Below are 57671 nucleotides of genomic sequence, written 5' to 3'. Positions count from 1 at the left end.
CCCCGTATGCTCCCCCACTGCGAGCTGACCGAGGACCTGACCCGGCGGGCCGGTGCCACCGTGCGCGTCTCGCGGTCGGCGTCCGGGCACGACCGTGCCGGCTGGCGGCACGCCCTGCTGAGGGACGTCGCCTGGACGCTCAGCTGAGGGAAGTCACCGCGCCACCGCCGAGCAGTACTCCTCGTCCGACGCGAGAAGATTGCGATGAGTGTCCTCGGCGGTGATGGCACCGTCATCGAGTACGAGGACACGGTCGGCCGCGTCCAGCAGCGCCGGGCTGCTGGTGAGCACCACGGTCGTCCGTCCCCTCCGCAGCTTCGCGACATTGCGCGCGATGAGCTGCTCGGTGACGGCGTCGACGGCCGTGGTCGGGTCGTGCAGAACGAGGACGTCGGTGTCGGCGGCGAGGGCGCGGGCCAGGGAGAGGCGTTGGCGCTGCCCGCCGGAGAGGTTCGAGCCACGGTCGCGGACACCGTGGTCGAGGCCTTCGCGGTGGAGGGCGACGACGTCCGTCAGCATGGAGGCCTCGACGGCTTCGGGAACCATGCCGCTGGTGCCGGACGGGTCGATGTTCGTGCGGAGCGTGCCGGCGAAGATCTCCCCGTCGTAGGGGTTCACGAGCAGGTGTTCGCGGACCGCCTCGACCGAGAGGTCCGTGAGCTCCTTGCCGCTGACCCGCACGACACCCTCGTACGATTCCGGCGGTACGCGCAGGGCGAGGACCGACGCGAGGTCGGCCGCCGCCCGCGGCTGGTAGACGGCGATGGCCACGAACTCGCCCGCGGCCACCTTGAACCGCAGCTTGCGCAGGGTCCCGTACTCGACGCCGTCGATGTCGAGGTCCCCGCCCGCGGCCGGGCTCTCCTCCCCCGGTGTCGCCACCGGCGGTGCGGACAGGACCAGCGCCATCCGCTCGGCCGAGGCGCGCGCGATCATCACGTACTTGGGCATCTCGGAGAACAGCTTGAGCGGCTCGATGATGAACTGCGCGAGGCCCACGGCCATGACGAGCTCGCCGATGGTGATCTGCCCCTCGAAGGCGAGCCAGCCCGCCGTCAGGGTCACCGCGGCGGCGAGCACCGCGTTGAGAGCGAGGGCGGTGCCCGCGTAGACGCCGTTCACCTTGGCGACGGTGATCGACTGGTGCTTCGCCTCCGCGCTGACCTTGCGGTAGGAGCGGAAGGCCGCGTGGTTGCCGCCGAAGCCGTGCAGCGGGCGCAGGCCGGTGATCAGGTCGGCGACCTTGGCGCCCGCCCGTGCCACGCGGGCCTGCTGTTCCTTCGTGCTCGCGCCGATCCGCCGGGACATCACGCTGAGGATCGACAGGATCGCGACGGTTCCGGCGATCACGAGCGCGCCGAGCCGGAGGTCGGCGAGGCCGAGCGCGACCGCCGCGACCACCACCGCGACGAGCGAGCTGATCAGCAGCGGCACGACTTCGATGATGTCGGCCGTCTGGTCGGCGTCCTCGGTGGCGATGGTGAGGATCTCGCCGGACTTGAGGTCGACGTCCCTGGCCACGGGCTGGAGCCCGCAGGCCGCCACCCGTACGCGCCAGCGGTGCGCCTCGGTCGTGTTGGCCTTCTGGAGGATGCGCATGCCGAACCGCCACGACAGCGAGACCGTCGTGATGATCACGGCGAGCGCGCCGATCGACAGGGCGAGCGCGCCGAGGCTCCGCTCGCCCTGCATCGTGTGCTCCACGATCATGCCGAGCGCGATGGGGAAGGCGGTCTCGCCGGCCTGGTAGAGGCCCATGAGGACGGTGCCCCAGAGCATGGCGGCGCGGTTGCGGCGCAGCGCGGTCCGCAGGATGTGGGGGGACCCCGCGCCGGGCCGCCCCGTGTCAGTTGTCGTTGTCATCGGGGCCGGGGTGACGGGTGTGGGTGTCTGCGTTGTCATCGAGGTGGCGCGCTATCGCTTCCGGGGTTCGCAGGGTGAACAGGTCTCGGATGGTGACCACAGGACCGTACTCCCGTCGGAGCAGGCCGATCAGCCGTACGGCGAGCATCGAGTGGCCACCGAGGGAGACGAAGTCGCTCACCGCGCTGACCTCGTCGTCGTCCAGGTCCAGGGCTTCGGCGAAGAACTCGCAGACCAGTTCTTCCGTCTCGGTCTCCGGGCCGCGCTCCGCCGCCGTGGTCAGCGCGCCGAGCGGCTTGGCCTCCGGCAGTGCCTTCGTGTCGGCCTTTCCGTTCACGGTCAGCGGGATGCCGTCGACCTGGGCGTAGTGCGTCGGGCGCAGGAAGTCCGGGAGCCCCGCGCCCACCTCGGCGGCGACCGCCGCGAGGTCGAGGCCGTCGAGCACGAGATAGGCGGCGAGCCGGTACGCGCCGTCGACCTGCGGATCGGGCTGCGCGACGGCCGCGACGAACCGGACGGCCGGGTGCGCCGCGAACGCGGCCTCGACCTCGCCCAGTTCGACCCGGTGGCCCCGGATCTTGACCTGCTGGTCGGTGCGGCCCAGGTACATCAGGTTGCCGTCGGGCCGCCGGACCACGAGGTCGCCGGTGCGGTACATGCGCTCGCCCGGTGCGCCGAACGGGCAGGCGACGAAGCGGTGCGCGGTCTGGGCGGGCTGCCCGAGGTAGCCGCGCGCGATGCCGATGCCCGCCACGTACAGCTCGCCCGGCACGCCGTCCGGCAGGGGCCGCAGCCAGGGGTCGAGTACGTACGCGTCGGTGTTGTCGATCGCCACGCCCACCACCGGGTCCTGGCACTCGAAGGTGCCGACGCCGAGGGTGTTGATGGTGTATTCGGTGGGCCCGTAGAGGTTGTAGCCGACGGTTCCCTCGGTCTCGGCGAGGCGCCGCCACAGCGTCGGGGTGACGGCCTCGCCGCCGAGCAGGACCAGCGCGGGCCGCCGCGCGGGGTTGTCGAGCAGGCCCTCGGCGACCAGTTGCTGGGCGTAGGTCGGGGTCACGTTGATGACGTCGATGCCGTGTTCGAGGCAGTACTCGACCAGGCGGGGCGCGTCGCGGCGCAGTTCCTCGTCGCAGATGTGCACCTCGTGGCCGTCGGCGAGCCAGAGCAGTTCCTCCCACGACATGTCGAAGGCGAACGACACGGTGTGCGCGATCCGGAAGACCCGGCCCGGGTGTTCCGCGAGGACCGGCTCGAAGATCCGCCGCTGGTGGTTGACCAGCATGTTGGTGAGGCCCGCGTACTCGGTGACGACGCCCTTGGGCTTCCCGGTCGATCCCGAGGTGTAGATCGTGTACGCGGGGTGCCGCAGCCGGTCCGGATCATCCGGGGCAAACGTCACACAGGGCTCGGCGTCCGGCAGCGGCCGGTCGAGCTCGATCAGGTCGCACACGCCGAAAGCCTCCCCCGTGAGCCGAGGTGCGACGCCGCTCACCGTGAGGATCACGTCCGGCCGGGCGTCCGCGACGATCGCCGCGATCCGCTCGTCCGGGTGGTCGAGCTCCAGCGGTACGTACGCGGCGCCGGCGCGCAGCACGGCGAAGAGCGCCACGATCGAGTCGAGCGAGCGCGGGACCGCGAGGCCCACCGTCGTCTCCGGCCCGACGCCGCGCCCGGCAAGGACGCCCGCCACCGCCCGGCTGCGGTCGCGCAGCTCGGCGAAGGTCATGGTGCCGCCCCGCGCGACGAGCGCGGTCCGCTCGGGGTCGCGGTCCGCCGCCAGGTCGAACCGGTCGACCACGGTGTCCGTCCCGACGTCGGTGCGCTCGCCGGGTTCCGGCCGGGGGGCGAGCCCCGGCAGCGCGCCGAGGGGACCGGCCGCCGAGGCGAGGTCCTGGAGTACGCGCAGGTAGTCGTCGAGGAGCCGCCGGGCGCTCGCGGTGTCGCCGTCGCGGTGCTCCAGCTTGACCGTGAGCCGCTCGCCGGGGGTGACGACCCAGGTGTACGGGTAGTGCGTGGAATCGTCGGCCTTGACGGACGTGATGCCGTGCCGGGCGTTCATCGCGGCGAACGCGTCCATGTCCAGGAAATTCTGGAGGACGAACAGGTTGTCGAAGAGCGTGTCGTGCCCGCTGGCCCGCTGGATCTCGCCGAGGCCGAGGTGCTCGTGCTCCATCGCCTCGACCCTGGCGCTCTGCACGGCCGACAGATACGCGCCGACCGTGTCGCCGGGCCGGGCCCGGGTCCACATGGGCACGGTGTTGAGGAGTACGCCGACGACCTCGGAGAGGCCCTCGCCCTCGCGGCCGGAGACCGTCACGCCGAACACGGCGTCACCGCGTCCGGTACGGGCGCCGAGCAGCAGCCCGAAGGCGCCGGTCAGCACCGAGTTGAGCGTGACGCCGTGCGTCCTGGCCGCTTCCCGCAGCAGTCGCGACTGCTCGGCGGAGAGCGTGTGGACGAGCGCGTCGGGCAGGTCGTCCGAGAGGGACGGCGTGGGCCCGGCGAGCAGCGTCGGGCCCGGGAGCCCCGCCAGGTGCTCCGCCCAGAAGCGCTCCGACGCGGCGGAGTCCTTGGCGTCCAGCGTGCGGGCGTACTCCTCGAAGCCCGGCGTGGCCGGGGAGGCGTCGAGCGGCTCGCCCGCGACGACGGCCTCGTACGCGTCGAAGAGGTCCCGCAGCACGATCTCGCGGGACCAGCCGTCCCAGAGCAGCAGGTGGTAGCTGAGCAGCAGGCCGTCGTGTCCTTCGGGCAGACGGACGACGGTCAGCCGGATCAGCGGCGGCTCGGCCGGGTCGAAGCCCGTGTCGCGGTCCCGGGCGCGCAGCGTGTCGACCTCGGCTTCGGTGGACAGCGACACCGTACGGACGTCGACGCGTCGGCCCGCCTTGAGGAGCTGTACGGGATTGCCGTCGTCGTCCGTCGCGAAGCCCGCGCCCACGACGGGGTGACGGGCGATGACGTGCGCCATGGCTTCGGCCAGGGCGTCGGTGTCGAGGCGCCGGTCGAAGGTGAACCAGCTCTGCGCGACGTAGTGGCCCGCCGTGCCCGCCATCTGGGCCTGGAAGAACAGGCCGCGCTGGAGCGGGGTGACCGGCGCCGTGCGCTCGGCCGTTTCCGCGGTGTCCGCGAGGTGTTCGAGCGCGCTCAGCCAGTGCTGGACGATCTCGTCGGGCACGCCGTCGGCGAGGGTGAACTCGGCGTGCAGGCTGCCGGTCGCCTCGTCGGTCCAGGCGTTGACCTCGACGGCGTACGGGCTGTTCCGGTCGCCGCCGGTGATGCGCGGCACGTCGGATTCGCCGCCCCTGCCGAGGTAGTTGAACAGCACCTGCGGCTGGGCGGTGAGCAGCGGGGCCGTCTGCGGGTTGAGGTACCTGAGCCGGCCGTACGTCGCGTGGCCGCGCTCGTCCGGCTGGCGTTCGGCGACCTCGCGGGCCGCCGCGACGGGGTCGGTGTGCGGGGTCAGCCGCACGGGTGCGATGGCGGTGAACCAGCCGATGGTGCGCGTGTAGTCGTGGTGGTCGAGTGCCGGGACCCGGCCGTGCCGTTCGAGATCGACCGCGAGGTCGGTGGGGGACTCCTGTACGTGGGTCAGCGCGGTCCGCAGCGCGCCGCACAGCAGTTCGGTGAGGCCGAGGCCGAGCGCGGCGGGCGCGGTGCGCGTCACGCGGTCGCTCACCTCGGGCGCGAGCACGGCCGTGGTCTCGCGGAGCGAGCCCGGCGCGGGCAGCGGTGCCGGCGCCTCGAGCGTGCTGATCCACTCCCCGAGGTCCTCGGTGGCCTGCGTGGACGCTACCGCCAGTGCCTCGGCGTACTCGGCGTAGGACGTGGTCGGCGGTGCCAGGTCCTCGCCGCGCAGGGCGGCGGCGAGGTCGTCGAGCAGGATCAGCCAGGAGACCGCGTCGACGGCGAGGTGGTGCGCGGTCACCACCAGGGTCCCGCTCGCCTCCAGCCACGAGAACGCGACGACGCCCCCGGCCACGGGGTCGAGCCGCCCGGCCGCCTCGTCGGCGGCGGACGTCACGTCGGCGGCCGCCGTTCGTACGACCGTGACGTCGCCGGCGGGTTCCGTACGCAGGGACCACACGCCGTGTTCGACGCGCAGCCGCAGCCGGAGCGCGGGATGGGCGGCCACGACGGCGTTCGCGGCGCGCACGGCGTCGGCGTACCCGGTGCCCTCGGGGGCGCGCACCGCTCTGGCCTGGGCGAACCGGTCCAGCGTGCCGCCCAGTTCGCGCTGGCGCAGCATGATGGGCGTGGGCGTCACGGGGCCGTCCTCGCGGCAGCGTACGGGGGCGGGCGTCGTGGGCCGGGGCGCGCTCGACGCCAGCCGCTCGGCGAGCGCGCGCGGCGTCCGGCACAGGAACACGTCCCGCGGCGCGATCGGCAGGCCGAGTGCCCTGGCCCGGTTGATCACGGTGATGGCGACGATGCTGTCGCCCCCCGCCGCGAAGAAGTCGGTGTCGTCGTCGACGGAGGCGCCGGGCAGGGCTTCGGCGAAGACACCGACGAGCGCGGCGAGCGCGGAGCCGCCGACGGCACCCGAAGCTCCGTCCGGCGAGGCAGCGCCCTGCGGAACGTCGTCCTCCGCCGCCCGCGCGGCCAGCGCCTTGCGGTCCAGCTTGCCGTTGACCGTCAACGGCAGTACGTCGATGGGCAGTACGCGCCCCGGCACCATGTGCACCGGCAGCTTCGCGGCCAGCAGGGCCGTGAGGTCGCAGGGCGCCCGGCCCACGACGTGCGCGACCAGGTGATCGCCGCTGTCCGCCACGGTGACGGCCACGTCGACCACGCCGTCGAGTTCCCGTATCGCGGACTCGACCTCGCCGAGCTCGATGCGGAAGCCCTTGAGCTGCACCTGGTCGTCGGCGCGCCCCACGAACTCCAGCTCGCCGTCGAGCGTGCGGCGGGCCAGGTCGCCCGTGTGGTACATCCGCGATCCGTCGCCCGTGAAGGGGTTCGCCACGAACCGGCCGGCCGTGAGCCCCGGCCTGCCCAGGTAGCCGAGCGCCACCTGGTCGCCCGCGACGTAGATGGCACCGACCTGTCCCGGTGCCACCGGCCTGAGCCGGTCGTCGAGCAGATGGGTGACCAGGCCCGGGATCGGCCCGCCGATCGGGCTGACGTCGTCGCCGGGCGCGAAGTCTGCGTCCGTGAGGACCCGGTGGGTGACGTGGACGGTGGTCTCGGTGATGCCGTACATGTTGACCAGCTCGGGCGACGCGGTGCCGTGCCGCTCGACCCAGCCGCGCAGCCGTCCGAGGTCGAGGGCCTCGCCGCCGAAGATGATCCGGCGCAGGGAGGTGACCGGCTCGTCCGCGTGCCGGTCGGCCTCGATGAACCGGTGGAACGCCGACGGGGTCTGGTTGAGCACCGTCACCCCGCGCTCACGGACGAGGCGGTGGAAGTCGACGGGCGAGCGGGTGAGCCCGTACTCCGGCACGAGCAGCTCACCGCCGTGCGTCAGCGCGCCCCACAGCTCCCAGACCGCGAAGTCGAAGGAGAAGGAGTGGAACTGGACCCACACGTCGGACGGCCCGAAGCCCATGTCGGGCCGCGTGTTCGCGAGCAGCGTCACCACGCTGGAGTGCGGCACGGCGACGCCCTTGGGGCGCCCGGTCGACCCGGAGGTGTAGATCACGTAGGCGGGGTCGTGCCATCCGGCGTCGGGCCCGGCCTGCACCGACTGCCCTGCCTCGCCGCCGGGTTCCGGCAGCAGCTCGTCCCCCTGCACGAGCACGCGCGCCGGTACGCCGGCCTTGGCCAGGAGTCCGGTGAAACGGTCCTGCTGCTCGCGTTCGACGAGCACGACCTGCGGGGCCGCGTCGGCCAGGACGTACTCCAGGCGTTCGTCCGGGTAGGCCAGGTCGAGCGGTACGTACGCGCCGCCCGCGGCGACGATCGCGACCAGGGCGACGACCTGTTCGACCGAGCGCGGCACGGCGACGGCGACCCGCTTGCCGGGGCCGACCCCGGCCGCCCGCAGCCGCGCGGCCAAGGCGTCCTTCGCGTGCGCCAGTTCGCCGTACGAGAGGGACCTCGTGCCCCCGTCGAGGGCGCACTGGGTGACGGCCGTGGCGGCCGGATCGCGGCGGGCGGCGGCGTCGAACAGTGCGCCGAGGGTGGTGCGGGTGACGGGCTCGGGGTGCCGGGCGTCCTCGGGCACCACCTCGGTGACCAGGGCGTCCTGCCGGGTGAGCAGGCCGGTGAGGGTCGCGGTGAACGTCCGCAGGATCTCCTGGGCGGACGTCTCCCGCAGGAGTTCACCGTCGTAGATGAGGTTGAAGCGCGGCCCGCCGTCGGCCGTGCGCTCCACGACCAGGGTCAGCGGGTAGTGCGGGGCGCCCTCGTTGACGATGTCGGTGACGGCCAGTCCGGCGTCGGGCGTGCGCAGGTCGGCGACGTCGGTCGCCACGTCGAACACCACCAGGGTGTCGAAGAGGTTGCCCGCGCCGGCCCGGCGGCCGATGCGTGCCAGCGAGACGTGCTGGTGCGGCAGGACCGCGCTCTGGTGCGCGCGCACCGAGGCGAGCAGGTCGCGTGCGGTGGTGCCGGCCGTCCAGCGGGCGCGCACGGGGACCGTGTTGATGAACAGGCCCACCATGTCGCCGATGCCGGGCACGTCCGCGTCGCGGCCGGACACCGTGGAGCCGAAGACGACGTCCGTGCCGCGCAGGATGCCGCCGAGCGTCACCGCCCAGGCGCTGTGCACGGCGACGCTGAGCGGGACACCGGCCGCGCGTACGGCCGCGTCGATGTCGTCGGCGGGCTCCACGGCGGTGTCGGCGAACCGGTCGGAGGGGGTGTGGCCCTCGGCGACCAGGGAGGGTCCCGGCAGTTCGGCGAGTTCCTCGCCCCAGACCCGGTCGCTCTCGTCGTCGTCGCGTCCGGCGAGCCACTTCACGTAGTCGGGGAAGCCGCGCAGCGCGTACACGCTGCCCGGCGCGTGGTATTCGGCGAGGAGCGCGCGGAGCATCGGTGGCACCGACCAGCCGTCGGCGATGATGTGGTGCACAGTCTGCACCAGGACGTTCCTGCCGGCTCCTGCGCGGATCAGCGTGTACCGCATCAGCGGTCCCGTGGCCAGGTCGAATCCGGCGCGGCGGTCGCTCTCGGCGTACGCGCGTATCTCGTCGTCGGTGATGCCGGGGCGCTCCAGCGTGGTGAAGGGCGCCTGGACCCCGCCGTCGAGTACGGAGACGACGCGGCCGTCGGCCAGGGCCACGAAGCGGGCGGCCAGGTTCGGGTAGAGCGTGAGCAGCCGGGTGGCCGCGGCGGCGAGCCGGTCGGCGTCCACCTCGCCGCCGGGCGCGTCCAGCGTGAGGAGCTGCTGCTCGACGTAGGCGCCCGCCGAGTCGTCGTCGAAGACGGAGTGGAAGTACAGGCCTTCCTGGAGCGGCGTCAGCGGCAGGATGTCCCGCAGGGCGGGTCCGTCCAGGTCGTCGACGTCGGCCTGGGTGAGGGGGACGAGGGGGAAGTCGCTGGGGGTGTGACCGCCCTGGTCGAGCGCGGCGAGGGCGGCGAGGGTCTCGCGGAAGTAGCCGCCGAGGACCGTGATGTCGTCGTCGGTGAACATGCCGTCGGGCCAGGAGACGGTGGTGACCAGCTCGTAATCGCCGCCGTCCGCGCCGGGTTCGGCGATCGCGTTGAACTCCAGGGCGCGCGGCAGCCGCATCCTCGGGTCGCGCTTCTCGCCCAACTGCCCGGTGGGGCCGGTGAGCTGCCACTCCCCCGAGGCGCCCGCGTCGAAGCGGCCCAGGTAGTTGAAGAGCACCTGCGGTGCGGGCGTGTCGAAGCCGGTCCCGTGGAGGTAGCGCAGGGCGCCGTGGGAGAGGCCGTTGGCGGGCACGCGGGCGAGGTCTTCCTTGACCGCCTTGAGCGCGGCCGCCAGGTACGCGGGCGCCCGGAAGTCGTCCGTCGCGCCGGGGTCCACGGTCACCGGGAACAGTGTGGTGAACCAGCCCACGGTCCGTGAGAGCTCCGGCTCGAAGCCCGCGGCGTCGGCCACGAACCGCCCTTCGCGGCCGTGCCCCTCCAGCTCGATGTGCGCGAACGTCTGGTCCTGGCCGAGGTCGCGGCGCCACCGGGCGAGGGTGACGGCCAGCGCGGTCAGCAGGACGTCGTTGACGCCCGCGTGGAACTTCGCGGGGACCTCGCCGAGGAGTGCCGCGGTGACCTCGGGGCCCACGGAGACGGTACGCAGCCGCTCGTTCGCCACGGTGTCGGCCCCGGTCAGCGGACGCCTGCCAAGCGGCTCGTCCGCGCCGGGCAGGGGGCGGAGCCAGTGGTCGCGGTCGGCGTCGAACGGGGCGCGTTCGAGGAGCTGCGTCCAGCGCCGGAACGACGTGGTGACCGGGGGCAGCTCGATCGTCTCCCCCACGGTGACCTGCCGCCACGCCGTGGCCAGGTCCTCCATCAGGACCCGCCAGGAGACACCGTCGACGACCACGTGGTGCACGACCACGACCAGTTCGCGGGCCGCGCGGCGCCAGACGGCGCGCAGCATCACGCCGCCCTCCGGGTCGAGCCCCTCGGTGGCGAGCTCGACGCACTCCTCCAGCGGCAGGCCGCTCTCCTGCCAGCTCGCCGTGGCCCGTTCCGCGGACGGGATGACGAAGCTCCAGCGGTCGCCGCACACCAGCTCGGCGCGGAGCATGTCGTGGCGGCGGACCACCGCGGCGAGGATGTCGTCGAGGGCGTCCGCCGTGAGGTCCGCCGGGGTGTTCAGGACCACCGACTGCACGAAGCCGTCGATCGCGTCCGTGGTCTCGCCGAGCCACTGCACGACGGGCGATCCGATGACGGGGCCTGTCGCGACGTCGCCGTGGTCGACCGTGGCGACGTCCTCGCGGCTCGCCACGGCCGCGAGGGCGCCGACGACTCCGTGGGTGAAGATCTGCCGGGCGGTGACGTAGAGACCTGCCTCGCGCAACGCGCTGAGCAGTGAGATCGCCAGGATGCTGTCGCCGCCGAGGGCGAAGAAGTCCTGGTCGACGCCGACTTCGTCGAGTTGGAGCAGTTCCGCGACCGCCGTGCAGACCACGCGTTCGTTCTCGGTGGACGGGGGCGCGAGCGCGGCCGCCTCGGTGACCGGCTCGGGCAGGGCGCGCCGGTCGACCTTGCCGTTGGCGGTGAGCGGGAACTCCGGCACCACGACGACGTGGGCGGGCACCATGTACTCGACCATGTGCTCGGCGGCCCATGCCTTGACGGCGTCCGCCCGCAGGTCCTCGCTCCCGGCGGCCGGGATCACGTACCCCACGAGGTAGGTGCCGCCCGCCGCGTTCTTCTTGGCGACGACGCAGGTGTGCCGTACCGCGGGGTGTTCGGCGAGGCCGACCTCGACGTCCTCGATCTCCAGGCGCATGCCGCGGATCTTGATCTGGTTGTCGGCCCGGCCGAGGAAGTCGAGGGAACCGTCGGGGGCGAACCGGGCGAGGTCACCGGTGCGGTAGAGCCGGGAGCCGTCGTCGGCGAAGGGGTTGGCCACGAACCGGGAGGCCGTCAGGCCGGGCGCGTTGACGTATCCGCGCCCCAGGAGGAGGCCGCCCACGTACAGTTCGCCGCCGACCCCGACCGGTACCGGGCGCAGCTCGTCGTCGAGTACGTACAGCTGCGTGTTGGGGTTGGCCCTGCCGATCGAGGTCGACAGGCGTTCCGCCGCGCCCCGGTAGATGACGTGGGAGACGCCGATGGTCGTCTCGGCGGGGCCGTAGCCGTGGTACATCGGTATGTCGAGGCGGGTGCGGAACCGGTCGTACAGCTCCGAGGTGAGGACCTCGCCGCCGCACCACACGTGCCGCAGGCTGTCGAGCGCGTCGGAGTCGCCGGCGATCTCCAGGAGTACGTCGAGCATCGACGAGACGAGGTACGTGAACGTGACGCGCTGCTCGGCGATGACGGCGAGGAGGTGGTGCGGGTCGCGCTCGCCGCCGGGCCGCAGGACCACGAGCCTGCCGCCGCTGACCAGGGGCAGGAAGATCTCGTTGATGGAGATGTCGAAGGAGAGCGGCGCCTTGAACAGCGAGGCGTCGTCGGGGCCGAAGCCGAGGATCTCGTCGACCTGCCAGAGCAGGCGCTCGCTGATCGCCGCGTGACGGATCATGGCGCCCTTGGGGCGTCCGGTCGAACCCGACGTGAAGATGACGTAGGCGAGGGAGTCGCCGGGGGCGGCGATCCCCGTCTCCTCGGTGGGGTGGTCGCAAAACCGCCAGTCGCCGAGGTCGACGGCCACGGCTTCCGGTTCGTCAGGGGCGTGCTCGCCCGAGGCGTTGAGCTGGAGGACGACGCGGGCGTCCTCGATGACGACGGCGCGGCGCGCGGCGGGCCACTGCGGGTCGAGCGGGACGAACGCGCAGCCCGCCTGGAGGACGCCGAGGAGCCCGATCACCATGTCGGCCGAGCGGCCGAGGGAGATGCCGACGACCTGCTCGGCGGTGAGCCCGCGCGCGATCAGGTGGTGGGCGAGCTGGGCGGAGCGCTCCGCCGCCTGGCGGTACGTCAGGGACCGGTGCTCGTCGACGACGGCGATGGCGTCGGGCCTGGTCCGCGCCTGCTCGCGGAACATCTCGACGATGGTCGGGCGGACCCGCTCGGCGTCGGTGTCGTTCCACTCGGCGAGGGCCGCGAGCCTGGCCGCGGGGCCGGACGGGCCGATGGTGCCGAGAGTCCTGTCGGGGAAGTCGGCCAGGTCGTCGAGGGCGAGCTGCGCGTCGGCGAGGTCGACGCCTTCGGGGACGGCGATGCTCCGGCCGTCGTCACCGACCGGCCAACCGCCGGTTCCGGTGCCGCCGTTGTCCGCCCAGGCCAGGACGTCGGCGAAGAGCGTGCCGGGCGCGAGGTCGATGCCGTCGGGAGAGCGGCCCGTCGCCCAGTACGACAGGCCTATCGCGCACGCTTCGGCGATGGCCCGGTCGGAGTGGTCACCGGTCCGCCGGCGCACCGCCGCCAGACGCTCGGGGGCAAGCAGTACGAGGCGAGCGCTCGGTTCGGTCATCGAAGACTCAGCGTCCTTCCACAGCATAGAAGTTAGGTTAACCTAACTTAGGATCACCTAACACCCCTGGTGAGGGCGCGTTCGACCACACTTCCCGGCGTGGCTAACTGCCCTCGCGCCAGGCCCGCCACAGCCGGGCGTACCGGCCGCCCAGGGCCACGAGGTCGTCGTGCGTGCCCTGCTCGACCACACGGCCCGCGTCAAGGACGGCGATCCGGTCCGCGGCCATCGCCTGCGTCAGCCGGTGGGCCACGAACAGCGTGGTGCGCCCCGCGCACGCGGCGAGCACCGCCCGCTCCAGCTCCGCGGCGCCCTCACTGCCCGCCTCCGCGGTCGACTCGTCGAGCACCACCACCGGCGCCCGGCCGAGCACCAGTCTGGCCAGGGCGATCTGGGCGACCTTGGTGACGTCCAGGCGTTCGCCGCCCTCGCCGACCATGGTGTTCAGCCCCTCGGGCAGCGCCTCGACCCAGTCCCCGGCACCGACGGTGCGCAAGGCGTCCATCAGTTCGGCGTCGGTCGCGTCCGGCGCGGCCAGGCGCAGGTCGTCCGCGAGCGGCCCGGAGAACACGTGCGTCTCCTGCGTCAGGATGCTCACCAGGGCCCGCGCCGCGGCCTCGTCCAGCTCCGCCAGATCCTGCGACCCGATGCGCACGGAACCGGCCTGCGGGGTGCCGATGCCCGCGATCAGCGCGGCAAGGGTCGACTTCCCGGCCCCCGTCGCGCCCACCAGGGCGAGCGAACCGCCCGCCGGGATCGTCAGGCCGACGTCCTTGAGGACCGGCTCCTCGGTGTCCGGATAGCTGAACGTCAGCCCTTCGACCGTCACCGGGTACGCCAGGGCCTTCGCCGGCTCCACGGACGCGTCGCCGACGAGCCGGTCCTCCGCGGACTCCCCCAGCACGCCGACGAGCCGGGTCAGGCTGGCGCCCGACTTCTGCGCCTCGTCGAAGGTGAACATGATGGCGCCCAGCGGCGTGAAGAGCCGGTGGAACATCAGCGGGGCCGCCGACACCTCGCCCAGGGTGGCCGCGTCGGCCTCCAACAGGGCGTATCCGACCACGAGGATGAGGACGAGGCCGATGAACTCGGCCCGGTTCTCCCTGCCGACGAACCGTCCGAAGAACCGGAACACGTCGACACCGAGGTCCCGCACCCGCCACGACTCCTGGGTGACCTTCTCGCGGAAGGCGCCCTCCAGGCGGTACGCCCGCACCGTGTCGATCCCGTCCAGACCGCTGATCAGCGCCTGCGCCCGGTCGGCCTGGGCCACCCGCTGCTTGCGGTAGAGCGGGGCGGAGCGGGGCAGGTACCAGCGCAGGGCAAGACCGTACGCGGGCAGCGCGGCGGCGCCCGCCAGACCGAGCCGCCAGTCCAGGCCGAACATGCCGACCGTGGCGATGGCGACGAGCACCCCCGCGGAGAACACCGTGGGGATGGCCGTACGGATGCCCTTGGACAGGACGGCTACGTCGTCGCCGACCCGGGAGAGCACATCCCCGCGGCCGACCTGCTCTATCCGCGCGCTCGGCATCCCGAGCACCGCGCGGACGGCGCCTTCCCGCAGCCGCGCGAGCAGGTCCGCGCCGAGCCGTCCGATCAGGTACGTCGACACGGCGGTGGCCGCCGCGCCGAGCAGCGCGGCGGAGCCGAGCAGGACCGCGATCGTGACCAGGACCGAGCGCGACTCGCCCTCGACCACCGCGTCGACCACCCGGCCGAGCAGCAGCACGGGGAGCACTTGGAGCGCCGCCCCGGCCACCGTGGTGAGCACGGTGGCCGCGGTCAGCCACGGCATCCGGCGGCAGTGTGTCCCGACCCAGCGGCTCGCCTCGCGTCCGCCCGCCGTGCGCAGGGTGGCCGGGGGTACGCGCGTGTCCGTGCTGCTCACACTCAGTCGACCGACTTCACGAGCTCGTCGATGGCGTACGGCAGGGAGAGCGCCGTGCCCTGGGACATGGCCGCGCCGACCGCCGGGCCCTCACTGTCGAGCAGGTAGGAGACCTTGCCCTTCTTGGCGGCGTCGAGGTTGGCGAAGAGCTTGTCCTTCTTGATCGTCTTCGTGTCCGCGGCGTCGTTGATGACGATGACGCGGTCGACGTCGACCAGATCGATGCGCTCGGGCGAGAGTTCGGTGGAGAACTTGCCGCCGGCGACCTTGTCGATCTTCGTCTGGTACTTGAAGCCCATGCCCGTCAGGAGCCGTCCGCGCACGTCGGTGGAGGTGAAGGGGTTCACGGCATCCTTGTACCAGGACAGCGCCACGGCGGTCTGGTCCGCGAACTTCGGGTGCGCCTTCTTGGCCGCGGCGAGCTTGTCCTCGACGCCCTGGACGAGGTCCTTGCCCTTGTCCTCCTTGCCGAGCGCCTTGGCGATGTGCACCACGTTGTCCTGCCAGGGGGCGCTGAACAGCTCCTTCTCGCCCTTGGTCCGGCCGACCGTCGGAGCGATCTTGGAGAGCTTGTCGTAGCCGGCCTTGTCGATCTCGGAGTAGACCGCGACGATCAGATCGGGCCGCAGGGCCGCGATCTTCTCGTAGTTGGGGCCGGAGTCACCGTTCTCCATGACGACCTCGGGCTTGGTGTCGCCCCACTTGTCCTTCACCCAGGGCCACTGGGTGTTGATGTCGGGGGACTTGCCCGCGGGGTTCGGGTACTGGTCGACCATGCCGACCGGCTTGGTGCCGAGCGCGAGGACGGCCTGGTCGTCCGTGTAGCCCACGGTGACGATCCGCTTCGGCGCCTCGGTGACCTTCGTGGTTCCGAACGCGTGCTCCACGCTGACGGGGAACGAGCCGCCCGAGGCGGCGGCCGGCGCCTCGTCGCCCCCCTTGTCCCCCGAGTCGGAGCCGCACCCGGCGAGGAGGCCGACGCCGAGGGTCGCGGCGGTCACGGTCGCCGCCAGCCGCTGCCACGGCTTCGTGAGCGTCGTTCGATGGAGGAGCATCCGGAATCCCTTGCTTTCGCGCTGTCCGCTACGCCCCGAGTAAGGGCAGCCAACCTTAACCCGAGGTGATGAGGTTAGCCTAGCCTTACTCTCTCATTCCGGGCGCGGGTCAGTCGAGTTGTACGTGCGTACGGCCGATCGGCACGATGAGCGGGCGGTCGCCCACCGGGTCGTCGACCACCCTGGCGCGCAGTCCGAAGGCCTCTTCCAGCAGCTCCGCGGTGATCACGTCGCGCGGATGACCCTGCGCCAGGATCGCCCCCTCGCGCATCACGACGAGGTTGTCGCTGTAGCGCGTGGCCAGGTTGAGGTCGTGCAGCACCATGACCACCGTGCGGCCCGACTCGTGGAGGTCGTCCACCAGGTCGAGCACGTCGATGGCGTGCGCCAGGTCCAGATAGGTCGTCGGCTCGTCGAGGAGCAGCAGATCGGTGCCCTGGGCCAGGGTCATCGAGATCCAGACGCGCTGGCGCTGACCGCCGGAGAGCGAGTCGACGGGGCGGTCCGCGAGGTCGGCGACCCCGGTCATGGCCAGGGCCTTCGCCACGACGTCCGCGTCGTCCGAGGACCATTGCCGCAGCCAGCTCTGGTGCGGATGGCGGCCCCTGGCGACCAGGTCGGCCACCGTGAGCCCCTCCGGCGCGACCGGGGCCTGCGGCAGCAGCCCGAGCTTCTTCGCGACGGTCCTGGTCTTGAGCCGGGCGATGTCCTCGCCGTCCAGGACGACGGTGCCCGCGGTCGGTTTGAGCAGCCGCGTCAGGGTGCGCAACAGGGTCGATTTGCCGCAGCCGTTGGGGCCGATGATCGTGGTGATCACTCCGGGCGGGATCGTCACGTCGAGGCCGTCGATGACGACCCGGCCGCCGTATCCGACCGTGACGCCTCTGGCGGCGAGCCGTGGGACGTCGGCGGCCACGGCGTCGACTGCGGGCCGGGCGTCGACGGTGGTCCCGACGTCGACGGCGGTCCCTGATTCGGCCTGGGTGATGTACTGAGCGGCCACGAGCCCCCCTGTATTAGGTATGGCTGTATTAGGTATGGCTAACCTTGGCATTATCTATCTGAGGTTCGCCCGCACCAACAAGTAGACGAGGAACGGCCCGCCGATCGCGGCGGTCACCACGCCGACCGGCAACGCGATCGGCAGCGCCGTACGGGCGGTCAGGTCGGCGCCGATCAGGAGCAGCGCCCCGACCAGGCCGGAAGCCGCCAACGGCGGGGTGGGGCAGCGCGCCAGACGCATCGCCACCTGCGGCGCGACCAGCGCGACGAAGGGCACGGGGCCGGCCGCGCTCACCGCGACGGCGGCGAGCAGAACGGCGCAGAGCAGCAGGACCGCCCGCACCGTCGAGTGCCGTACGCCGAGGCCGGCGGCGACGTCGTCGCCCAGGAGCAGGGGCTTGAACTGGAACGCGACGGCCGTCACGATCACCAGCAGGGCGAGCGAGCACCACAGCGCCACCCACACCTCGTCCCAGGAGCGGTTGTCCAGCGAGCCGACCAGCCAGGCCTGCGCGCGGGCCACGTCGCGGATGTCGGCCATGACGAGGAGCCAGGTCGTGATCGCCTCCATCACGGCGCTCACCGAGATGCCGATGAGGATGAGCCGGAAGCCGTCGATCCCGCGCCGCCAGGCCATGAAGTAGACCAGCAGGCCCGTGCCGAGGCCGCCCGCGAGCGCCGCCGCGGAGAGCCCCACGGAGCTGACGACCGCCGCGGTGGCCCCGCCCGACACCGTCACGAGGCAGACGGCGACCGCGCTCGCGCCGCCGGTGACGCCCAGAATGTCCGGGCTGGCCAGGGGGTTGCGGGCGATGGACTGCGTGAGCGCCCCGGACACGCCGAGCGCGACGCCCACGACGAGCCCGGCCATGGCCCGCGGCATCCGTAGGTCCATGACCACGAACTCGTCGACCTGCTCGCCCCTGCCGACGATCGTGGCCATCACCCGGGAGAGCCCGATGGGGAAGTCGCCGATGCTGATGGAGAGGCAGAACACCACGAAGGTCGCCGCCGCGAGGAGCAGCGTGACCAGGAGGACGTAGGGCCGCCAGACGAACGACACCTGGCCGAGCCGCACGCCCGGCGTCACCGATGACTTCACGTCCGTACCGCTCACGCCCGTACTCACGTCCGTCCCGTTCACGCGTCCCCGTGTCTCGCTCATGCGCTCTTGAACTTTCCGCGCCAGACCAGGGCCGCGAAGAACGGGGCGCCCAGGAGGGCGACGACGACTCCGGCGTCGAGCTCGCCGGGGCGCACCACCAGCCGCCCCACGATGTCGCAGACCAGCAGGACGAGGGCGCCGAGCAGACCCGCGTACGGCACGAGCCAGCGGTAGTCGGGGCCTGTCAGGTACCGGGCCACGTGGGCGACCATGAGCCCGACGAAGGCGATGGGGCCGCACGCCGCGGTGGCCGCTCCCGCGAGCAGGGTGATGGCGACGATGCCGACGGTCCGGCTCAGCGCGATGTTCACGCCGAGTCCGCGCGCCACGTCCTCGCCCAGGTTGAGCAGGTTGAGGGCGGGCAGCGTGGTGAGGGCGAGGACGAGTCCCACGGCGATGAACCCGGTCACCGGCCAGATGACGTCGAACTTGACGCCGGCCACGGAGCCCGCGTTCCAGAACCGCAGCGCGTTGAGCGACTTCTGGTCCGAGAGCGCGACCGCGGTGGTCATCGCCGCGAGGAAGACGGTGATGCCCTGCCCGGCCAGCGCGAGCGTCAGCGGGTTCCCCGCCCCGCGGCCGATGCTCGCGAGGCCGAACACGACGACCCCGGCGACCGCCGCGCCCAGGAAGGCGAACCAGACGTACTGGAAGGGGCTGGAGAAGCCGAAGACCGCGGTCACGAACACGACGGCGAAGGACGCCCCCGCGTTCACGCCGAGCAGTCCCGTGTCCGCGATGGGGTTGCGCGTGTAGCCCTGGATCAGCGCGCCGCCGACCCCGAGGGCGATGCCAGCCACGACCGCGAGCACGGTCCGGGGCACGCGCACCGTCTCCACGATGAGCCTGATCTCGGTGAGCCGCCGGTCGGCGTCGGGCTCGGCGAAGAGCCCGTGCCACACCTCACCGGGGGTCAGCGCTCGCGCGCCGACGGCCAGCGACACCGCCGCCGCGACGACGAGGAGCACGGCGAGCGCGCCGAGTCCCGCAAGCCGCCGCCGTCGGCCTCCCGTTGTACCCCCGGCCGTGGCCGCGGGGCGCTTCACCGCAGTCGTGCTCATGACGACGTACGTTATCGGGTGGTGCTGCCGGTACCGTCGGCGACCGCCGTCGCCCCGTCGGTGGCGGGCGCGGCACGCCGGTCGAGCACCGAGTCCAGTATCTCGCCGACCCGGATCGCGATGTTGGACAGCAGGGACGAGGTGATGCCGTGCGTGTGCTCGGTGCCGCCCTGGAGGTAGATGCCGCAGGTCAGTTCGGGGTCGGTCGCCACGCGGTAGTCGCGCTCGACGCGGACGCGGCCCGCCTCGTCGCGCAGGCAGCGGCCGGCGACGTCGCCGAGCAGGCCGAGCGGGTCGGCGGGGCTGTAGCCGGTGGCGCACACCACGACGTCGGCGTCGAGGTGGGTCTCCTCGCCCGTGACGAGGGACGTCACGGTGGCGCGGACCGTGTCCTGCGCCTCCTTGACCTCGGAGAGCCGGGAGACGTTGAGGAAGCGCAGCCGCTCGGTGCCGAGGACCTTCTCCTGGTACATCTGCCGGTACAGGTCGTCGATCAGATCGATGTCCACCACGGAGTAGTTGGTGTTCCCGTGGTAGTCCATCAGCCGGCTCTTCACGCCCTCCGGAGCGGCGTAGTACTCGTCGACCGCCCCCGGGTCGAAGATCCGGTTGGCGAAGCTGCTGTCGTCGGCGGGGCTGTAGCCGTAGCGCGAGAAGACGGCGCAGATCTCGGCCTCGGGGAAGCGGCGGTGCAGGTAGGCCACGTTCTCCGCGGCGCTCTGCCCGGCGCCCACGACGACGAACCGCGTGGGGTTCGTGCCCTCGATCTCGCCGACCTTCATGAGCAGTTCGGAGTTGTGCCAGACGCGGTCGCCGCGCTCGACGCCTTCCGGCACGAGGGGACGCAGGCCGGTGCCGATGACCAGGTTGCGGGCGCGGTGGACCGCGAGGCCCTCCGCCGACCGGACCGTCACGTCGAGGAACTCCACGACTCCGTCACGGACGTGCGGCGTGACGCCGACGACCTCGTGGCCGTAGGAGACCATGTCGTCGACCTTGGCCGCGGCCCACTCCAGGTAGTCGTGGAACTCCACGCGCAGCGGGAAGAGGTTCTTGTGGTTGATGAAGTCGGTCAGCCGCCCCTTGGCCTTCAGGTAGCACAGGAAGCTGAACTCGCTCGTGGGGTTCCGCTGCGTCACCAGGTCCTTCAGGAAGGACACCTGCATGGTCGCGTCGTCGATGAGCATGCCGCGGTGCCAGCCGAAACGCGGCTGCTGCTCGAAGAAGTGAGCGGTGACCGCCTCCTGCCTGCCGACGCCTGCGTTGTGCTCGTTGAGCGCGATCGCCATGGCCACATTGGACGGTCCGAAACCGATTCCGATGAGGTCGTGGACCAGTGGTGCGTCGTCAGGAAGAACCTGTGACATGTCTCTCCCAATCGTGCGGGGAAGCCGCCTGTCAGGCGTGGGGACGGTACGTGGAGCGGGCACGCCGACGGAGTGGCGCCACCAAACTTAGGTGAGCCTAAGCTAATCGCATCACCCTGTCGATAGGCAAGGTGACCGACGGCGAACAGGCCCTGGTCAACTGGGGCTCCGTACGAGCCTGTTGCAAACTAAGGTAAGCCTTGCTTAACTCAGTACTGGCCAAATCCCTGCCCAGAGGAGGAACCCCCATGCGGGTCGTCATGTTCGGTTACCAGACCTGGGGCCACCGCACCCTGCAAGCCCTGCTGGAGTCCGAGCACGACGTGGTCCTTGTCGTGACGCATCCCAAGAGCGAGCACGCGTACGAGAAGATCTGGAGCGACTCCGTCGCCGACCTCGCCGAGGAGCACGGCGTCCCGGTGCTCATCCGCAACCGGCCCGACGACGAGGAGCTGTTCGCGCGCCTCAAGGAGGCCGACCCGGACATCATCGTGGCCAACAACTGGCGTACGTGGATTCCCCCGCGGATCTTCGGCCTGCCCCGCCACGGCACCCTGAACGTCCACGACTCGCTGCTGCCGAAGTACGCGGGCTTCTCCCCGATCATCTGGGCGATGATCAACGGTGAGCCCGAAGTGGGCGTGACCGCGCACATGATGGACGACGAGCTGGACGCCGGCGACATCGTCCGGCAGGAAGCCGTCCCGGTCGGTCCGACGGACACCGCGACCGACCTCTTCCACAAGACGGTCGACCTGATCGCCCCCGTCACCATCGGCGCGCTCGACCTCATCGCGTCCGGGCGCACCGAGTTCACCAAGCAGGACCGCTCCCAGGCCAGCTTCTTCCACAAGCGCTCCGCCGAGGACATCCGCGTCGACTGGACCTGGCCGGCCGAGGATCTGGAGCGCCTGATCCGCGCCCAGTCCGCGCCGTACCCCAGCGCCTACGCCTTCCACAAGGGCAAGCGGCTCGAAATCGTCACCGCGGTGGTCTCCGAGGGCCGCTACGGCGGTACGCCCGGCCGCATCTTCTACCGCGAGGGCGACGGCGTGGTGGTCGTCGCCGGAGCCGATGCCCGCACCGGCCGCAACCACGGCCTGGCCATCACGCGCGTACGGACCGAGGACGGCCGGGAGCTGCCCGCCACGGAGTACTTCACCACCATGGGCGGCTACCTCACCAGCCGCCCCTGACCCTCCCCCGCCGCGCCCGCGGCCCGGCTCACCCCGCCGCCGCGAGCACCAGCGGAAGGACCTGGTCGGCGCCCGCTCTGCGCAGCAGGCGGGCGGCGACCGCCAGGGTCCAGCCGGAGTCCGTGCTGTCGTCCACGAGCAGCACGGGCCCCGGAGCGGCGGCCAGGGCGCCCGCGAGCTCATCGGAGACGGCGAAGGCACCGGACAGGGCTCTGAGACGCTGGGCGGAGTTGCTGCGGCGGGCCGCGTGCGCGCCCTGTGCCCCGGTGTACGTCAGCGTGCCCAGGAAGGGCAGGCGGCCGATGGACGCGATGCCCTGGGCGAGCGAACCGACCAGTTGCGGCCGGGACAGCGACGGCACGGCGACGACGCCCACCGGCCGCGCCGGGGCGTCATCGGCCCCCGAGGCCCAGCCCGCGCCGGAGCGCGCCCAGTCCGCGAGGACGTCCACGGCGGCGCGCAGGACGTCGTCGGGGACGGGGCCGTCGGGCGCGTTCTCCGCGAGCAGCGGCCGCAGGCGGTTGCCCCAGCCGATGTCCGAGAGCCGTCCGATGGCGCGTCCGGTGGAGCACTGCTCCTTCGCCGGGATGCGCCCCTTGAGGTCGACGCCGAGGGCGGGCATGCCCGTCGGCCACATGCGGCGCGGCTCGACCTCCACGCCCGGGCGGTCCAGCTCCTTGGCCGCCCCGGTCAGCGTCTCGGCCGATACGGCCGAATCCGCCCAGGGACCCGCGCAGCTGTCGCAGCGGCCGCAGGGAACCGCCCCCTCGTCGTCGAGCTGCCGGCGCAGGAACTCCATGCGGCACTCGGTCGTGCTCACGTAGTCCCGCATGGCCTGCTGCTCGGCCGCCCGCTGCTTCGCCACCCAGGCATAGCGCTCGGCGTCGTACATCCAGTCGGCGCCCGTGGCCGTCCAGCCGCCCTTGACCCGCTTGACCGCGCCGTCGACGTCGAGAACCTTCAGCATGGTCTCCAGACGGGTGCGCCTGAGGTCCACCGACGCCTCGAGGGCCGGTACGGACAGCGGTCGGCCCGCGTCCGCGAGAGCCGCGAGGGTCTGCCGCACCTGCGTCTCGGGCGGGAAGGCCGTGTCGGCGAAGTAGCGCCAGATGGCCTCGTCCTCCTTGCCGGGGAGAAGGAGGACGTCGGCGTGCTCGACGCCGCGGCCCGCGCGCCCGACCTGCTGGTAGTACGCGATCGGCGAGGACGGCGAACCGAGGTGGATCACGAAGCCCAGGTCCGGCTTGTCGAAGCCCATGCCGAGCGCCGACGTGGCGACCAGTGCCTTGACGCGGTTCTCCTGGAGGTCGGTCTCGGCCTGGAGCCGGTCGGCGTTCTCCGTGCGCCCCGTGTAGGAAGCCACGTCGAAGCCGCGCTGGCGCAGGAAGGCGGTGGCCTCCTCGGCCGCGGCCACCGTGAGCGCGTAGATGATCCCGGAGCCTTGCAGCGCCGACAGGTGCTCGGCCAGCCAGCCCAGGCGGTGCGCGGCGTCCGGCAGCCGGACCACGCCGAGCCGCAGGCTCTCCCTCTCCAGCGTGCCGCGCAGCACCAGGGCCTCGCCCGCGCCCGTGCCGAGCTGCTCGGCCACGTCCGCGGTCACCCGTGCGTTCGCCGTCGCGGTGGTGGCGAGCACCGGGACGCCCTCGGACAGCTCGGCGAGCATCGCGCGCAGCCTGCGGTAGTCGGGCCGGAAGTCATGGCCCCAGTCGGAGATGCAGTGCGCCTCGTCGACCACGAGCAGGCCGGTCGTGGCCGCGAGCTCGGGGAGCACCTGCTCGCGGAAGTCCACCGAGTTGAGCCGCTCGGGGCTGACCAGGAGGACGTCGGTCTCGCCGCGCTCGACCTCTCCGTAGATGGTCCCCCACTCCTCGGGGTTGGCGGAGTTGATGGTCCTGGCCCGGATTCCGGCCCGCGCCGCCGATTCGACCTGGTTGCGCATGAGCGCGAGCAGCGGCGAGATGATCACCGTGGGGCCCGCGCCGCGACGGCGCAGCAGGGCGGTCGCGACGAAGTACACCGCCGACTTGCCCCAGCCGGTGCGCTGCACCACCAGGGCGCGTCTGCGCTCCTTCACCAGCGCGGCCACGGCCTGCCACTGGTCCTCGCGCAGCCGCGCCGCACCGCTCGGATCGCCGACGAGATCGGCGAGGATTGCATCGGCTTCGGCGCGGAGCTCCAGATCGTCCATGCCCCCATGCAACCCGATGCCACTGACAATCGGCCACTTCACCGCCGCCGCCCGCCCGCGCCCCGGTGGTCACGGACCGTCCGTGCGGGCGTGGCGGGCCTCTGAACACGGCTCTGTACACAACCGCGATGAGCGTCGAGGGCCGTGAAGTGGGGAAGGATATTCACGACGCATCGTCCGATACCGGCGTGCGGCCCCAATTGTTCATTGCCGCGAGCCGGTGCGGCGGGAAGAATTGGAACCGATCCCCCGCGCGGTCCGCGACCCGCCGAAGCCATGTCGTGGCGCGCTCCCGCAGTCCCATCCCGCCCTCCGTGCGGGCGCAGCCGAAGGGAGGACCGTGACCTTCGGATTCGCCTCGTTCGAGGAGACGCACAGGGCCGATGAGACGCCCGGGGCCGAGGAGGCGCGTGAGGCGTCCGAGCGCCCGGGCGCCTGGCCGGCCTCCACCGCGGCCGAGATGCCCGTCGACTCCGCGCACCGGCTGGCCCGGATGCTCGAACCGGAGGAGTGGGCAGCCGCGGGCATCCCGCTGCTGCGCAATCCGCGCGAGGTCGTGAGCGGCCTGCACTTCCGGCACCGGCCCGGCCCCGCGACGGCGGTCGTGGCCGTGCTCGACGCCGACGAACGGCTCTGTGCGAGCGCCTCGTTCAGCCGGCGCGCGGCGGTGACCGACGGCTGGGTCTTCCGCAACGCCCTGCTGTCGCAGTTGCGCCGGGTCATCCCGCACGATCTGCGGCGCCGCACCCCGGTGCGCACGGCCGTGCTGCTCTACTGCCGTGAGGGCGACGCGCGTTGGACCCCGGAGGACGGTGCCTGGATGTGGGGCCTGCGCGACGCCTGCACACTGCACGGACTGCGCTGCGGGGCCTACATCACACTGACCCGCGACGGCTGGCAGGTGTGCGGCGAGGGACGCGGCGGTCGCCGCCCCAGCGCCGGTTCGCGCCCCGAGCCCCTGACCGGAGCCGATCCCCCGGCGAACCGCACCGGAGGCGCGGCGTCGGAGATGCTCCACCGGACGGCGGCACGCTGAGACCGCGTGACCTATGACCGCGCCACGCTGAGACCGCGTGACCTATGACCGCGCCACGCGGACACGGCAAGGCCGCGCCGAACGGCACGTGTTCACGTACCGGTCAGCGCGGACTCCGCAGCGGCGTGGCGGCCGGGCGTGAGCGTCAGGCGCTCGCGCCCAGCGTCGAGTTGATCCGCTGCGGGTCCCCGCACACGATCAGCAGGACGCCTGCCCGGGTGGCGGCCTTGGGGAGCGCGGCGAGCGCGCTCTCCTCGCCGCCGTTGACGGCGACGACGACCACGGGCCGGGCCGCGGCACGGTCGAGGGCGGCGGCGTCCGCGTAGAAGACGTCGTCGCCCGCGTCGTGCTGGGCCCAGTAGGCGGCCTCGCCGAAGGACAGCTCGTGCGTGGCCCACGGGTGCGGGTCGCCGATGGTGATCACCAGGACGTCCCCGGGCGCCCGGCCGGCGTCCAGGAGCAGGTCGACCGCCTCTTCGGCCGCGTCCAGCGCGCCCTCGGCCGAGGCCGGGATGAGCTGGATCTGCGGGGCCGAAGCGGTGGCACCGTCGGCGGGAGCCGCGGCGGCCACCGGGGCCGCGCTGCTCGGGGCGGGGGCGGCCGGGGCCGCGGGTCCTGGCTTGGCGGCCGCGGCGTGCGGCGCGCGCTGCGCCGGCGGCATCGGCCTGGCAGGGCCCGGACGGCCGGGGCGCGGCGGTGCCGCGGGACGCGGACCGGGTACGGGGCGGGGGGTCGGCGCTGTGCGGCCGCTGGCCGGCGTGGCGCTGGGACCCTGGGCACTCTCGGGAATCTGAGGCTCCTCGGGCAGGAGAGGCATGAAGTGTTGTCTATCAAACGCCGACGCGAATCGCGTCGGCGGGTGGCACAAAAGTGCGGCCGGAAGCGCCGGTAAAGGGTCAGAACTCAAAGCCGAGCTGGCCCTCGATTTCCGGAACATTTCCGTCCGCCCAGCTGCGGGCCTTCTTGAGGTGCCGCCACTGGGGCAGCGCATCAAGATACGCCCACGAAAGCCGGTGGTACGGGGTGGGGCCCCGCTCCGCCAGCGCGGCCTTGTGTACCGGCGACGGATAGCCGGCATTGGCCGCGAAACCGAAGTCTGCATGGTCGATGCCCAGTTCGGCCATCATTTTGTCGCGCCGGACCTTGGCGATCACCGAAGCCGCGGCGACGGCCACACAGGACTGGTCCCCCTTGATCACCGTACGGACCCGCCAGGGAGTTCCGAGGTAGTCGTGCTTGCCGTCGAGGATGATCGCGTCCGGACGGACCGGCAGCCCCTCGAGAGCGCGCACCGCGGCGAGCCGAAGCGCCGCCGTCATGCCCATCTCGTCGATCTCCTCGTGCGAGGCGTGACCGAGGGCGTGCGAGGTGACCCAGCCCTCCAGCTCCTGGGCGAGCGCGGTGCGCCGCTTGGGGCTGATCAGCTTGGAGTCGGTGAGGCCCTCGGGGGGCCTGCGCAGTCCCGTGACCGCCGCGCAGACGGTGACCGGTCCTGCCCACGCACCGCGCCCGACTTCGTCGACACCGGCGACGATCTTCGCTCCGGTGGTGGCGCGCAGGGAGCGCTCGACGGTGTGGGTGGGTGCTTCGTACGGCATGGCGCTAGCAAGCCTACGCCGCCCGGGGCCGCCGGTGACACCCGGCTCCCCGTAAGCCCGCGGAGGATCTACGAGACCCCGTCCCGGCACGGCTCAGCGGCGCAGCAGCGGCACCATCACCTGGTCGATGAACGCCTCGAACTCCTCGTCCGTCCATTCGCTCCCGCACACCTTGGAGCGGTACATCAGCATGGCGGGAATGACGTCGCAGACATAGGCGCCCGTAGCGCCGGGGCGGACCTCTCCGCGCTCGATTCCACGCCGTATGACTTCCTTGATCAGTTGCACGCCCGGATTCACGACGCCTTCGAAGATCACGTCATGGAAGCGTTCGGCCGTTGTCGTGTCGCATTCGTGAAGCACCGCGCGCAGCGCGTATCCGGGGCGTGAATACATCGCCTCCCGCATCCGGCCGCACAGCTCCAGAAGATCGTCCCGGACGCTTCCGAGCTCGGGCACGCTGTCGAGGCGCGGAAGCCCCGCCCGGAGCGCGTGCACCACCAGGTCCTCCTTGGACGGCCAGCGGCGGTAGACGGCCGCCTTGCCCGTCTGCGCGGCCGCGGCCACGCCCTCCATCGTCAGACCGCCCCAGCCGACCGTACTGAGCTGCTCCAGGGCAGCCTCCAGGATCGCCTGCTCCAGGACAGGTCCCCGGCGCCGTGGGGAAGCCGTCCGAGCGGGGACGGCGGTCCAGCGCGAAGTAACCATGTGTCTTCTTTCCATCGGGCAACGAGCCTGCGGGCGACCGCGATTGGGGTCAGTGAACGCTTGCGTTCACTGTAGGAGAGTCACTACCTTCGTCCGAGACAGTGAACGGGACCGTTCACTAAAGCACTTGCGGGGGATCATGGTGTCAACCTCTCAACTGACGCGAGACCACAACCCAGACAAAGCGCGCCGGGAGGGGCATCCCGGCCTCGCGCTCACCATCATCGCGGCCTGCCAGCTCATGGTGGTCCTGGACGCGACGATTGTGAACATCGCATTGCCCCACATCCAGGGGGCCCTCAACTTCTCGACGACCGACCTGACGTGGGTCGTCAGCGCGTACACCCTCACGTTCGGCGGTCTCCTCCTGCTCGGCGGTCGCGCCGGGGACATCCTGGGACGTCGCCGCGTCTTCATGGCCGGCATCCTCCTGTTCACGGCCGCCTCGCTGCTCGGCGGCTTCGCGCAGGAGCCCTGGCAACTGCTCGCCGCGCGCGCCCTGCAAGGCGTCGGCGGCGCGATAGCCTCGCCGACCTCGCTGGCCCTCATCACGACGACCTTCCCCGAGGGACCGGAGCGGAACCGCGCGTTCGGCGTCTTCGCCGCCGTATCCGCCGGTGGTGGCGCGATCGGGCTCCTCGCGGGCGGCATGCTCACTGAGTGGCTCGACTGGCGCTGGGTGCTGTTCGTGAACGTGCCCATCGGCATCCTGATCGCCGTCCTCACTCCGCTCTACATCAACGAGTCCGAGCGTCACCCCGGCCGCTTCGACCTGCCGGGCGCGCTCACCTCGACGCTCGGCATGGCCTCGCTCGTCTACGGCTTCATCAGGTCCGCCGAGGAGGGCTGGCGCGACGGGCTCACCGTGGCCTCGTTCGTGGCGGCGGTCGTCCTCCTCGCGGCCTTCGCGTTCATCGAGAGCCGCGCCAAGGAGCCGATCACCCCGCTCCGCATGTTCGCCGACCGCAACCGCTCCGGCACGTACGTGATCATGCTCAGCCTCGCCGCGGCGATGTTCGGGATGTTCTTCTTCATCGTGCTCTTCGTGCAGAACGTCCTGAATTACACCCCGATCGAGGCGGGCCTGGCCTTCCTGCCCGTCACGGCCGTGATCGCCCTCGGCGCCGGTCTGTCGCAGAAGTTCCTCCCGGTGCTCGGCCCCAAGCCGTTCATGGTGACGGGTTCGGCCATCGTCGCCGTCGGACTGGGCTGGCAGACACTGATCAGCCCCGACAGTTCGTACGCGGGCGGAGTGCTCGGCCCGATGCTGCTCTTCGGGTTCGGCATGGGCCTGAACTTCGTGACCCTGACACTGACCGCGGTCTCCGGAGTGGCCCCCCACGAGGCGGGCGCCGCGTCCGGGCTGCTCAACGTCACCCAGCAGGTCGGCGGCTCACTCGGCCTCTCCATCCTCACCACGGTGTTCGGCACGGCCAACCGGAACGAGGCCGAGGACCAGGTGGCGGACTTCATGGCCCACGCGTCCCCGGAGCAGAAGGCCGAGTTCGCGAAGACGCACGAACTGCCCGCCCCCTGGAGCCACGAGGTGCTCTCCGAGGGCATTTCGACGGCGTTCATACCGGCGGCCGCGATGGCCCTGCTCGCCCTGGTCATCGCGGTACTGGTGATCCGTGTACGCAAGAGCGACCTGGACGCGCTCTCCGGCACCGCGAGCGCGGCGGGACCCGTGGGCGGCTGACCGCACCGCGGCGCCTCTCGCCGCCGGGCCGCTCCCGAAGGTGCCGGGCCGGGACCTTCGGGAGCGGCCCGGCACCGTCCGCGTCAGGGGACCGAGCTGTACGGAGTGGACGGCGGGTCGGTCCGCGTCCGGCCGCAGACGACGGGGTCCGGCGAGGGCGGCCGGTCCTCGATGATCCGCCGGGCCCTGGCCTCTCCCAGGCTCAAGGCGTACCAGGGCGGGCGCTCGCCCCCGAGGTCGTCGGCGATGTCCGCGATGGCGCAGGAGCGCTGCGGCTCGGGCAGCCCGTCCAGCGCGGGCACCGCGTCCGCCGAGAGCTGCCGCGCGTAGTCGAGGTCGAACTTGCCCGTCTTCTCGTACCGCTGCACGTTGCGCTCCGCGATCAGCGCGTCCGGCGAGAGCAGCCCGAAGGCCAGCACCCCGGCGGCCGCGCTCGCGGCCACGGCGCGCGGCAGCCATCGGGCGCCCCAGACCCCCGCGGCCATGATGAACAGGATGATCACGCCGAGCCACAGCTCCACGGCGACGACCGATATCCGCAGCCTGGTCAGGCCGTACGCCTCCACGTACAGGTCCATCCTGCGCACCGCCGACGCCACCACGGCGAGCGTCAGCGCGCAGAGGGCGCCGAGCACCGAGCGCACCAGCACGCGGTCCTTGGCGCCACCGCGCGGGGCCCAGCGCAGCGCGAACACGATGACGACCAGTGTGAGGACCGTGGCGAGCAGGAGCTGCCAGAAGCCCTGCCGCGCGTAGTCGGAGTGCGAGAGTCCGGTCTTGTCGAGGACGGCGTCGTGACCGCCGAAGAGGACCGCGAGCTGGACGGCGTTGAACGCCGCGAACAGGACGTTGAGCACGATGAGCGGCAGTGCCCACTCGACCCGGCTCCTGGGCCGCCCGGGGTGCACCACGAGCCGGTCCCAGCGGATGGGCGAGGCCGCCGTGTGCGCCGCGGCGAGCGCGCCGACCACCCCGACGACCAGCAGCAGGACGCGCCACGGCCCCTCGGCCACGGAGACGTCGGGCGTCAGGTCGCCCAGCAGTCCGGCGAAGGCGGCGTCCGCCCCGGCGAACAGCGCGCCGAAGACGGCGAGCAGCACGGCGGTCACCGCGACCGCCCGCAGCGCGGGCCCGGCGCCCCGTGCGCCGCTCAACTGCTCGCGCGCCCCGCGCCAGCCCCAGCCGAGGCCCTTCACGATGCCGTCGAACAGGCCCAGAGGGCTCAAGAGCATGCCGAGCCAGGTCCGGCAGCCGTGCAGCGCGAGCGAGCCGAGCGCGAGCGAGGAGACCACCGCGAGGAACGACGGCCATCCCGCGTCGCGCAGGGCGGGCACGATCAGCAGGGCGAGCCCGCCGACCGCCCATATCAGCGACCACGCGCGTGGCCTGCGCCCGGTCGGCCCAGCGGCGTAGTAGGCGGCCAGTGCGGCCGGAACGGCGACGATCAGCAGATTCAGCGCCAGGCCGTCCCCCAGGAGCAGCATGGCCAGTACGCCGGTGGCGAGCACGGAGCAGAGCGTGGCCGTCCGCACGGGGCGGGGCGGCTCGGACCGCAGATCGGCGAGGAGGGGGTCGTCATCGGCCCCGGCCTGCTCCCGGGCGGCCCTGTCCCCCCGCGCGGCAGCACCCCCTCGCGCCGCCACCTCGGCCCCCTCGGGGTCCCGCTTCCGGGGCTCGCCACCGCCGACCACGGGGACACCTGCGGCAGACGGCTCGGCACCATCGCACGTACCGGACGCGTCGCCTCCGGCGGGCACGTCGCCTCCGGCCGGTGCGTCGCCTCCGGCGGGCACGTCCGCCCCGGCAGGCGCGTCGCCTCCGGCCGCCGTATCGCCGCCCGTTCGCTCGCCGCCGACCGGTGCCCTCCCGCCACTCGGCGGCGTATCACCACCCGGCGGTCTGTCGCCCTCGGCTGCTGTGCCGGAGCCCGCGGCTGCTGTGCCGGAGCCCGCGGCTGCTGTGCCGGAGCCCTCGGCCGGTGCGCCGCCGGAATCGGCTGCTGGTGTGCCGGAGTCTTCGGCTGGTGTGTCGGACACGGGACCCCCTCCCGGCCGGCGCGCCCGGCGCGGCACGCGGCGGTGAAGAGGGCCACGGGGCTGCCGGGGACCGGCATCTCGTTCAGTGCGCGCCGGCAAGATCAACGGGCGGCGCGGACCACAGTAGCCGCGCGACCGACGCGCGCCCCCGGCCCGCACCCCCCTGTGTCATGACCGTGACAGCCGGGCCGCCCGCGGCCGGGACGGGCTCCGAGCGAGCTAAGACCGGCCTTGCGCGCCCACGGGAACCCAGCCGGGCAGTTCCTCCGTGCGCTCCAGCCACTCCCTGGGCGGCGCCCCGCCCTCGCCGGAGGCCACCACTCCGCCAACGATGGCGCAGGTCGTGTCCATGTCGCCGCCCACCTGAGCGGTGTCCCAGATGGCCCGCTCGTACGCCCCGAGACCACGCGCCGCCGACCAGAGCGCGAACGGCACCGTGTCATGAGCCGTCGTGCGGCGCCCGCACCCCAGGACCGCCGCGACCGTGGCCGCGTCGCCGTAGTCGAGCATGTCCCGCGCCCTGCGCAGCCCCGCCCCCACGGCACTGCGCGGCACCAGGGCGATGACTCCGTCGAGGAGATCCTTCGGCGTGGGCGGCCCGGAGGGCGCGGCGACCAGCGCCGTCGCCGCGGCCACCGCCATGGCGCCGACCACGGCCTCGCGGTGCTGGTGCGTGGGGTAGGCGGAGATCTCCGCCTGGTGCGTCGCCTGCTCGGGGTCGTCCGCGTACCAGGCGCCGAGGGGCGCGATCCGCATCGCCGCGCCGTTCCCCCAGGAACCCTGCCCCTTGAAGAGCGCGGAGGCCAGCTCCCGCCAGTCCCCGCCCTCGCGGACCAGCCGCAGCAGACGGTTGACGGCCGGGCCGTAGCCTCGGTCGAAGTCATGGTGTTCGGCGAACGACAGGGCGAGCGCGTCCTGGTCGATCCGCCGGTGCTCGACGAGGACGGCGAGCACGGAGCAGGCCATCTCGGTGTCGTCGGTCCACTGCCACGGAGCGTCCGGCAGCTGTCGCTTCTTGAGCAGCGGGTAGTGCGCGGGCACGAAGAACTGAGAGCCAAGCGCGTCTCCCACCGCCAGCCCACGCAGGCTGGCGAGAGCACGCTCCATGCGCCGGTCGAAGGAGGAGTCAGCCATCATCGCTCAGCCACTCTATCCGGTGATGCCGTACGGCTCCGGCTCACGCCAGCGCTCGAACGGCCGGTCAAGTGCGTACTTGCCGTCGTCGCCGAGCTCCAGCATCCTCATTTCACCGTTCCCGGGGTTCGCCAGCGACTCGAACGCGGCCACCGACCAGTGGAACCAGCGCATGCAGAACAGCCGCATGGTGAGCCCGTGCGTGACGAGAAGGACGTTCGGCGGATGGTCCGGGGCCTCGAAGCTCCGGTAGAGGCTCTCCAGGAACGCCCCCACCCTGTCGTACACGTCCGCTCCCGACTCGCCCTGAGCGAAGCGGTAGAAGAAGTGCCCGTACGCGTCCCGGTACGCCTTCTGGAGGCGCACGTCGTCCCGGTCCTGCCAGTTGCCCCAGTCCTGCTCCCGCAGCCGGGGCTCCTCCCGCACCCGTATGAGATCGGGGTCGAGCCGGAACGCCTGGAGCGTCTCGTGCGTACGCCGGTACGGCGAGACGTACACGCTCACCCGCTCCCGGCCGATCACCTCATGGAGGCGTTTTCCCGTCTCTGCCGCCTGGGACCACCCCGTCTCGGTGAGGGCGAGCGCGTGATCGGGTTCGCGCTCGTACACGGTGTCGTCGGCGTTCCCCGCCGACTCGCCGTGCCGGACCAGGATGATGCGCCGCGGGCGTGCCATGCGCAAACCCTAGATCGGACCGGTGCCGGACGGCTCAACCGGGTCGCCGTCCGGACTCCATCCGGCGTACTCCACGCCGCACGGCCGCCGGGCCGGCCCGCGGGCGAGGGTCATACCGTCCACGACGGTTCGAGGTCGACGACGTCCCCCGCGAGCGCGGCGACATCCGCCTCCGTCTGGGCCCGCAGCGAGAGCCGCTCCACCCGCTCGACGCGGTATTTCCCGCGCTCGGCGGCGGACCGCCACATGGAGAGCACCAGGAACTCATGGCCCGGTGCCTCGCCGAAGAGCCCGCGGAGCATGCCCGGCGAGCCGGCCATCGCGGGGTTCCAGATCTTCTGCTGCATCAGGGCGAAGTGCTCCACCCGCGCCTCGTGGATCCGGCAGTGCGCGACCCGCACCACGTCGGCGTCCGTGAAACGCGGTTCGAACCCGGTCTTCACGTCGAACCGGTGGTCGAAGAGCTTGGCCTGCGCGTTCGTGTACGTGCCTCCCTGCGCGGCGGCGAGCCGGTCGTGGGAGCGGGCCATGAAGGAGTCGTAGAAGGCCCGGCTCTCCCAGAAGGTGAAGACGTGCGCGATGCCGGGCCGCCCCCGGCTCCACCCCCCGCCCTGTCCCCGGAATCCCGGCTCCCCCAAAAGCCCCGCCCACTTCCGCTGCCCGCGTTCGAACCCACGACGGTCCACCACAGTGCAGCGAATCCACTTGACCAGCACCGCGCCATCGTACGGCGCGGAGCGCGGCCGGGGTCACGCTCCGGTGCAGTGCACCCTGATGGGTCCGGCGATGTCGGCGGTAATCAGTTCGATGCCGGCCAACCTCCGCGCCGACCTGCCCAGTTGCGCGCCTGTGACCAGCGGCGCTACGACGTTGTCAGTCGTACGTCGTAGCGTGTGCCGGGTCAGAGCCTGGCCGGTCGGCAGCGTCCAGGTCACGAAGAGGGGCGGGTCACGTGAGCAGTGTCAGCAAGGGGATCAAGAAGGTCGAGGTCGGTCTCAAGTGGGACCCGAGCCCGGCGGGCGAGTCGCCCAACGACCTGGACATCATCGCGGCGACGTACGAGGCGGGCGCTCCGTACGGAGCCCCCGCGTACCTGGTGCACTTCGACAGCCGTTCACCCGACGGCACGATCCACCTCAACCGCGACAGCCGCACGGGCCAGGGCTTCGGCTACGACGAGGTCATGGTGCTCGAACTGAACCGCCTCGCGGCTCGGTACGTCCGCGTCGTGGTGGGCGTGGCCATACAGCAGCAGGACGGTGAGAAGGTCCTCGGCGACATCCCCAACACCGCCGTCCGCATCCGCGAGGACCACACGGCCCTGTCGGAGAGCGACCTTTCCGCCGTCTCGGGCAGCACGGCGGCGACCGTCGCCGAGTTCACCAGGGACGAGTCGGGCGCCTGGTCGTTCCGCGAGACCCTCCGCGGCTTCGACGCCGACCCGACGTCCTTCGCGTCCCTGATGGGGGCCGAGCACTGACGAGGCGGCGGAGCCGATATCTCGGCTCCGCCGCCCTGACCGCCGCTCACTCAGCGGCGGTTCCCGTCATTCAGCTGCAGCCACTGGTGGACCCGCAGCCCTCGCAGATGTAGCAGGAGCCCGCCCGCTGCATCTTCGTGCCGCAGGAGAAGCACAGCGGCGCGTCGGCCTGGATGCCCAGCTGCATCTCGACGAGCTCGGCGCTGGTGTGCGCCTGCTGCGGGGCGGCCTTGGCGGACTCGGCCTCGGCCTTCGGCGTGGCGACCGCCTTCAGCGGCTCGGGCTGCCGCGGAGCGGACTGCGCGAGCGTCTCGACCTCGACCTCGGACTCGTCCAGGGACGGCTCGTACGAACCGGTCTCCAGGTGACGCTGGCGCTCCTCGGCGGAGTGGATGCCGAGCGCGGAGCGCGTCTCGAAGGGCAGGAAGTCCAGCGCCAGGCGGCGGAAGATGTAGTCGACGATCGACTGCGCCATCCGCACGTCCGGGTCGTCCGTCATGCCGGCCGGCTCGAAGCGCATGTTCGTGAACTTCGAGACGTACGTCTCCAGCGGCACGCCGTACTGCAGGCCGACCGAGACGGCGATGGAGAAGGCGTCCATCATGCCCGCGAGGGTCGAGCCCTGCTTGGACATCTTCAGGAAGACCTCGCCGAGACCGTCGTCCGGGTAGGAGTTGGCGGTCATGTAGCCCTCGGCGCCACCCACGGTGAAGGAGGTGGTGATCCCCGGGCGGCCCTTGGGAAGGCGCTTGCGGACGGGGCGGTACTCGACCACCTTCTCGACCGCGGCACGGATCGTGTCCTCGGTCTTCTCGGTGACCTCGGCCTTCTCCTTCTCCTTCTTCTTGGCGGAGAGGGGCTGGCCGACCTTGCAGTTGTCGCGGTAGATGGCGAGCGCCTTGACGCCCATCTTCCACGCCTCGTAGTAGACCTCTTCGACGTCCTCGACGGTGGCGGTCTCCGGGAGGTTGACCGTCTTGGAGAGGGCGCCCGAGATCCACGGCTGGATCGCGGCCATCATGCGGACGTGGCCCATCGCGGAGATGGAACGCTCGCCCATCGCGCAGTCGAAGACCTCGTAGTGCTCGGTCTTGAGGCCGGGGGCGTCGATCACATTGCCGTGGTCGGCGATGTGGGCGACGATCGCCTCGATCTGCTCCTCCTGGTAGCCCAGGCGACGCAGGGCCTGCGGCACGGTGCCGTTGACGATCTGCATCGAGCCGCCGCCGACGAGCTTCTTGAACTTCACCAGGGCGAGGTCGGGCTCCAGGCCCGTGGTGTCGCAGGACATCGCGAGACCGATGGTGCCGGTCGGGGCGATGACGGACGCCTGCGAGTTGCGGAAGCCGTTCTTCTCGCCGAGGCGGATCACGTCCTGCCAGGCCTCCGTGGCGGCGGCCCAGATCGGCGTGTCCAGGTCGTCCACGCGGGGCGCCGTGGCGTTGGCGTCGGAGTGCTGCTTCATGACGCGCTTGTGCGGCGTCGCGTTCTTGGCATAGCCGTCGTAAGGGCCGACGACCGCGGCGAGCTCGGCGGAGCGCTTGTACGACGTACCCGTCATCAGCGAGGTGATGGCGCCGGCCAGGGAGCGGCCGCCGTCGGAGTCGTACGCGTGACCGGTCGCCATCAGCAGGGCGCCGAGGTTGGCGTAGCCGATGCCGAGCTGACGGAAGGCGCGGGTGTTCTCGCCGATCTTCTGCGTCGGGAAGTCCGCGAAGCAGATCGAGATGTCCATCGCGGTGATGACCAGCTCGACGACCTTGGAGAAGCGCTCGGCGTCGAAGGACTGGGTGCCCTTGCCGTCGTCCTTGAGGAACTTCATCAGGTTCAGCGAGGCGAGGTTGCAGGACGTGTTGTCCAGGTGCATGTACTCGCTGCACGGGTTCGAGCCGTTGATGCGGCCGGACTCCGGGCAGGTGTGCCAGGCGTTGATGGTGTCGTCGTACTGGATGCCGGGGTCGGCGCAGGCCCAGGCGGCCTCGGCCATCTTGCGGAAGAGCGACTTGGCGTCGACCTCCTCGATGACGTCGCCCGTCATGCGGGACGTGAGGCCGAACTTGCCGCCCTCCTCGACCGCCTTCATGAACGTGTCGTTCACGCGGACCGAGTTGTTGGCGTTCTGGTACTGGACGGACGTGATGTCGTCGCCGCCCAGGTCCATGTCGAAGCCCGCGTCACGCAGGGCGCGGATCTTCTCCTCTTCCTTCACCTTGGTCTCGATGAAGCCCTCGATGTCGGGGTGGTCGACGTCCAGGATGACCATCTTGGCCGCACGGCGCGTGGCGCCACCGGACTTGATGGTTCCCGCGGAGGCATCGGCACCGCGCATGAAGGAGACGGGACCCGAGGCGTTGCCGCCGGAGGACAGCAGCTCCTTGGAGGAGCGGATGCGGGAGAGGTTCAGGCCGGCGCCGGAGCCGCCCTTGAAGATCATGCCCTCTTCCTTGTACCAGTCGAGGATCGACTCCATGGAGTCGTCGACGGCCAGGATGAAGCAGGCGGAGACCTGCTGCGGCTGGGGCGTACCGACGTTGAACCAGACCGGGGAGTTGAAGCTGAAGATCTGGTGCAGGAGGGCGTAGGCCAGCTCGTGCTCGAAGATCTCGGCGTCGGCGGGCGAGGCGAAGTAGCTGTAGTCCTCGCCCGCCTTGCGGTAGGTCTTCACGATGCGGTCGATCAGCTGCTTGAGGCCGGTCTCGCGCTGCGGGGTGCCCACGGCACCCCGGAAGTACTTGCTGGTGACGATGTTGACCGCGTTCACCGACCAGAAGTCGGGGAACTCGACGCCACGCTGCTCGAAGTTGATCGAGCCGTCGCGCCAATTGGTCATGACGACGTCACGGCGCTCCCAGGACACCTCGTCGTACGGGTGCACGCCGGGGGTCGTGTGGATGCGCTCGATACGCAGACCCTTGCTGGCCTTGGACCCCTTGGCGCGGGAACCTCGTGCCGGGCCGCTCGTCGTCTCGGTCATGCCGCCTCCCTGTTTCAGGCTAAAACGCCCTGAAGTGCCACGTTCTTCCCATGGCACGGATGTGTGTCTGATGTCGCGGGCATCACGAAGGACACCCTCGACAGGTCTGTTTGCCGCCGCTCGGCCGGTCAGTCGGCGGCGGTGGCGGGCACGGGGACTTCGACAGTCCCGCCGGGCCCGCAGTCATTCACGACGCGCTCTCCGCCCGCGTCGCACGGCTCCGCGTCGAGCCGCTGTTCCCTGAGCTCCCCGATGGCGGCTTCGAAGTCCTCGAGCGAGTCGAAGGCGCGGTACACGGACGCGAAACGCAGGTAGGCGACGAGGTCGAGCTCCTGCAGTGGGCCCAGTATGGCCAGGCCGACATCGTGAGTGGTGAGCTCCGCGCTGCCGGTGGCACGCACCGCCTCTTCGACCCGCTGGCCGAGCAGAGCGAGTGCGTCCTCGGTCACCGGCCGCCCCTGGCACGCCTTGCGGACGCCGTTGATGACCTTCGTACGGCTGAAGGGCTCGGTGACTCCGCTGCGCTTGACCACCATCAGTGAGCATGTCTCCACGGTCGTGAAACGACGGGAGCACTCGGGGCACTGACGGCGCCTACGGATCGACGTGCCGTCGTCGGTGGTGCGACTGTCGACTACACGGCTGTCGGGGTGCCTGCAGAAGGGGCAGTGCATGGAACTCCCAACCCTCCTTCATGGCACGACTCGTACGCCTCAATGGGGCTGATGAGCCCCTCGAAGCAGCCCCAAGCATAGGCGATCCCAGGAGCCCCGAAAGACCCGGGACCACTACTTCTGGGCTGCGGATGCAAACTAGCCACTACATGTGGGGTTCGGCTACACCTTCCGCCCCGAGCGTGTCGTACCGGCCGGACGGTCGGCGGAGCAGCGTTCTCCAGCCGGAAGCCTCGGACGCGGCACTCGCGGCGGGGGCCCGGTGCCGGGCCGGCGGGGCACCTGATGGCAGTATGAGAGCCCTGCGGAGGAGCTCGCGACCACAGCGGTGAAGCGTACCGTAATGAGCCGAATTGCCCCTCGGCCCGAATGTGAGCCATACACCCGGACGCATGATCACGGCAGGTAATCGCCGATTTTTCACTCGAACGTGTGTTTGGCGCAACCTTTCGAAAGCAACTACCGTTGGCTAGCTAGGGAGAGAACATCTCGAGAGGGGCCGACCGAAGTGACCACCACCGCAGACAGCGCCACCATCACTGCCCAGAGCCGACTCGAGCCGGTGCATGCCATGAATGACGCAGCCACGAACCAGGAGGGGCCCACGCCCTCTCGCTCCCTGCCGGGCCGACCTCCAGGCATCCGCGCCGACAGCTCGGGCCTCACGGACCGGCAGCGCAGGGTCATCGAGGTCATCAGGGACTCGGTGCAGCGGCGCGGATACCCACCGTCGATGCGGGAGATCGGACAGGCCGTCGGCCTCTCCAGCACCTCCTCGGTCGCCCATCAGCTGATGGCCCTGGAGCGCAAGGGCTTCCTGCGCCGCGACCCCCACCGCCCCCGGGCGTACGAGGTGCGCGGCTCGGACCAGCCGAGCAGCCAGCCCACCGACACCACCGGCAAGCCGGCCGCTTCGTATGTCCCGCTGGTCGGCCGCATCGCCGCCGGTGGTCCGATCCTGGCCGAGGAGTCGGTGGAGGACGTCTTCCCCCTCCCCCGGCAGCTCGTCGGCGACGGCGAGCTCTTCGTGCTCAAGGTCGTCGGTGACTCGATGATCGAGGCCGCGATCTGCGACGGCGACTGGGTCACCGTCCGCCGTCAGCCCGTCGCGGAGAACGGCGACATCGTGGCGGCCATGCTCGACGGCGAAGCCACGGTCAAGCGCTTCAAGCGCGAGGACGGGCACGTGTGGCTGCTCCCTCACAACTCCGCGTACCAGCCGATCCCCGGCGACGAGGCCACCATCCTCGGCAAGGTCGTGGCGGTGCTGCGGCGGGTGTGAGCCTCCGCCTCTGACCGGGCCCCGGAACCAACTGCGCCGGTTCCGGGGCCCTGCTGCGTCCGGAGGGGGCCTTCGCGTCGCGGGGCCGGGAGCTACGCCTCGTCCGCCTTCGCCACGGCGTCGATCGCGGCCAGGGAGCGGCGCACCTGGTTGCGGTCGGTCGTGTACCAGAAGTCGGGCAGCGAGGCCCGCAGATAGCTGCCGTACCGCGCGGTCGCCAGCCGGGGGTCCAGGACGGCGACCACGCCGCGGTCGCCCGTCGCCCGTACGAGACGGCCGGCGCCCTGTGCCATCAGCAGTGCGGCGTGCGTGGCCGCTACCGCCATGAAGCCGTTGCCCCCGGCCTCGTCGACCGCCTTCTGGCGGGCGCTCATCAGCGGGTCGTCCGGCCGCGGGAACGGGATCTTGTCCATGACCACGAGCTGACAGCTCGGGCCCGGCACGTCCACGCCCTGCCAGAGCGAGAGCGTCCCGAAGAGGCAGGTCCGCGCGTCCGCGGCGAAGCCCTTGATCAGCTCGCCGAGCGTCTCCTCGCCCTGGAGCAGGATGGGCATGTCCAGGCGACCCCGCAGCTCCTCCGCGGCGCTCTGGGCCGCCCGCATGGAGGAGAACAGGCCCAGCGTGCGGCCGCCGGACGCCTCGATCAGCTCGGCCAGCTCATCGAGCATGTCGTCGCGGGTCCCCTCACGCCCCGGCCGGGCCAGGTGCTTCGCCACGTAGAGGATGCCCTGCTTGCCGTAGTCGAAGGGTGAGCCGACGTCGAGGCCCTTCCATACGGGCGCGTCCTCGGCTTCGGTGCCCTCGGGGGCCAGCCCGAGGGAGGCCCCCACGCCGTTGAAGTCGCCGCCGAGCTTGAGCGTGGCCGATGTCAGGGTCACCGAGCGGTCGCTGAACAGCTTCTCCCGCAGGAGCCCGGAGACGGACATCGGGGCCACCCGCAGCGAGGCGCCGAAGCGGTCGTGCCGCTCGTACCAGACGACGTCCCACTCGGAGCCGTTGGTGATCCGCTCCGCCACGTCGTGGATCGACTCCACCGAGGCGAGCGCCTGCTTACGGACGGCGTCCTCGTCCTGGACCGACTTGTCCCTGGTGGAACCGAGCGCCGTGATCACCGTGCGCGCGGCGTCCCGCAGGGCCATCAGGGCATAGCCGAGGTCCTCGGGGATCTCCTCCAGACGGCCGGGCAGGGCCAGCTCCATCAACCGCTCGAAGCCTTCGGAGGCGGTCTGGAGCTGGTCGGCCGCTTTTTCGTTGACGAGCTTCGCCGCGCGCCGCACCGCCCGGTTGACCTGTCCGGGCGTGAGCTCGCCCGTGGCGACGCCGGTGACCCGGGAGACCAGCTCATGGGCCTCGTCCACGATCAGCACCTCGTGCTGGGGCAGGACGGGGGCGCCTTCGATGGCGTCGATCGCGAGCAGCGCGTGGTTGGTGACGACGACGTCGGCGAGCTTGGCGCGCTCACGGGCCGCCTCCGCGAAGCACTCCGCTCCGTAGGCACACTTCGAGGCGCCGAGGCACTCCCGGGAGGAGACCGAGATCTGGGCCCAGGCCCGGTCGGAGACACCGGGGGTGAGGTCGTCGCGGTCGCCGGTCTCGGTCTCGTCCGCCCAGTCCCGCATCCTGAGCAGGTCCTGGCCCAGCTTGCTGGTGGGGGCGGCCGCCTCGAACTGGTCGAAGAGGCCCTCCTCCTCGTCCTGCGGCATGCCCTCGTGCAGCCGGTGCAGACACAGGTAGTTCGACCGGCCCTTGAGCATGGCGAACTGCGGGCGGCGGCGCAGCAGCGGGTGCAGCGCGTCCACCGTGCGCGGCAGGTCCCGCTCCACGAGCTGGCGCTGGAGGGCGAGCGTGGCCGTGGCGACCACCACACGCTCCCCGTGCGCCAGTGCGGGCACCAGATAGCCGAGGGATTTACCGGTGCCGGTGCCGGCCTGGACCAGCAGGTGGGAGCCGTCGTCGATCGCCTCGGCGACGGTCTCGGCCATGGACACCTGGCCAGGCCGCTCCGTGCCGCCGACAGCGGCGACGGCGGCGTGCAGGAGCTCGGGGAGGGAGGGCTTCGTCATAGCCCGACCACCCTACGGTGCCCCACTGACAATCCCGCGATCACGGCTGGTGCAGAGGGTTGGGCACCGTGCCGTGCACGGCGGCGTGCGGGCGCTGCGGACGGTCGCGGTAGCCGTCGAGGTGGAGGCGGTTCCGGTTGAGGCACAGCCGCTCGATACGCGGTGTGAGCAGGTCGAACATCGCGTACCGCTCCTTCATCTCCGGGGCGCGCGCCTGGTGCCGCAGGATCTCCGTCCGCACGCCGTGCCAGAAGTCGGCCTCGCTGATTCCCAGTTGCTCCTCGCACAGGGGCGCGAGATAGCGGAAGACCCCCACGAAAAGACCGGAATGGATGAACTGGGTGAGGAACTCGGGCGGCTCGGACAGCAGGACCTCACGCACGTCCTCGGGCATCGAGTCGTGCTCGGGCAGCGGCACGGCGCTCACATTGACATCGTCCACGAAGTCCTTCACCGCGAGCCGGACGGGCACATCCTTGTCGTCGAAGACGACGATGGCGTTCTCCCCGTGGGGTGAGAAGACGGTGCCGTAGCGGTAGAGGAAGTGCAGCAGCGGGGGCAGCAGGGCGGCGAAGAGCCGGCGCAGCCAGGCGGCGGGGGTCAGCCCCGAGCGTTCGACGAGCTCCGCCACGAAGGCCCTGCCCTCGGGGTCGGTGTGCAGAAGGGAGGCGAGCGTACGCGCGCGTTCGTCCGGGGCGAGGTACCGCGTGATCGGTTCGCGCCAGATGGCGCCGAGCAGCTCTCTGTACTGGTACGGGACCTCGGGCAGCCCGTCGTATACGGGGTGCTCGACGGCGACCGACGCCACCTCGCCGAGCAGGATCACCCCGCACTCGTCGCGCAGGAAGGGGTCGGCATCGCGCAGGGCGTGCATCCACGCCGTGACGGCGGGGGCGGCGACCGTGCGTTCGGTGGGCAGGCCGCGCCACACCAGCGTGTTCAGGACCGACAGCGGCAGTTTCACGGAGTGACGGTCCGGGCGGGACATGTTCAGGAACGTCCGGATGGACTGCTGGGGAAGGCGCAGGTCGCCGTCGCTGCCCAGGGGGACGATGGCGTCGGCGGCGACGGACGGGGCGAAGAGCGGCAGCACGATCTCGTCCCACTGCCAGGGGTGCACAGGCAGGTAGAGATAGTCGCGGGGGTCGAGCCCACGCGCGCGGAGTAACTCCTCGAAGGACTCCTGGGTGACGGCGGCGAGCTCGCGGGCGTAGAGCTGCTGGGCGGTGTCCAGGCCGGTGACGCCCCGGTAGACGGCGAGGTCGGTGCGGACCGCTATCCAGGGAAGCGTGGTGGAACGGCGGGCCTCGGGCGCCCAGCGGTCGGTGTCACTGGCCGAGAATCCGATGCGCCCTTTGTTGAGGATCAGCCAGGGGTGGCCGGTCTGGTGCCCTTCGAGTTCCGCGTACCCCAGGTCGGCGAGCCGCGCCGAGGAGAGCGCGGTGCCATCTATCCGCGTGTCGGCGCAGAGCGTGAAGCTGAGCTCGCGTACGAGATGGCCGAGCGTGGCGCCGTCGAGTCCCAGCGTGCGGCGGGCGAGCACGAGGAACCTGACGGGGTCGCCGAAGGGACGGGCGTCACCGTCGCCGTCGCCGTCGCCGTCGGCCAGGGTCAGGCTGTCCGGGTCCACGTACCAGCTGCCGTATGAGCCTCGACGGGCCCGGAAGGAGAGCCGGATACCGCCGTCCCCGCCGGCCCCGCCGTCCGCCGCGAGAGCCTCTGACGATGCTGCGGCCTTGGCCCCTGTGCCAGCTTTGGCCGCCGCGGCGGGCTCCTCCGCCTCGGCGGGGTCGATGCGCAGGCGGTAGGAGGAGGCCCCGCGGCCTGCGCCGCGAGCCGCCCCGCCCTCTGCGACCGGCGTGGGCCGGGTGGTCTCCTCGACCGGCTCCGGCCGGATGATCTCCTCGTACGCGAATTCGCCGATCATCTTCGCCAGCAGCCGGCGTCCGACCCCCCGCCATCTGTCCTGGGTCAGCTCGGGTGGGTCGTACAGCGCCGCGGCGGGGCGGGAACTCGGACTGCCGGACGGATCTGACGGATTCGGCACGGGGACTCCTCAGGGAGGGGAACCGGATCGGGTCGAGCGGAGTTGTACTAAGTGTGATCGGGTCGTAGCACTGCGCGCAGGGCCCGGTCGGAAATCATCAGCGCCGCCCGCTTGTCGGGAAGATCGACTTCGGCGGAGAAGCGGAAGCCGGCGCTGAGGAACGCGGAGACGGAGGGGGTGTTGCGCAGGTCTGGTTCCGCCACGACGCGTGCGCAGGCGGGACGGTGTTCGAACACCAGGTCCGCGACAGCTCTGAGCAGTGAAGTGCCGAGGCCTTGGCCGCGGTCGGCGACACCACCGATGAGGAGGTGGATCCCGGTGTCGTGCGGGCGCGCGGGGTAGTGACGTGCGAGCGGGTCGAGGTCCGCCCGGTAGATCTCCCAGTAGCTCATCGGCGTGCCTCCAAGGACTCCGAGGCAGGGGACGCTGCGCCCGTCTCCCGCGAGCTGGGGACGCAGGTGCGCCTCCGTCACGGCCTCGGGGCCCGCCAGTTCCCAGAAGGCCGAGACCGCGGGGTCGTTCATCCACCGGCTGATCAGCGGGAGATCACGTTCGAGGCGTACGGGTACGAGCTCGAAGACACCGGCCTCAGTGGCGGTCGGGCCCCAGTCGGCGACCCGGTCGAGCAGGTCGTCCGGCGCTGGGATGCCGGCGAGGCCGTCCGCCGCGCGCCACCCGTGGCCGATGCCGGGGGCCTGTCGAGTTCGCTCGCCGGTGTGGGCCGACACGGAGGTCAGCTCTTCGGGCAGACGCAGATCGAGGGTGTCCGCGACATCGGCATCGGCAGCGGCGGCGGATCCGACTCCCGCGTCGGTGGGCGCATCGGGAGGAGGCACGGCATCGCTCCTGTCAGAAGAAGTGGGGCATGTTCCTCAGGAATGAAGGGGGTGGAGGGGGTTGGCGATGGTGACGTAGACGGACTGTGTGTCGACGGGGCCGACGAGCTCGTCGAGTCCGTGCAGCCGGGTCAGGAGGTTGGCCTTGCAGCGCAGTACGGGTGAGTCGAGCAACGTCGCGGGCAGGGAGGTGCGCAGCCTGTCGGGTCCTGACGCGACGTCGCCGAGGAAGCGACGGAAGGCCGCGAGCAACAGGCGTTCGTCCGCGAGGTGTTCGGCACCGAAGGCTCCGATGAGACCGAGGACGTTGTTGATGCCGAGGTAGTAGGCGAACCGCTCGTCCGTCACCTCGTCGGAGACGAAGGTGTCGCTGTGCCGGCCGATGCCGGGAAGCCGCATCTCCAGTTCGGCGCGCCGGGACGCGCGGAAGTAGTAGCCCTGGTTGTCGCGGTAGCGGCCGCCCACGGGCCAGCCGTCGGGGTCGAGCAGGATGATCGTGTTCTGCTGGTGCGCCTCCAGGGCGACGCCCGCCTCGCTGTCCAGCCAGAGCACGGGGCGGACGACGGTCTTGAGGTAGCGCAGGAACCACTCGGCGGCGACGGCCCCGCGCGGGTGGCCCGTCTGTCCGGCGAGCCTGGTGACGATCTCGGCGAGCCGTGACCGCATCGGCTGGTAGTCGTGGTCCGCGCGCCGGTCCGAGGGCCGGGGTGAGGGCCGGGGCGAGACGAGCCCGGCGACGCAGGTGGCGTCGTCGCCGGGGCCGAAGGGGTTGTGCCGGATCATGACGTCGAGCCCGGGCACGGGCGCGCCGTCCGGTCCGGTGGCGGCGAGCCACGCGGGGTCACGGATCACGTCGAAGCCGGGGTGGACCGACTGCCACTGCTCGGCCAGACCGGTGCGGAGCAGGCGGTGGACCTCGACGCCGCGATGGAGTTCCTTGCGGAGGTTCTCACGACGGGAGTTGGTGATGCGCAGGCTAAGCGAGAGTTTGAGCATGGCGGCCGCGTCGGAGCGGTAGACGGTGCGCACGGAGGAGGTGGGTCGCCAGGGCGTGCCGTGCGGGCCGAGATCTTGGAGGAGCCCGGCGTCGAGCAGGCCCGCGGCGGCGGGGCGGTGGCGCAGCTCGCGGATCTGCCAGGGGTGCACGGGCAGAGCGGCGCGGCCGTCCGGCAGGGGCAGCCCCGGCCCCGCGAGCCGTGCGGTGAGCTGGTCGGCGGGGACGGTGCGGCCCCGCTCGGTCCAGGCCGAGTCCGAGGCGAGCACGGACGGGTCGACGGCGAGCCAGTGCAGCGCGAAGGCGCCGCGCAACTCCGGCGAGTACAGGCGGGATTCGGTGTCGGACAGACCCTCGCGGCTCTTGGGGGTCGGATGCAGGGGGTGCCCGAGAAGCAGGGACTGTTCCGCGGAGAGGAAGAGATCGGGCTCATCGCTCGGGCTGGCGCGCCGGTCGGCGATGAACTGTGCGGTGCGGCGCACAGAGTCGGCTACCCGGCCGACCAGATCAGCGCCGTCGGTGTCTGTGGCTACCGGTGCGGCGGTGGCGCTCGGCGCTGCCGTGACGGCGGGGCCGGCTGTGGTGGTTGGCGTGGCGTCCTGAGCTCGGGGGGTCGAAGCGTCCTGAGCTCGGGGGGCCAAGGCCTCCTGAGCTCGGGGGGCCGAGGCCTCCTGCTCCCGGCGAGCCGTCTCACGGCCGAGCAGCGCGGCGACGGTGACCGCGTCAGCGGGCGGGGCGCCGGCGGGGCCGTCCTCCAGGCGCGGCAGGCCGAAGCGGTGCAAGCCGGTGGCCGACCAGTAGCGCACGGGGACGAGCAGGGCCGTGCCGCTCGCGGCCAGCGGAACGCGCAGGGTGCCCTGGTCGGGAGCGGGGAGGCCGTTCTCCCGTACCCAGCAGCGCAGCAGGTTCTCCACAGCGGCGGCCTGCGCGGCGACGTACGGGGAGGGATGCTCCAGCGGATCGGTCGATGTGCCGTGCAGATGCTCGGCTTCTTGGCCGCCGCCCTTCTGCCGGGGGACCGTACAGGACTCCGCCACCAGTGACGACGGAGTGCCGCACGCACCTGTGGCCTGTGGGTGGGAGCGGCCTTCGGAAGCGGGAGTGGCATTCAAGAGAGGTTCCTTGGGAAGTGGTTCGAACTCCAGGGGCGACGGGGCCGAGAGGGGCCCGGGGGTCGTGGCAGCCGGTACGGCCCGGGCCCTTCTCGGCTATCCGTGGTCGTGGCGTGCCACGGCGGCCAGCGCGTCGGCGAGGCGGTCGAGGACCGCGGACGCCTGTTCGTCCGTGATGGTCAGGGGAGGAAGGAGCCGTACGACACTGGAGTGCCGGCCGCCCAGCTCGACGATGAGCCCGCGGCGCAGGCATTCACGCTGCACGGCGGCGGCCGCATCCGGTGCCGGCGGGCTGGGCCGGGCGGCGGACGGCACTCCCTCGAAGGCCCCGGGGGCCACCACTCCGCCGAAGACCCCGGGGGCCGCCACTCCGTCGAAGGCCCCGGCGGGCGAGCCGTGCTCGGTCGCTGCTTCGGTCGCGGCCTCGGCCGTGCCTTCGGGCAGGCCGTGGTCGCGGCCCGGATCCACCAGTTCGACGCCGATCATCAGCCCCCTGCCGCGGACCTCGCCGACGCAGGGATGGTCCACGGCCAGGGACCGGAGCTGGGCCAGCATACGGGCGCCGAGGGTGGCGGCGCGCTCGGCGAGGCCGTGTTCCCGTACGTACGCGAGGGTCGCCGCGCCCGCGGCCATGGCGAGCTGGTTGCCGCGGAACGTGCCCGCGTGGGCACCTGGCTGCCAGAGGTCGAGGTCGTCGCGGTAGACCACGACGGCCAGTGGCAGACTGCCGCCGATCGCCTTCGAGAGCACCATCACGTCCGGCACGATGCCGCTGTGCTCGACCGCCCAGAAGGCCCCGGTACGCCCGACCCCCGTCTGCACCTCGTCCACGATCAGCGGGATGTCGCGCGCGGCGGTGATCTCACGCATGCGGCGCAGCCAGTCGTCCGGCGCGGGAAGGACTCCGCCCTCGCCCTGGACGGGTTCGAGGATCATGCCCGCGGGGGTCGGTACACCCGATTTGGGGTCATCGAGGAGGTTCTGGGTCCAGCGTGCGGAGAGTTCCGCGCCGCCGGCCCCGCCGAGGCCGAACGGGCAACGGTAGTCCTGCGGGTAGGGCAGGCGGGCGACGCGGACGCTGGGCGCGCTGCCGGACACCTCGAGTGCTCCGGCCGTCATCCCGTGGTAGCCGCCGGTGAAGGCCAGCATGCCGTCGCGGCCCGTGGCCGCGCGGACCAGTTTCAGCGCCGCCTCCACCGCGTCGGTCCCGGCGGGTCCGCAGAACTGGATGCGGGCGTGCTCGGCGAGGCCGGGCGGCAGCGTGCGGAAGAGTTCGGTGGTGAAGTCGTCCTTGACGGGCGTCGCCAGGTCCAGGACGTGCAGCGGCGCCCCCGAGTCGAGGACCTGCCTGATCGCTTCGAGCACCACGGGGTGGTTGTGGCCGAGGGCCAGGGTCCCGGCGCCCGAGAGGCAGTCGAGGTAGCGGCGCCCGTCGGCGCCCTCGATGGTCATGCCGCGCGCCCGCACCGGCACGATCGGCAGGGCACGCGCGTACGTCCGCGCGGCCGACTCGCGCGCGGACTGCCGCCGCAGAATGCTGTCCTGCACGGCTTCCCGATGAGCCGGACCAGCGGACTGCGGCGGCGACTGCGTCACGAAGGGTGCATGCGTTCCCGAGGGGGCGTGCGTTCCCGAGGGGGCATGTGGTTCCGAGGGGGCTTGCGTTCCGGAGAGTGCTTGCGTTCCGGAGAGTGCTGCGGACGCCGCCGCGGGCGCAGGCTCGATCACGGCCACGACTATCGGTCCTCCCGCTGGGGACGAGCGCGTCCCGACCGGGCGACTCCAGGGAGCCCCAAAAGGCCGGACGAGCACACGAGTTGGCAGAGGGATGAACGCAGGCCGCCGCTCCCCCGTACGTACCAACGACGGCGCCCCTGGTTGAGGCACGGGGGGATTCCGAAGATCTTGCCGTTGCGGAACCGTTGCCCTCCTGTCGGCAGTCCCCCATGGCACCGGCATAGTGTGGGGGCCGTTCATCGGCCAAGGCACGCGACGTTTCCCGGCCAAGGGGGCGCTCGCGGCAGCGGCGACGGGTGTCTGCACACCCCGATGACCAGCACTTCTGTACTGATTCACGAAGCCCAGGGGGAATCTCTCGATGCGACCCATACGTCCGCTCTTCACCGCACGGAGCGGGAGGAGCACGCGTAACCGCACCTCCCCCGTGGCGGCCGCTGTGGCGCTCGGCGCGGCGCTCGTGCTGACCGCCACGGCCTGCGGCCCCAGCGAGGACAACGCCGGCGGTGACTCGTCGTCGTCGCAGCCCGACGGCGGCAACGGCGACAAGTTCGAGATTCCGGCCGATCTCAAGGACAAGCTCAAGGAGCACGGGATCGACCTGGACAAGTGGAAGGACGGGGGCTGGAAGAACTTCGACAAGGACAAGTGGCTGCGCGAGGCCGGCGAGTTCGTCAATCCGATCATCAAGGACCTCTGGGACCCGGAGCGGATGCGGGACACCGACAAGAACCCGGACCGGGGCGTCGACGACAACGACATCTCCGGCGACCAGGGCGTCACCGACCCGACGCCCGAACCCGTGGAAGCGGCCGCGGTGAAGACTCCGTACCACGACCAGGTCCCCGCGTCGGGCAAGCTCTTCTTCGACGGCCCCGACGGTTCGATGGTCTGCTCCGCGACCGTGGTGAAGGACCCGGCCAACCCCGGCAAGTCCAACATGGTGTGGACCGCGGGCCACTGCGTGCACGCGGGCGCCAAGGGCGGCTGGTACCGCAACATGGTCTTCGTCCCCTCGTACAACGACAGCGGCAAGTCGGCCGCCGAGCTGAAGAACGCGCCCAAGGAAGAGGTCGCCCCGTACGGCGTCTGGTGGGGTGACTGGGCGCAGACCTCCGACCAGTGGATCGAGGGCGGCGGCCCGACGGGCGGCGCCGGTGCCCCCTACGACTTCGCGGTCATGCACGTGAAGCCCGAGAAGGGCAGCGAGGGCAAGTCGCTGGAGGAGACCGTCGGTTCGGCGCTCCCCGTGGACTTCGACGCCCCGGCCGTGCCGCAGGTCAAGTCCTTGACGGCGACCGGCTACCCGGCGGCGCCGCCCTTCGACGGCCAGAAGCTGTTCCAGTGCGCCGACAAGCCCGGACGGCTCTCGCTGAACAAGTCCGAGCCGACGATGTACCGCGTGGGCTGCACCATGACCGGCGGTTCTTCCGGCGGCGGATGGGTCGCCGCGGGCCAGGACGGCAAGCCGGCCCTGGTGTCGAACACCTCCATCGGCCCGGTGACGGCCGGTTGGCTGGCCGGCCCGCGCCTCGGCAAGGAGGCCAAGGGCATCTACAGCGCGGTCAGCGAGAAGTTCGCCGACCAGTAAGCACTGGGGGCGACCAGAAAGCGCTGGGGGCGACCAGAAAGCACTGGGGCGCGACCAGCAAGCACTGGGGCGCGACCAGCAAGTCCTGAGGAGCGACCGGTAGCCGCTGCGGAGCGGTCCGTATCGGCCCTGTGGAGCGGTGGTATCCGCTTCGCAGGGCCGCCTCCTTCCCCGCACGTCGTACGTCGGCGGGGTCGCCGGAAACCTTCACGACCCCGCCGCTGTTCATCCCCAACCTCACAGGCATAGTGAGGTGTTGCGCCGGCCGGGACTCCGGACCGACGCACATGACACGCACATGACACATGCATGGCGATTATGGCAATTACACGTTCCAACGGGGGTACCTGCACCATGCGTTCCACTCGCGCGCCGTTCGCGCGCAGCCGTGGGCGGCGCGTCGCACTCGCCGCCACCGGGCTCGCCGCGACCCTGGCGCTCACCGCCACGGCCTGCGGTCCGAGCGAAGACAAGGCCGCTGACGGGGCGAGCGCCGCCGAGTCCCACGGGCCCGACGCCGACGCCGGTTCCGACTCCAAGCTGCCGGGCGGGCTCGTCGACAAGCTCAAGAAGCACGGCATCGACCCGGCCGACTGGGAGAACGGCGGCTGGAAGAACTTCGACAAGGACAAGTGGCTGCGCGAGGCGAGCGACTTCGTCAACCCGGTCATCAAGGGCCTGTGGAAGCCCGAGCGGATGAAGGACGCGAAGGACCCGAACAAGACGATCGCCTCGAAGGACGCGGCCGCCGGCCAGGGTGCCACCGATCCCGAGCCGACGCCGGTCCGGGCGGAGCCCGAGAAGACGCCGTACCACGAGAACGCGGCACCGGTCGGCAAGATCTTCTTCGACGCCCCCGGGGGCTCGATGGTCTGCTCGGGCACCGTGGTGAAGGACCCGCGCAACCCCGGCAAGTCCAACCTGGTCTGGACCGCGGGCCACTGTGTGCACGCCGGCAAGAACGGCGGCTGGTACCGCAACATCGCCTTCGTGCCCTCGTACAACGACCTGGGCAAGTCCGAGGCCGAACTGGGCAACGCGGCCCCGCAGGAGATCGCACCCTACGGCCAGTACTGGGCGGACTGGGTCTCGACCTCCAACGAGTGGATCAACGACGGCGGCCCCACGGGCGGCGCCGGAGCGACGTACGACTACGCCGTCATGCACGTGAAGCCGGAGCAGGGCGGCAAGTCCCTCGAGGAGACCGTCGGCAACGCGCTCACCGTCGACTTCTCGGCCCCGGCCACGCAGAGCGTGAGCTCGATGGGCGCTTGGGGCTACCCGGCCGCTCCGCCCTACAACGGCCTGATGATGCACAAGTGCGTGGACAAGCCCGGCCGCCTCTCGCTGTCGCCGTCCCTGCCGACGATGTACCGCATCGGCTGCACGATGACCGGCGGTTCCTCGGGCGGCGGCTGGTTCCGTGTGGTGAACGGCAAGAGGCAGCTCGTGTCGAACACCTCGATCGGCCCGGCCGAGAACACCTGGCTCGCCGGACCACAGCTCGGCAAGGGCGCCGAACAGGTCTACGACATGATGAGCGAGAAGTACGGCTCGAAGTAGCCGCGCGTCACACCTGCTACGGCGAAGGCCCGCCCCTGCGAGAGGGGCGGGCCTTCGCCGCGTTCGGTCAGCGCTGTGCGCTCCATGCGCCCAGTTCGCTGTGTGCGCTCAGTGCGCGGCCGGAACGTACGGGTTGAGCTCCGCGGCGAGCTCTTCGTGCACCCGTGCCTTGAGCAGCGTGCCCTCGGCGGTGTGCTCCTCGGAGAGCACCTCACCCTCGGCGTGCGCGCGCGAGATGAGCTGGCCCTGGGTGTACGGAACGAGGGCCTCGATCTCGACCTCGGGCCGCGGCAGCTCGACGTCGATGAGCGCCAGGAGCTCATCGATGCCCGCACCGGTGCGCGCGGAGACCGCGATCGCGTGCTTCTCGTTGCGCATCAGCCGCTGCAGGACCAGCGGGTCCGCAGCGTCCGCCTTGTTGATCACCACGATCTCGCGGACCTCGGTCGCGCCCACGTCACGGATGACCTCGCGCACGGCGGCGAGCTGCTCCTCCGGCACGGGGTGCGAACCGTCCACCACGTGCAGGATCAGGTCGGAGTCGGCGACCTCCTCCATCGTGGAGCGGAACGCCTCGACCAGGTGGTGCGGCAGGTGCCGCACGAACCCGACGGTGTCGGCCAGGGTGTAGAGCCTGCCGCCCGGCGTCTCGGCCCGGCGCACGGTCGGGTCGAGGGTGGCGAACAGTGAGTTCTCCACCAGCACGCCCGCGCCCGTGAGGCGGTTCAGGAGCGAGGACTTGCCCGCGTTGGTGTAGCCGGCGATGGCTACCGAGGGCACCTTGTTGCGCCGACGCTCCTGGCGCTTGATGTCGCGGCCCGTCTTCATCTCCGCGATCTCCCGGCGCATCTTCGCCATCTTCTCGCGGATGCGTCGCCGGTCCGTCTCGATCTTGGTCTCACCGGGACCACGCGTGGCCATGCCGCCACCGCCGCCGCCACCCATCTGCCGGGAGAGCGACTGGCCCCAGCCGCGGAGCCTCGGCAGCATGTACTGCATCTGGGCCAGGGCGACCTGCGCCTTGCCCTCTCGGGACTTGGCGTGCTGGGCGAAGATGTCGAGGATCAGGGCGGTCCTGTCGACCACCTTGACCTTGACGACGTCTTCGAGGTGGATGAGCTGGCCGGGGCTCAGCTCACCGTCGCAGACGACGGTGTCGGCGCCGGTCTCGAGCACGATGTCACGCAGCTCAAGGGCCTTGCCGGAGCCGATGTACGTCGCCGGGTCCGGCTTGTCGCGGCGCTGGATGACGCCGTCGAGCACGAGCGCGCCCGCGGTCTCCGCCAGAGCGGACAGCTCGGCGAGGGAGTTCTCCGCGTCGTCCACGGTCCCGGAGGTCCACACGCCGACGAGGACCACACGCTCCAGGCGGAGCTGTCGGTACTCGACCTCGGTGACGTCCTCGAGCTCGGTGGAGAGGCCGGCGACACGGCGCAGGGCCGCACGCTCGGAGCGGTCGAGCTGCTCGCCGTCACGCTCTCCGTCGATCTCGTGGCTCCAGGCGACGTCCTCTTCCATCAGGGCATCGGCCCGAAGACCTTCGGGGTAGTTCTGCGCGAAGCTCTGTGCGTCCTGGGAAGGGGAAGAAGAGGAGGTCATTGGATCCTTACGTCGATTCGTCGATTCGCCGGTGAAAGTGCGGACGGATCGCGGGATCCGTCACAGTCGACAACGCCCGAGGCGGCCCGGACATTCCCGATGCCGGGCCTGGCGGGCCCTGAGATACCCCCGAGGGGATGTCCCGGAGCCCGGCCGGGCCGTACCGGAGACCGACCCGCCGCGCCGTCAACCTGAAGATGGTTGCACGACACGGCCCGTCTCGTCATCCGGGTTATTCTCCCGCCCGTCGGGCTATTTCCCGCCCGTGGGTGCCTTACGCCAGTCCGGGTGCCCCGGCATGGGCGGCGTCTTCTCCCCGTACAGCCAGGCGTCGAGGAATCCGTCCAGGTCACGCCCGGCGGTCCGGGAGGCGAGCCGCACGAAGTCGGCGGTCGTCGCGTTGCCGTCGCGGTGGACGCGGACCCACTGGCGCTCCAGGCGCTCGAAGGCATCGTGCCCGATCTCCTGGCGCAGGGCGTAGAGCACCAGGGCACCGCCGTCGTAGACCACGGGCCGGAAGAGGCTGACCTTCTTGCCGGGGGCGGGTCTCGTCGGCCTCGCGGGCGGCCCGCCGTCGGCACGCCAGCCGTCCGATTTGCGGTAGGCCTCGCGCATGCGGTCCTCCAGGGGCCGTTTCCTCGTCTCCTCGGTGAAGACTGCCTCGTACCAGGTGGCGTGGCCCTCGTTGAGCCAGAGGTCCGACCAGGTCTGGGGGCTCACACTGTCACCGAACCACTGGTGCGCCAGCTCGTGCACCATGAGCGCGTCGACGCTCCACTCGGGGATGCCGGGATGGGTGAAGATCTCCTGCTCGAAGAGGGACAGCGTCTGTGTCTCCAGCTCGAAGCCGGTCCTCGTCGGGGCGACGAGGAGCCCGTAGGTCTCGAACGGGTACCGCCCGACCTTCTTCTCCATCCAGGCGATCTGGCCGGGCGTCTTCTTCAGCCAGCGCTCCAGGGTCTTGCGGTCCTTGGTGGGCACCACATCGCGTACGGGCAGGCCGTGCGGGCCCTGGCGGTGCAGCACGGTGGACCGGCCGATCGACACCTGGGCCAGTTCGGTCGCCATGGGGTGGTGGGTGCGGTAGGCCCAGGTCGTGGTGGAGCCCCGGTGGCGGGGTCCGGCGATCGGGAGCCCGTTGGCGACGGCCGTGAGCCCCTTGGGTGTGGTGATGCGGAAGGTGAACATCGCCTTGTCGGCGGGGTGGTCATTGCAGGGGAAGACCCGGTGGGCGGCGGCGGCCTGATTGGCCATGGCGAGCCCGTCCGCGGTGCGGAGCCAGCCGCCGTGTGAGCCCCTGCCGGAGACGGGGTCGCTGGTGTGCCGAACGGTGACCCGCAGCCGCTCGCCGGGCTCGATCGGCTTGGCCGGCGTGAGGACCAGGTCCTCGCCGCTGATCGCGAAGCGGACGGTCCTGCCGTTGATCGCGGCGGAGCGGACCTTGCTGTGCGTGAAGTCCAGATTCAGGTGCTTCAGGGCCTGCGTGGCGCGGGCATCGATCTTGGTGACGGCATTCAGCGGCTTGCGGTTGTCACCGCGGTAGGTGAAGGCGATGTCGTACGACGCCACGTCGTACCCGGGGTTGCCCAGGTACGGGAAGAGCGGGTCGCCGATGCCGAGCGGAGTGGCCGGCGAGGGAGCGCTCGCCGCGACGAGGGCGGCGGAGACGGCGGCCGTGACGAGGGCGGCGACGCGGGGGGTGCGGAGGGCCTTCGGCCGTGCGGCCGTGGCCCGGGCAGTGAGCAGCATGGACTTACCGCTATCAGCGCGCGCGTCCCCGCACGGTGGCGGCGCGCGCCGGGCCACCCGAACGAGTCGCCGACCGGACCCGCGCGTGGTCCGCCCCCAAGGGCCGGGCCACGGGTTCCCGTCGCCGCTTCAGTGGGCCGCTGCCGCCGGATGCTGGGCGCGGCTCACGTCGTACACCCCTGGCACCGCGCGCATCGCCCGCATCAGCCCCGGGAGGTACGCGGCGTCGGGCAGTTGCAGCGTGTACGTGTGCCGGACGCGCTGCTGGGTCGGCGGCTCCACGGTGGCGGAGATGACCGCCACCCCCTCCAGAGCGATCGCTTCGGTGAGGTCGGCGAGCAGATGCGCGCGGCCGAACGATTCGGCGGTCAGCGTGACACGGCACTCGGCGGTGTCCCCCCAGCGCACGCCGACCTCCGTGCGCCCCATTTCCTTCATGCGCTCCACCGAGGGGCATCCGGCACGGTGGACGGTCACGGCTCCCCCGCGTACGGCGAAGGCGGTGACGGCGTCGGGCGGCACCGGCGTACAACATCCGGCGAGCCGCACGCTGGCGCCCTCGCGGTCCACCACGGCGTTGGCGGCGGCGGGGCGCGGGATGTCGGTGGCCTCGGGGCGCGGGGCGGCGACCGGCGCCTTCTTGGTCTGTCCGGGGGGCGCCGGTGCGGGCGCCGGGTGCGATGCCAGCCAGCGCCGGATGGCGATCCGCGCGGCGGGCGTGCGGACGTGGTCGAGCCAGTCACGGGACGGCCCGGACGCCGCGTCCTGGCCCATGAGCAGCTGCACGGTGTCGCCGTCGCGCAGGACCGTGCTGAGCGTCGCGAGGCGGCCGTTGACCCGCGCGCCGATGCAGGCGTGCGCGTCCTCGCCGTACTGGGCGTAGGCCGCGTCCACGCAGCTGGCGCCGGCGGGCAGGCCGAGTGTGCCGCCGTCGGGCCGGAACACGGCGATCTCCCGGTCCTGGGCGAGGTCCTCGCGCAGCGTCGACCAGAAGGTGTCGGGGTCGGGTGCCGCCTGCTGCCAGTCGAGGAGCCGGGAGAGCCAGCCGGGCCTGGTCGGGTCCACGCGCTCGTCATCGGCGCCGCCGGCCGACTCCTCCGTGGGCGGGGCGTAGGGATTGCGCAGGGCGACGACGCCCGCCTCGGCGACCTGGTGCATCTGGTGGGTGCGGATGAGGACTTCGGCGACCTCTCCGTCCGGGCGGGCCACGGCGGTGTGCAGCGACTGGTAGAGGTTGAACTTCGGTACGGCGATGAAGTCCTTGAACTCCGACACGACCGGCGTGAAGCAGGTGTGCAGCTCACCGAGGACGCCGTAGCAGTCGGCGTCCTCGGTGACGAGCACGAGAAGGCGGCCGTAGTCCGACGCCCGCATCTGGCCGCGTTTGCGGTGCACACGGTGGACGGAGACGAAGTGCCGCGGCCTGATGAGGACCTCGGCCGCGATGCCCGCCTCGCGCAGCACGCCGCGCACCTCGCCCGCGATGTCCCCGAGGGAGTCGGCCTCCGCCTCGGCGTTCGCCGTGATCAGGGCCTTGACCTCGGCATACTCCTCCGGGTGGAGGATCGCGAAGACGAGGTCCTCCAGCTCGGTCTTGAGCGCCTGGACCCCCAGCCGCTCGGCGAGCGGAATGAGCACGTCCCTGGTCACCTTGGCGATGCGGGCCTGCTTCTCGGGGCGCATCACACCGAGCGTGCGCATGTTGTGCAGCCGGTCGGCCAGCTTGATCGACATGACGCGTACGTCGTTGCCGGTGGCGACCAGCATCTTGCGGAAGGTCTCCGGCTCGGCGGCGGCTCCGTAGTCCACCTTTTCCAGCTTCGTGACGCCGTCCACCAGGTAACACACGTCTTCGCCGAACTCGGCCCGCACCTGGTCGAGCGTCACCTCCGTGTCCTCGACGGTGTCATGCAGCAAGGACGCGGTCAGGGTCGTGATCTCGGCACCGAGCTGGGCGAGGATCAGCGTGACGGCGAGGGGGTGCGTGATGTAGGGCTCGCCGCTCTTGCGCGTCTGGCCGCGGTGCGAGGACTCCGCGAGCACGTAGGCGCGGCGCAGCGGCTCGAGGTCGGCGTCGGGGTAGTGGGCCCGGTGGGCCTCCGCCACATGGCCGATCGCGTCGGGCAGACGGCCCCGGGTGTCCGAGCCCAGCAGGGCGGCCCTGCCGAGCCTGCGCAGGTCGAGCCGGGCCCGGCCGCGCCTGCGCTGGGCCCCGGGCGTCACGGGGCCGGGCGTGGCTGGGTTCGTGGCCTCCGCACTCATGGGCACCTCCGGCTGCGTCGACCGGCGGTGGACAGACGCAGGCGTACTCCGTCCGGGCCGGTGCTTGATGCTACCGAGCCCATCACGAGGCGCTGACCGCCTCTCGCCGAGCGTGAAACGGATCACCCATTCGAGCGACAGTTCATGCGCTTGCCGTTTCGAGCCATTCGGACATGATCTCGCCCTCGGCGAGGATCACGGCGGGCCCCGTCATCTCGATCTCGCCGTCGGGCCGCTCGGTGATCATCACACGGCCGCCGGGCAGGTCGACCGTGTACGTGACCGGGGCACCGGTCACGGCCGGGTCCGCGCCGTCCCTGCGGGCGGCCGCCACGGCCACGGCGCACGCGCCCGTGCCGCACGAGCGGGTCTCCCCCACGCCGCGCTCGTGCACGCGCATGGCGACGTGGCCGGGAGCGCGCTCCACGACGAATTCCACGTTCACCCCGTCCGGGTAGGCGGAGGCGGGGCTGAAGGGCGGCGGGTCGTAGAGGTTTCCCGCGTCCGCGAGGTCGTCGACGAAGGCGACGGCGTGCGGATTGCCCATGTTCACGTTGCGCGCGGGCCACCGGTGATCCGCCACCGTGACCGTGACGTCTCCCTCGGGGAGCAGGGCCTTGCCCATGCCGACGGTGATCTCTCCGCCGGCATCCGCCTTGGCGATGTGCACGGTCTTGACGCCGCCGCGCGTGGCCACCGCCAGGTCGCCCTCGCCGACGTGTCCCGCGTGCTGGAGATACCGCGCGAAGACCCGCACTCCGTTGCCGCACATCTCGGCGACCGAGCCGTCGCCGTTGCGGTAGTCCATGAACCACTCGGCGCGGTCCGCGAGGTGACGCGCCTCCGGGTGGGCGGCGGAGCGGACGACATGCAGGAGGCCGTCGCCGCCGATGCCCGCACGCCGGTTGCACAGGGCGGCGACGGCGGCCGGGGGCAGCTCGATGGCGTTGTCCGGGTCCGGGATGATCACGAAGTCGTTCTCGGTCCCGTGCCCCTTGAGGAAGGCGATCCGCGTGCTCATTCCTCGATCGTACGGGG

General features: G+C 71.5%; 35 protein-coding genes (1 of these 35 running past the window's edge). 8 read left to right on the top strand and 27 right to left on the bottom strand.

Annotation, left to right across the window (positions count from 1 at the left end; all coding sequences use genetic code 11):
* Positions 1–147: the end of an alpha/beta hydrolase-fold protein gene (locus ACRAKF_RS28605; protein ID WP_447040412.1), read on the top strand. 1122 nt of this gene lie to the left of the window's left edge; the window shows 147 of its 1269 coding nt (coding positions 1123–1269); the start codon falls outside the window, past its left edge; it ends in the stop codon at positions 145–147.
* Between the two features lie 6 nt (positions 148–153).
* Here ACRAKF_RS28605 and ACRAKF_RS28600 read toward each other — a convergent pair whose 3' ends face one another.
* The 8 genes from ACRAKF_RS28600 to ACRAKF_RS28565 form a co-directional block, all read right to left on the bottom strand.
* A complete protein-coding gene (locus ACRAKF_RS28600; protein ID WP_447040411.1) occupies positions 154–1863 on the bottom strand; it encodes an ABC transporter ATP-binding protein in 1710 nt (569 codons plus the stop codon).
* Complete coding sequence (locus tag ACRAKF_RS28595) at positions 1847–12859, bottom strand: amino acid adenylation domain-containing protein (RefSeq protein WP_447040410.1); 11013 nt, start codon at positions 12857–12859, stop codon at positions 1847–1849. The genes ACRAKF_RS28600 and ACRAKF_RS28595 overlap by 17 nt, the downstream gene beginning before the upstream one ends.
* Before the next feature lie 103 nt (positions 12860–12962).
* Positions 12963–14750, bottom strand: a complete 1788-nt coding sequence (locus ACRAKF_RS28590; protein WP_447040409.1) for an ABC transporter ATP-binding protein — start codon at positions 14748–14750, stop codon at positions 12963–12965.
* Positions 14751–14752: 2 nt separating this feature from the next.
* Positions 14753–15805, bottom strand: coding sequence for an iron-siderophore ABC transporter substrate-binding protein (locus ACRAKF_RS28585; RefSeq protein WP_447040408.1), 1053 nt, complete (start codon positions 15803–15805; stop codon positions 14753–14755).
* 109 nt (positions 15806–15914) lie between these two features.
* On the bottom strand, positions 15915–16721 hold the full coding sequence (locus ACRAKF_RS28580) for an ABC transporter ATP-binding protein (protein WP_447042223.1): 807 nt from the start codon (positions 16719–16721) through the stop codon (positions 15915–15917).
* A 141-nt stretch (positions 16722–16862) separates the two neighbouring features.
* The gene (locus ACRAKF_RS28575) at positions 16863–17972 is read right to left on the bottom strand and encodes a FecCD family ABC transporter permease (RefSeq protein WP_447040407.1); all 1110 of its coding nucleotides are present in this window, start codon (positions 17970–17972) and stop codon (positions 16863–16865) included.
* The gene (locus tag ACRAKF_RS28570; RefSeq protein WP_447040406.1) at positions 17969–19033 is read right to left on the bottom strand and encodes a FecCD family ABC transporter permease; all 1065 of its coding nucleotides are present in this window, start codon (positions 19031–19033) and stop codon (positions 17969–17971) included. The genes ACRAKF_RS28575 and ACRAKF_RS28570 overlap by 4 nt, the downstream gene beginning before the upstream one ends.
* Before the next feature lie 11 nt (positions 19034–19044).
* Positions 19045–20400: a lysine N(6)-hydroxylase/L-ornithine N(5)-oxygenase family protein gene (locus tag ACRAKF_RS28565; protein ID WP_447040405.1), complete on the bottom strand. Its 1356-nt coding sequence runs from the start codon at positions 20398–20400 to the stop codon at positions 19045–19047.
* Between the two features lie 248 nt (positions 20401–20648).
* Between ACRAKF_RS28565 and ACRAKF_RS28560 the strand changes: the two genes are divergently transcribed.
* The gene (locus ACRAKF_RS28560) at positions 20649–21596 is read left to right on the top strand and encodes a methionyl-tRNA formyltransferase (RefSeq protein WP_447040404.1); all 948 of its coding nucleotides are present in this window, start codon (positions 20649–20651) and stop codon (positions 21594–21596) included.
* 28 nt (positions 21597–21624) lie between these two features.
* Here the strand turns inward: ACRAKF_RS28560 and ACRAKF_RS28555 are convergent, their stop codons facing one another.
* Positions 21625–23784, bottom strand: coding sequence for a RecQ family ATP-dependent DNA helicase (locus tag ACRAKF_RS28555; RefSeq protein ID WP_447040403.1), 2160 nt, complete (start codon positions 23782–23784; stop codon positions 21625–21627).
* 460 nt (positions 23785–24244) lie between these two features.
* On the opposite strand from ACRAKF_RS28555, the gene ACRAKF_RS28550 reads away from it, so the two are divergent.
* Complete coding sequence (locus tag ACRAKF_RS28550; RefSeq protein WP_447042222.1) at positions 24245–24820, top strand: hypothetical protein; 576 nt, start codon at positions 24245–24247, stop codon at positions 24818–24820.
* Positions 24821–24965: 145 nt separating this feature from the next.
* Here ACRAKF_RS28550 and ACRAKF_RS28545 read toward each other — a convergent pair whose 3' ends face one another.
* From ACRAKF_RS28545 to ACRAKF_RS28535, 3 genes are all read right to left on the bottom strand, one after another.
* A complete protein-coding gene (locus ACRAKF_RS28545) occupies positions 24966–25637 on the bottom strand; it encodes a hypothetical protein (protein WP_447040402.1) in 672 nt (223 codons plus the stop codon).
* Between the two features lie 79 nt (positions 25638–25716).
* Complete coding sequence (locus ACRAKF_RS28540) at positions 25717–26418, bottom strand: ribonuclease HII (protein ID WP_447040401.1); 702 nt, start codon at positions 26416–26418, stop codon at positions 25717–25719.
* 93 nt (positions 26419–26511) lie between these two features.
* The gene (locus ACRAKF_RS28535) at positions 26512–27126 is read right to left on the bottom strand and encodes a TetR/AcrR family transcriptional regulator (RefSeq protein WP_447040400.1); all 615 of its coding nucleotides are present in this window, start codon (positions 27124–27126) and stop codon (positions 26512–26514) included.
* Positions 27127–27268: 142 nt separating this feature from the next.
* Between ACRAKF_RS28535 and ACRAKF_RS28530 the strand changes: the two genes are divergently transcribed.
* Positions 27269–28825 carry an MFS transporter gene (locus tag ACRAKF_RS28530; protein ID WP_447042221.1) on the top strand — a complete coding sequence of 519 codons (1557 nt, stop codon included), beginning with the start codon at positions 27269–27271 and terminating at the stop codon, positions 28823–28825.
* Between the two features lie 83 nt (positions 28826–28908).
* On the opposite strand, the gene ACRAKF_RS28525 is transcribed toward ACRAKF_RS28530, so the two are convergent.
* From ACRAKF_RS28525 to ACRAKF_RS28510, 4 genes are all read right to left on the bottom strand, one after another.
* On the bottom strand, positions 28909–30861 hold the full coding sequence (locus tag ACRAKF_RS28525) for a DUF4153 domain-containing protein (RefSeq protein WP_447040399.1): 1953 nt from the start codon (positions 30859–30861) through the stop codon (positions 28909–28911).
* A 219-nt stretch (positions 30862–31080) separates the two neighbouring features.
* On the bottom strand, positions 31081–31998 hold the full coding sequence (locus tag ACRAKF_RS28520; RefSeq protein WP_447040398.1) for an ADP-ribosylglycohydrolase family protein: 918 nt from the start codon (positions 31996–31998) through the stop codon (positions 31081–31083).
* A 12-nt stretch (positions 31999–32010) separates the two neighbouring features.
* Positions 32011–32670, bottom strand: a complete 660-nt coding sequence (locus ACRAKF_RS28515; protein WP_447040397.1) for a histidine phosphatase family protein — start codon at positions 32668–32670, stop codon at positions 32011–32013.
* Positions 32671–32780: 110 nt separating this feature from the next.
* Positions 32781–33386, bottom strand: coding sequence for a YdbC family protein (locus tag ACRAKF_RS28510; RefSeq protein WP_447040396.1), 606 nt, complete (start codon positions 33384–33386; stop codon positions 32781–32783).
* Between the two features lie 236 nt (positions 33387–33622).
* Here ACRAKF_RS28510 and ACRAKF_RS28505 point away from each other — a divergent pair, with 236 nt between their 5' ends.
* Positions 33623–34150 (top strand): TerD family protein, encoded by a 528-nt coding sequence (locus ACRAKF_RS28505; RefSeq protein ID WP_447040395.1) that lies wholly within the window; start codon positions 33623–33625, stop codon positions 34148–34150.
* A 70-nt stretch (positions 34151–34220) separates the two neighbouring features.
* Here ACRAKF_RS28505 and ACRAKF_RS28500 read toward each other — a convergent pair whose 3' ends face one another.
* Positions 34221–37124 carry a vitamin B12-dependent ribonucleotide reductase gene (locus ACRAKF_RS28500; protein ID WP_447040394.1) on the bottom strand — a complete coding sequence of 968 codons (2904 nt, stop codon included), beginning with the start codon at positions 37122–37124 and terminating at the stop codon, positions 34221–34223.
* Positions 37125–37252: 128 nt separating this feature from the next.
* Positions 37253–37798, bottom strand: coding sequence for a transcriptional regulator NrdR (gene nrdR / locus ACRAKF_RS28495; protein ID WP_447040393.1), 546 nt, complete (start codon positions 37796–37798; stop codon positions 37253–37255).
* Positions 37799–38306: 508 nt separating this feature from the next.
* On the opposite strand from nrdR, the gene lexA reads away from it, so the two are divergent.
* Positions 38307–39080 carry a transcriptional repressor LexA gene (gene lexA / locus ACRAKF_RS28490; protein WP_447040392.1) on the top strand — a complete coding sequence of 258 codons (774 nt, stop codon included), beginning with the start codon at positions 38307–38309 and terminating at the stop codon, positions 39078–39080.
* A 92-nt stretch (positions 39081–39172) separates the two neighbouring features.
* Here lexA and ACRAKF_RS28485 read toward each other — a convergent pair whose 3' ends face one another.
* From ACRAKF_RS28485 to ACRAKF_RS28465, 5 genes are all read right to left on the bottom strand, one after another.
* Positions 39173–41143, bottom strand: coding sequence for an ATP-dependent DNA helicase (locus ACRAKF_RS28485; RefSeq protein ID WP_447040391.1), 1971 nt, complete (start codon positions 41141–41143; stop codon positions 39173–39175).
* Between the two features lie 40 nt (positions 41144–41183).
* Positions 41184–43190 carry an IucA/IucC family protein gene (locus tag ACRAKF_RS28480; RefSeq protein WP_447040390.1) on the bottom strand — a complete coding sequence of 669 codons (2007 nt, stop codon included), beginning with the start codon at positions 43188–43190 and terminating at the stop codon, positions 41184–41186.
* 47 nt (positions 43191–43237) lie between these two features.
* Positions 43238–44026: a GNAT family N-acetyltransferase gene (locus tag ACRAKF_RS28475; protein WP_447040389.1), complete on the bottom strand. Its 789-nt coding sequence runs from the start codon at positions 44024–44026 to the stop codon at positions 43238–43240.
* Positions 44027–44062: 36 nt separating this feature from the next.
* Complete coding sequence (locus ACRAKF_RS28470; RefSeq protein ID WP_447040388.1) at positions 44063–46132, bottom strand: IucA/IucC family protein; 2070 nt, start codon at positions 46130–46132, stop codon at positions 44063–44065.
* 96 nt (positions 46133–46228) lie between these two features.
* Complete coding sequence (locus ACRAKF_RS28465; protein ID WP_447040387.1) at positions 46229–47680, bottom strand: diaminobutyrate--2-oxoglutarate transaminase family protein; 1452 nt, start codon at positions 47678–47680, stop codon at positions 46229–46231.
* Positions 47681–48230: 550 nt separating this feature from the next.
* Here ACRAKF_RS28465 and ACRAKF_RS28460 point away from each other — a divergent pair.
* A complete protein-coding gene (locus ACRAKF_RS28460; protein WP_447040386.1) occupies positions 48231–49460 on the top strand; it encodes a trypsin-like serine peptidase in 1230 nt (409 codons plus the stop codon).
* A 354-nt stretch (positions 49461–49814) separates the two neighbouring features.
* Positions 49815–51023 carry a trypsin-like serine peptidase gene (locus tag ACRAKF_RS28455; RefSeq protein ID WP_447040385.1) on the top strand — a complete coding sequence of 403 codons (1209 nt, stop codon included), beginning with the start codon at positions 49815–49817 and terminating at the stop codon, positions 51021–51023.
* A gap of 108 nt (positions 51024–51131) precedes the next feature.
* Here the strand turns inward: ACRAKF_RS28455 and hflX are convergent, their stop codons facing one another.
* From hflX to dapF, 4 genes are all read right to left on the bottom strand, one after another.
* A complete protein-coding gene (hflX, locus tag ACRAKF_RS28450; protein ID WP_447040384.1) occupies positions 51132–52622 on the bottom strand; it encodes a GTPase HflX in 1491 nt (496 codons plus the stop codon).
* 252 nt (positions 52623–52874) lie between these two features.
* Positions 52875–54371 (bottom strand): M1 family metallopeptidase, encoded by a 1497-nt coding sequence (locus ACRAKF_RS28445; protein ID WP_447040383.1) that lies wholly within the window; start codon positions 54369–54371, stop codon positions 52875–52877.
* A 129-nt stretch (positions 54372–54500) separates the two neighbouring features.
* Positions 54501–56633 carry a RelA/SpoT family protein gene (locus tag ACRAKF_RS28440; protein ID WP_447040382.1) on the bottom strand — a complete coding sequence of 711 codons (2133 nt, stop codon included), beginning with the start codon at positions 56631–56633 and terminating at the stop codon, positions 54501–54503.
* A 142-nt stretch (positions 56634–56775) separates the two neighbouring features.
* On the bottom strand, positions 56776–57654 hold the full coding sequence (dapF, locus tag ACRAKF_RS28435; protein ID WP_447040381.1) for a diaminopimelate epimerase: 879 nt from the start codon (positions 57652–57654) through the stop codon (positions 56776–56778).
* Between the last annotated feature and the right edge of the window lie 17 nt (positions 57655–57671).

Source organism: Streptomyces sp. DSM 118878, assembly GCF_052936595.1.
This window is presented reverse-complemented; position numbering and strand designations above follow the sequence as displayed.

Coding starts and splice junctions, on each gene's coding strand:
- nrdR (WP_447040393.1), bottom strand. CDS start 37,798: ATGCACTGCCCCTTCTGCAGGCACCCCGACAGCCGTGTAGTCGACAGT.
- ACRAKF_RS28565 (WP_447040405.1), bottom strand. CDS start 20,400: ATGTCACAGGTTCTTCCTGACGACGCACCACTGGTCCACGACCTCATC.
- ACRAKF_RS28545 (WP_447040402.1), bottom strand. CDS start 25,637: ATGCCTCTCCTGCCCGAGGAGCCTCAGATTCCCGAGAGTGCCCAGGGT.
- ACRAKF_RS28595 (WP_447040410.1), bottom strand. CDS start 12,859: ATGACCGAACCGAGCGCTCGCCTCGTACTGCTTGCCCCCGAGCGTCTG.
- ACRAKF_RS28440 (WP_447040382.1), bottom strand. CDS start 56,633: ATGAGTGCGGAGGCCACGAACCCAGCCACGCCCGGCCCCGTGACGCCC.
- ACRAKF_RS28520 (WP_447040398.1), bottom strand. CDS start 31,998: ATGATGGCTGACTCCTCCTTCGACCGGCGCATGGAGCGTGCTCTCGCC.
- ACRAKF_RS28560 (WP_447040404.1), top strand. CDS start 20,649: ATGCGGGTCGTCATGTTCGGTTACCAGACCTGGGGCCACCGCACCCTG.
- ACRAKF_RS28455 (WP_447040385.1), top strand. CDS start 49,815: ATGCGTTCCACTCGCGCGCCGTTCGCGCGCAGCCGTGGGCGGCGCGTC.
- ACRAKF_RS28540 (WP_447040401.1), bottom strand. CDS start 26,418: ATGCCGTACGAAGCACCCACCCACACCGTCGAGCGCTCCCTGCGCGCC.
- ACRAKF_RS28585 (WP_447040408.1), bottom strand. CDS start 15,805: ATGCTCCTCCATCGAACGACGCTCACGAAGCCGTGGCAGCGGCTGGCG.
- ACRAKF_RS28485 (WP_447040391.1), bottom strand. CDS start 41,143: ATGACGAAGCCCTCCCTCCCCGAGCTCCTGCACGCCGCCGTCGCCGCT.
- ACRAKF_RS28555 (WP_447040403.1), bottom strand. CDS start 23,784: ATGGACGATCTGGAGCTCCGCGCCGAAGCCGATGCAATCCTCGCCGAT.
- ACRAKF_RS28570 (WP_447040406.1), bottom strand. CDS start 19,033: ATGAGCACGACTGCGGTGAAGCGCCCCGCGGCCACGGCCGGGGGTACA.
- ACRAKF_RS28515 (WP_447040397.1), bottom strand. CDS start 32,670: ATGGCACGCCCGCGGCGCATCATCCTGGTCCGGCACGGCGAGTCGGCG.
- ACRAKF_RS28575 (WP_447040407.1), bottom strand. CDS start 17,972: ATGAGCGAGACACGGGGACGCGTGAACGGGACGGACGTGAGTACGGGC.
- ACRAKF_RS28500 (WP_447040394.1), bottom strand. CDS start 37,124: ATGACCGAGACGACGAGCGGCCCGGCACGAGGTTCCCGCGCCAAGGGG.
- dapF (WP_447040381.1), bottom strand. CDS start 57,654: ATGAGCACGCGGATCGCCTTCCTCAAGGGGCACGGGACCGAGAACGAC.
- ACRAKF_RS28600 (WP_447040411.1), bottom strand. CDS start 1,863: ATGACAACGACAACTGACACGGGGCGGCCCGGCGCGGGGTCCCCCCAC.
- ACRAKF_RS28460 (WP_447040386.1), top strand. CDS start 48,231: ATGCGACCCATACGTCCGCTCTTCACCGCACGGAGCGGGAGGAGCACG.
- ACRAKF_RS28445 (WP_447040383.1), bottom strand. CDS start 54,371: ATGCTGCTCACTGCCCGGGCCACGGCCGCACGGCCGAAGGCCCTCCGC.
- hflX (WP_447040384.1), bottom strand. CDS start 52,622: ATGACCTCCTCTTCTTCCCCTTCCCAGGACGCACAGAGCTTCGCGCAG.
- ACRAKF_RS28535 (WP_447040400.1), bottom strand. CDS start 27,126: ATGGTTACTTCGCGCTGGACCGCCGTCCCCGCTCGGACGGCTTCCCCA.
- ACRAKF_RS28550 (WP_447042222.1), top strand. CDS start 24,245: ATGCCCGTCGACTCCGCGCACCGGCTGGCCCGGATGCTCGAACCGGAG.